The organism is Streptomyces sp. NPDC032126, assembly GCF_055580085.1.
Genome location: NZ_JBVIMA010000007.1, coordinates 188,908 through 244,080, shown reverse-complemented (window position 1 = coordinate 244,080; position 55,173 = coordinate 188,908). Strand labels below are relative to the sequence as shown.

Here is a 55,173-nt window from a genome sequence, read left to right as displayed (position 1 = left end):
CCAGTGAGCCCGCGCGGGCAGCTGCACGCGCAGCGCCAGCAGACACACCCCCGCGATCAGCGCGGCCAGCACACTGCGCACGGCGACCAGCGTCCAGGGCCCGAAGCCCTCCAGGCCCCAGGCGGTGGCGGGGAAGGTGAGGGAGAACGCGACGACCCCGAGCGCGGCCTGGAGGGTGCCACCCCATCGGGGGAGGGGGGTGCTGACCGCTATCGGCGGCGAGGCGATAGCGCTACTCTGTGTCTTCATGCAAGAGCGTAGCAGTGTGGGCGAACTGGCGAATCAGCTGCGGCGGGAGCTGGACCGCTACTCTCCAGGTGGAAAGCTCCCATCGAGCCGGGCCCTCGTCGAGCGCTTCCGGGTCAGCCCGGTGACCGTCTCGCGCGCCCTGGCCCAGCTGGCCGCCGAGGGCCTGGTCGTCACCCGCCCCGGCGCCGGCGCCTTCCGGGCCCGCCCGCGCACCCCGTCCACGCCCGCCGGTGACACCTCCTGGCAGGAGGTCGCGCTGAGCGCCGACGCCACCGAACTCGTACCGCGCTCCGTGGACGCCGACGGGGTCACCGTGTCGCTGGCCGCGCCCCCGCCCGGGGTGATCGAGTTCAACGGTGGCTATCTGCACCCCTCGCTCCAGCCGGAGCGCGCGATGTCCGCCGCCCTGGCGCGCGCCGGGCGGCGGCCCGGCGCGTGGGGGCGGCCGCCCATGGAGGGCCTGCCGGAGCTGCGCGAGTGGTTCGCGCGGACCATCGGCGGATCGGTCGGCGCCGCCGACGTGCTGGTCAGCGCCGGCGGCCAGGCGGCCCTGACGACCGCCCTGCGCGCTCTCGCCCCGCCCGGGGCGCCCGTGCTCGTCGAGTCGCCCACCTACCCCGGCATGCTCGCCATCGCCCGCTCTGCGGGCCTGCGCCCCGTCCCCGTCCCGGTCGACCCCGACGGGGTGCGCCCCGGCCTGCTCGCCGACGCCTTCCGCGCCACCGGCGCCCGCGTCTTCGTCTGCCAGCCGCTGTTCCAGAACCCCACCGGAGCCGTCCTCGCCCCCGGGCGCCGCGGCGAGGTGCTGCGCATCGCGCGCGAGGCCGGTGCCTTCGTCGTGGAGGACGACTTCGTCCGGCGGCTGGCGCACGAGGACGCCGGACCGCTGCCGCGGCCGCTGGCCGCCGACGACCCCGACGGCGTGGTGGTGCACGTCGGCTCGCTCACCAAGGCGACCTCGCCCAGCTTCCGGGTGAGCGCGCTGGCCGCCCGCGGACCGGTGCTGGAGCGGCTGCGCGCCATCCAGGTCGTGGACACGTTCTTCGTGCCCCGGCCGCTTCAGGAGGCCGCGCTCGAACTCGTCGGTTCACCGGCCTGGCCACGCCATCTGCGCACCATCGCCGCCGAGCTGAAGGCCCGCCGCGACACCATGACCACCGCGCTGCGGCTGCACCTGCCCGAGGTCGCCCTGCCGCACGTCCCGTCCGGCGGCTACCACCTGTGGCTGCGGCTGCCCGACGGCACGGACGAGAGCGCCTTCACGGCCGCCGCCCTGCGCGCGGGCGTCGCCCTCACCCCCGGCCGCCCCTACTTCAGCGCCGAACCACCCGCGGCCCACGTGCGGTTGAGCTTCGCCGCCGTCGCGGGGGAGAGCGAGATCGTGGAGGGCGTACGGCGGCTGCGGGCCGCCTGCGGATAACTCAGAGGTAACACCTCTTGACCTGCGTACTTCCACGGACCACCATCCACGCATGCCACTTCGGGTCACGTTCGTCGCCGCCGCGCGCAGCTCCGCGCTGCTCGCCGAGCGCTTCGAGGACGACCGGCCGCTGGACCAGGCGGGCTGGGACGAGGTGCAGCGCGTGGCCGGTGACCTGGTGCCGCTCGCGGCCGCCGAGCTGCGGTACTGCTCACCGACTCCGCGCAGCCGCGCCACCGGGGACGCGCTCGGTTACGCACCGCTGGTGCAGCTCGCCCTGCGGGACTGCGACATGGGCCGCTGGCGCGGCTTCACGCTGGGCGAGGCGATGGCCCGCGAGCCGGAGCTGGTGGACGCGTGGCTCGCGGATCCGCGGTCGACACCGCACGGCGGTGAGTCGCTGCTCGCGTTCATCTCGCGGGTCGGGGGCTGGCTGGACACGCGGCCGGTCGGTGACGGTGGCCGGATCGTGGCGGTGGCGGAGCCGTCGGTCATTCGCGCCGCGCTGGTCTACGCGCTCAAGGCTCCGCCGGCGACGTACTGGAATCTCGATGTGCGCCCGCTGTCGACGACGACGGTCACCGGCCGGGGCGGGCGATGGAATCTGCGGTTCGACGGGGTGGCCGCTTAGACCGACGCGCCGGTCATCCCGGTGAGCCGTCCGGCGCGGGCCGCTGTCCGACCGGCAGCAGCCCGCGCTCGGCGAAGACCTTCTTCGCCACGAACGTCGCGTTGAGGGCCCTGGGGAAGCCGCAGTACCCGGCGGAGTGCAGCAGGGCCTCGACGATCTGCTCGGGCGTCAGGCCCACGTTCAGCGCGGCGTTGACATGCACCTCCAGCTGGGACTCGCAGCCGCCGAGCGCGGTGAGCGCGCCCAGGGTCACCAGCTGGCGGTCGCGGGGTTCGAGCGCGGGGCGGGCGTAGATCTCGCCGAAGCCCCAGGCGACGATCTGGTGCGCCATCTCGGGGCTGACGTCGGCGAGCGAGTCGATCACCCGCTGTCCGGCCTCGCTGTCGACGCTCCGCAGTACCTCCAGGCCACGGGCGAAGCGCTCGTCACGGGTGGTGCGCTCGACCGTGCCGGGCTCCGCGCGGGTCTCGGACCTTCCAGGGATCTCGGGCTCTCCGTGAGTCATGGACAGGACCCTAGGGCCTGGGGCGCGTTCCGGGTCCCCGGCGGTCGCGACGACGCGCGGCTCAGTCGCCGTCGCGCCGGAGCCAGGCCAGCCGGGGGTCCTCCGGCCGGGGCGGGGCCGGCGCGGGAGCCGTGGGCTCCTCGCCGAAGGGCGGCAGGACGGTGAAACGCTCGTCGAGGGTGACCGTGGGGGTGACGTGCCGCAGGGAGGCGCGGACCCGGGTGAGCGGGTGGTCGGGGAAGCGCGCGTCCCACTGTTCGTGATCGCCGACGTGGTGGGGCAGGCCGCCGATCTGCGCGCCGTCGCCGTACGGGTGGGGCTGGAAGTAGGCGGCCGGGCCCACCTCGGCCATGATCATCGCCTCGCGCACGCCCGTCATGGCGCCCTCGGCGGCCTGCACCTTCAGGACCGTGCTGCACCCGGCCTTCGGGATGGTCCAGGAGCCCAGGAAGACCTGTCCCCGCCCGTTCGGCCGGGGCACCTTGATCAGCTGCCGCACCGCCGGGACACCGGCCACGGTCCCGCATTCCGCCTCGATCAGCCCGCCCCCGCCCCCGGCCGCGGCCACGCTCCGCGCCAGCCCCGCCCGCAGCCGCGCCGCCTCGTGGAGCGGGGCGGGCAGGTCCGGGACGACCGGAAAGAAGTGCACCGACAGGACGAGTCCCGCCGCGTCGGACCAGACCCCCGGCTCGCGCTCGGTGAGGCCGGTCGTGTCGAAGCTGGTGATCGGAGTCATGATGATCATCATCCCGCACAGCCGAAGCCGCGCTCGCCCAAGAGGAGCGGGAGCACACCGTAAGAGATTGCATAAACGTGCAGCGATACGTATAGTCATGCCATCAAGGAGGAGGAGTCCATGGCGGTACGTGCGGCAGTGGCCGGAGCGAGCGGGTACGCGGGTGGCGAGGTGCTGCGCCTGCTCCTCGCGCATCCCGAGGTCGAGATCGGCGCCCTGACCGGCAATTCCAACGCCGGCCAGCAGCTCGGCGCGCTCCAGCCGCACCTGCTGCCGCTGGCCGACCGCGTGCTCCAGGAGACCACCGCCGAGGCGCTCGCCGGGCACGACGTCGTCTTCCTCGCCCTCCCGCACGGCCAGTCCGCCGCCGTCGCCGAGCAGCTCGGCCCGGACGTCCTCGTGGTCGACATGGGCGCCGACTTCCGGCTGAAGGACCCGACCGACTGGGAGAGGTTCTACGGCTCCCCGCACGCCGGCACCTGGCCCTACGGCCTCCCCGAACTGCCGGGCGGCCGCGCCGCGCTGGAGGGGTCCAAGCGCATCGCGGTGCCCGGTTGCTACCCGACCGCCGTCTCGCTGGCCCTCTTCCCGGCCTACGCCGCCGGACTCGCCGAGAACGAGGCCGTGATCGTCGCCGCCTCCGGCACCTCCGGCGCCGGCAAGGCCCCCAAGCCGCACCTGCTGGGCAGCGAGGTCATGGGCTCCATGACGCCCTACGGCGTCGGCGGCGGCCACCGCCACACCCCCGAGATGATCCAGAACCTCAGCGCGGCGGCCGGCGAGCCCGTGACCGTGTCCTTCACGCCCACCCTCGCGCCGATGCCCCGCGGCATCCTCGCCACGTGCAGCGCCAAGGCCAAGGACGGCGTCACCGCCGAGACCGTCCGCGCCGCCTACGAGAAGGCCCTCGCCGACGAGCCCTTCGTCCACCTGCTCCCCGAGGGACAGTGGCCCGCCACGGCGTCCGTCTACGGTTCCAACGCCGTTCAGGTGCAGGTCGCGTACGACCCGGCCGCCGGCCGCATCATCGCGATCGCCGCCATCGACAACCTGACCAAGGGCACCGCGGGCGGTGCCGTCCAGAGCATGAACCTCGCCCTCGGTCTCGACGAGACCACCGGGCTTTCCACGATCGGAGTCGCACCGTGAGCGACGCGCGTGCAGCCACCGGGCCGCAGACGACGACGATGGCCGCACCGCTGCGCTGCACGGGCGGAGAAGCGAACAAGGAGACAGAGTGAGCGTCACGGCAGCCAAGGGATTCCGCGCGGCGGGCATCGCCGCCGGAATCAAGGAGAACGGCAACCCGGACCTGGCCCTCGTGGTCAACGACGGTCCGCGCCGCGCCGCCGCGGGCGTCTTCACCTCCAACCGCGTGAAGGCCGCGCCCGTCCTGTGGTCCGAGCAGGTCCTCAAGAGCGGCCAGATCTCGGCCGTCGTCCTCAACTCCGGCGGCGCCAACGCCTGTACGGGCCCCAAGGGCTTCCAGGACACCCACGCCACCGCCGAGAAGGCCGCCGAGGTCCTCGGCCGCGGCGCCATCGAGATCGCCGTCTGCTCCACCGGTCTGATCGGCGTGCTGCTCCCCATGGACAAGCTGCTCCCGGGCGTCGAGTCCGCCGCGGCCCAGCTGTCCGAGCACGGTGGCGAGAAGGCCGCCATCGCCATCAAGACCACCGACACCGTGCACAAGACGGCCGTCGTGACCAAGGACGGCTGGACCGTCGGCGGCATGGCCAAGGGCGCGGGCATGCTCGCCCCCGGCCTGGCCACCATGCTCGTCGTCCTCACCACCGACGCCGTGCTCGACGACGACGCACTGGACAAGGCGCTCCGGGCGGCCACCCGCACCACCTTCGACCGCGTCGACTCCGACGGCTGCATGTCCACCAACGACACCGTCCTGCTGCTCGCCTCCGGCGCCTCCGACGTCACCCCGGCCTACGACGAGTTCGCCGAGGCCGTACGCCAGGTCTGCGACGACCTCGGCCAGCAGCTGATCCGCGACGCCGAGGGCGCCAGCAAGGACATCAAGGTCGAGGTGATCAACGCCGCGACCGAGGACGACGCCGTCGAGGTGGGCCGCTCCATCGCCCGCAACAACCTCCTCAAGTGCGCCATCCACGGCGAGGACCCCAACTGGGGCCGCGTGCTCTCCGCGATCGGCACGACGAAGGCCGCCTTCGAGCCGGACCGGCTCAACGTCGCCATCAACGGCGTCTGGGTGTGCAAGGGCGGCGGCGTCGGCGAGGACCGCGAGAAGGTCGACATGCGCTACCGCGAGGTGCACATCGTCGCCGACCTCGCGGCCGGCTCCGAGACCGCCACCATCTGGACCAACGACCTCACCGCCGACTACGTCCACGAGAACAGCGCCTACTCCTCATGAGCACCACGCGAAAGCACACCGCGCTCCCCAAGGCCCAGATCCTCATCGAGGCCCTGCCCTGGCTGGTCAGGCACAACGGCAGGACCGTCGTCATCAAGTTCGGCGGCAACGCCATGATCGACGAGGACCTGAAGGCCGCCTTCGCACAGGACGTCGTCTTCCTGCACCACGCCGGCCTCAAGCCGGTCGTCGTGCACGGCGGCGGCCCCCAGATCAGCGCCGCCCTCGACAAGCACGGCATCGTCAGCGAGTTCAAGGCCGGCCTGCGCGTCACCACCGAGGACGCCATGGACGTCGTACGGATGGTGCTCGCCGGACAGGTCCAGCGCGAGCTGGTCGGGCTGCTCAACCAGCACGGCCCGCTGGCCGTGGGACTGACCGGCGAGGACGCGCACACCATCACCGCCACCCGACACCAGCCCGAGATCGACGGCGAGCTCGTCGACATCGGCCGGGTCGGCGAGATCACCGAGATCGACACGGGCGCGATCGAGGCCCTGCTCGCCGACGGCCGCATCCCGGTCGTCTCCTCGATCGCCCGGAGCCAGGACGATCACCATGTCTACAACGTCAATGCTGATACGGCGGCTGCGGCACTCGCTGCGGCACTGGGCGCCGAGACCCTCATGGTCCTCACCGACGTCGAGGGCCTCTACGAGGACTGGCCGAACTCCGACGAGGTGATCAGCCGCCTCACCGCCTCCCAACTGGAGAAGCTGCTGCCGGAGTTGTCGGCCGGCATGGTCCCCAAGATGGAGGGCTGTCTGCACGCCGTCCGCAACGGCGTGACCACCGCCCGGGTCATCGACGGCCGGGTCCAGCACTCGATCCTGCTGGAGATCTTCACCGACGAGGGCATCGGCACGATGGTCGTGCCCGACGAGATTCCGGCCGACTCCTCGGCCGTACCGGGGCAGGGGGAGCAGTGATGAGCAACCAGGAGCTGACCGAGCGCTGGCAGGGCGCGCTCATGAACAACTACGGCACCCCGCTGGTGCCCCTCGTACGCGGCGAGGGCGCGCGCGTGTGGGACGCCGACGGGCGCGCCTACCTCGACTTCGTCGGCGGTATCGCGACCAACGCCCTCGGCCACGCCCACCCGGCGATCGTCGAGGCGGTCAGCCGGCAGATCGCCTCCCTCGGCCACATCTCCAACTTCTTCATGGCGGAGCCGACCGTCGCCCTCGCCGAGCGGCTGCTCCAGCTCTTCGGCCGCGAGGGCCGGGTCTTCTTCTGCAACTCCGGCGCCGAGGCCAACGAGGCCGCCTTCAAGATCGGCCGGCTGACCGGGCGGACGCACGTCGTGGCCACCGAGGGCGCCTTCCACGGCCGCACCATGGGCGCCCTCGCGATGACCGGGCAGGCCGGCAAGCGGGAGCCGTTCCTGCCGCTGCCCGGCGACGTCACCCACGTGCCGTTCGGCGACGCCCAGGCGCTGGCCGCCGCGGTGACCGAGGACACCGCCCTGGTGATCATCGAGCCGATCCAGGGCGAGATCGGGGTCGTCGTGCCCCCGCCCGGCTATCTGAAGGCGGCGCGGGCGATCACGGCGGCGACGGGCGCGCTGCTCGTCCTCGACGAGGTGCAGACCGGCATCGGCCGGACCGGGCACTGGTTCGAATACCAGGCCCACGAGGGCGTCCTGCCCGACATCGTCACCCTCGCCAAGCAGCTCGGCGGCGGGCTGCCGCTCGGCGCGACCGTCGCCTTCGGGCGGGCCGCGGAACTGCTCCGGCCCGGACACCACGGCACGACGTTCGGCGGCAACCCCGTCGCCTGCGCGGCCGGACTCGCCGTCCTCGACACCATCGCCGGCGAGGGGCTGCTGGACAACGTCAAGCGGCAGAGCGAGAGGTTGCGGGACGGAATCGAGTCCCTGAACCACGGGTTGATCGACTCCGTCCGGGGCGCGGGCCTCCTCCTGGGTATCGTGCTCACCGAGCCGCTCGCACCCGAGGTGCGGCAGGCGGCTCAGGAGGCCGGGTTCCTGGTGAACGCGCCCGCCCCCGACGTCGTACGGCTGATGCCACCGCTGAACATCGGCGACGACGAGGTGGCGGCGCTTCTGCGGGCGCTGCCCGGCATCCTCGACGCAGCCAACGGGGACGGACGATCCGGGGAATGAGACGACGATGAGCCACGCGATGGACCATGAGCAGGGGGCGAACGGGCCTGCCGTGCCGCAGACCCGCACCGCACGCCACCGCCGGATCGTGGACATCCTCAACCGGCAGCCGGTGCGGTCGCAGAGCCAGCTGGCGAAGCTGCTCGCGGACGACGGGCTGAGCGTGACGCAGGCGACGCTGTCACGGGACCTGGACGAGCTGAACGCGGTGAAGATCCGCAACACCGACGGGGATCTGATCTACGCGGTGCCCAGCGAGGGGGGTTTCCGGACGCCGCGTGCGCCGCTGGGGGAGTCGGCGAAGGAGGAGCGGATGCGGCGGCTCTCCCAGGAGCTGCTGATCTCCGCGGAGGCGTCGGCGAATCTCGTGGTGCTGCGGACTCCTCCGGGGGCGGCGCAGTTCCTCGCGTCGGCCATCGATCAGGCCGAGCTGCATGACATTTTGGGGACGATCGCCGGGGATGACACGTTGTTGTTGATCAGTCGGGATCCGGTGGGGGGACAGGCGCTCGCCGATCACTTGCTGAGGCTGGCTCAGAACGGCCACTGAGGGGGGTGGTTGCGGGGATTTGCCGGCTGCGAGTTCGTTGTGGCCGGTCGCGCCTCGCGGCGGAGCCGCAGGTCGATACGGCCCCGCGCCCCTTTCAGCTCGCCGAGTTTCGCCGCGCGCCCCCCTTCAGCTAGCCGAGTCTCGCCGCCAAGCCACCCGTACACCGCACCTCGTCGCCCGCCGTGATCAGCAGGGCCTCGATGTCCGGCAGGGACTCCAGCCACGCCAGCGCCTCCCGGGACCCCATCGCGAACGCCGCCGTCGCCCAGCAGTCCACCCACGTCAGCCGCGGCCCCACCACCGTCACCGCCAGCAGATCCGTCACCGCCGACTTCCCCGTCCGCGGGTCCACGATGTGTGCGCCGCGTTCCGCCGTACCAGATGTCGCCACCGACAGCTCGGAGACCCCGGCCGCCGACACGACGGCCGCCAGCCCGCCCGGCCGCAGCGGATCCGCGACCCCCACCCGCCAGGGCCGGTCGGGACCCGGCACGCCCAGCAGCTGCACATCGCCCCCGCCGTTCACGCTCACCCCGCTGACCCCGGCCACCCGCGCGAGTTCCCGCGCCGCCCGCTCCGCCGCCCATCCCTTGACGATGCCGGTCGGATCGAGCCGCCCCTCGTAGCGGAGGCTGAACCACCCCTCGCTGACCCGCTCCGCCTCCGCGCCCAGCTCCAGCACCTCGGCCACCTCGGGATCGCAGGCGCCGACGGACAGCTCCCCGCGCATCAGCCGGGAGACCTGACTGTCCTCCCGATAGGTGCTGAACACCTCGTCGACCCGGTGCAGCCCCGCCACCGCCGCCTCGATCGCGGCCGCGACGGCCCCCGGTGCCCCGCCGCGGACGTCGAAGGAGAAGACCGTCCCCATGACCTCCTCCGCGTGACGCACCGCGGCGGGAGCCTCAGCCGACCCGGATTCGGTCACGGTGTCAGACACCGGCCTGGTCCAGCGCCGACTGCAACGACTTCTTGTAGCCCTCGCTGGTGTAGGTGGCCCCGGACACCGAGTCGATGTCCGCGCTGCCCGCGGCGACCGCCTCCTGGTTGAGCGTGGGCACGGCGAGCTCCGTCTTCTGCGTGCTGGTGCCGCCCTTGGGCGCCTGCACCGCCTCCGCCTTGGTGACCTTCCCGCCGGCGACCGTCACCCGCACCTGCACCGGCCCGTACTGCGTCTGCGCGACCGCCCCGGTGACGGTACGCGCCGCCTGAGCGGCCCCCGCACCCGTACCCGAGCCGGACCCGGAGCCCGAGGCGGAGCCGGAGGAGGACCCCGACGCCGCGCCGCCCGCCTTGGCCTTGTCGATCGCCGACTGGAGCGACTTCTTGTAGCCCTCGCTCGTGTACGTCGCCCCGGACACCGTGTCGACGTTCGCGCTCTGCGCGGTCAGCACCTCGGTGTTCAGCCGGGGGACGGCCAGTTCGGTCTTCTGCGTGCTGGTGCCGCCCTTGGGCGCCTGTACCGCCTCGGACTTGGTGATCTTCCCGCCGGCCACGGTGATCCGCACCTGGACGTCGCCGTACTGCGTCTGCGCCACGTCACCGGTGAAGGAGCCGGCGGCGAGCGCGCTGCCGCCGGACTTCTGGCCGCCGCCCGCCCCGGCACTGGCGTTGGCCTTGTCGATCGCGGACTGCAGGGACTTCTTGTAGCCCTCGCTGGTGTACGTCGCCCCGGAGACCGTGTCGATCTGGGCGGACTGCTTGGCCACCACGTCCGCGTTGAGCTTCGGGACGGCCAGTTCGGTCTTCTGGCTGCTGGTGCCGCCCTCGGGGGCCTTGACGGCCTCGGACTTGGTGATCTTGTTGTTGACGACGGTGATACGGACCTGGACGTCGCCGTACTGCGTCGTGACGGCGTCGCCGGTCATCGTGCCCGAGACGACCGCCCCGGCACCGCCCTGGGCGGCCTCCTGCGCCGCCGTGCCCGATCCGGACCCGGCCGCCTGAGCGGACGCGGGGTCGGTCGACGGCTTCAGCGACAGCAACAGCACGATCCCGGACACGGTGGCGGCACCGGTGAGCACGACGCGCCGAAGGGGGTGGCTCTTCCTCATCTCTTCCCAAGCTCCAGATTTCCCGGGACCCGCTCGCGGAACCCCGAAGGCCGTTGGTTGCTGTTCCCGTCGCTCACATCTCGAACGACTCGTGATGGATGCGGCGGGCCGGCACCCCGGCGCCGCGCAGCGCCTCGTACACCGACTGGGCGAAGCCCGTCGGACCGCACATGAAGACGTCGTGGTGGTCGATGTCCGGGATCTTCCGTTGGAGGGACTCCGCGGAGATGTCGGGCCGCTCCCCGTCGGGGCTGTTCACCGCGTACATCAGCCGTGCCCCGCGCTCGTCGGCGATCTTCGCCAGCTCGTCCCACAGCGCCAGGTCCTGGGTGCTGTTGGCCCGGTACAGCAGCGTGATGTCCCCGGCCGCGCCCGGCAGCGTCTCGAACAGCGCCCGCATCGGGGTGATGCCCACCCCGCCGGCCACCAGCAGTACCTTGCCGCGGCTGCGCCGGGACGCCGTCATCGCGCCGTACGGGCCCTCCGCCCACACCGTCGTGCCGGGCTTCAGCCCGTGCAGCGCCGAGCTGTGGTCGCCGATCGCCTTGACCGTGATCCGCAGCAGATCGGGGCGGGGCGCCGCCGACAGCGAGTACGGGTGGGAGCTGAAGCGCATGCCCGGCGCGAGGAACCGCCACCGGAAGAACTGCCCGGCCTCCGCGCCCATCCGGTGCAGCTTGCGCCCGCTGATGAGCACCGACACGATCCCCGGGGCCTCCTCGATGACCGCCTCCACCCGCATCCGGTGCCGCAGGTTCAGCCGGACCGGGGTGAGGATCCGGTACCAGACCACGAGCGCGGTGACCGTGCCGTACAGCGCGTACCAGGCGGTCTTCGCGGTCGGCTCGACGGCGAAGTCGTTGCCGGTGGTGATCTGGTGCCAGAACGTCAGATACACCGCCGCGTACGTCATCAGATGGATGTGGTACCAGGTGTCGTACGGCATCCGGCGCCGCACGCCGGCGACCGACACCAGGCCGATGAGGAACAGCAGGCCCGTGCCGATGGCGGCCTTGCCCATGTCCGGCAGCTGGTTGATGGAGTCGATCGTCTGCTGGACGATGTCGCCGAGCGACTTGCCGGCCTGGAGCGCGTACCCCCACATGGTGAGGAAGACATGCGCCACGACAAGGCAGATCGTGTACCGGCCGCTCATCGCGTGCCAGCGGGCGACCCGGTCCGAGCCCACCCGCCGCTCCAGCGCGGGCACCCGCGCCATCTGGAGGACGACGAGCGCCATCAGGTACCCGGCGAGCAGGCCGGTGATCCGTCCCGCGTTGAGGATCTTGCTGTTGCCGTCGGCGATGGACGGCGTGTTGGCCCACCACAGCCACAACACGCCCGCCGCGCCCGCCCAGACGGCGATCAGGAGCGGCACGGCCGGGGAGCGGCGCGGACGGATGCGGCGCATCGTCTGGCGGCGGGCGGCACGTCCGCCTGCGATCGTCGTGGTCACGGGTTCCTCCGTGGGACTTGACCCTTGGCCCACAGATACGTGCCATGGCGGCCGAGTGTTCAGAGCCCGGCCGAGTCCAGCGCGGACTGGAGTGACTGGCGGTAACCGTCACTCGTGTACGTCGCTCCGGAGACCGTGTCGATGTCCGCGCTCTGCGCCTGAAGCGCCTCGGTCCTCAACCGCGGGACGGCGTAGGCGCTTATCTCCCGATCGCGCGGGTTGTCCTCGGGGTACTGGACGGCCGTGACGTCCGTGATCTCTCCGTTCCGCACGGTGATGCGGACCTGGACCGGGCCCCACCGGGTGTCCACGGACGTGCCGGTGACGGTCTTGACGCCCTGGGGCGCGGCCGGGCCGCCGGAGGCGGCGGACGGCGCCGGCGTGGGTGCCGCGACCACCTCGGGCGCGGTGTGCGGCTTCAGCGACAGCAGCAGCACGAACCCCGACACGGTCGTGGCGCTCGCCAGCACGATCCGGCGCAGGGGACGGTTCTTCTTCAGGGCGTGCACTTCTCGGGCCCCATGTCTCTCACAGCTCGAACGACTCGTGGTGGATGCGCCGGTCCGGCACCCCGGCGGTGTGCAGCGCCTCGTACAGGTCCCGCGCGAAGCCGTGCGGGCCGCACAGATAGACGTCGTGGGTGTGCAGTCCGGGCACGGCCGCGCGCAGCGACTCGGCGCTCAGGTCGGGGCGTTCGCCGTGGGGGCCGTTGAGCGCGTACAGCACCCGCGCCCCGCGCCGGCGCGCGATCGCCTCCAACTCGCCGCCCAGCGCCAGGTCTTCGGCGCCGTGCGCCCGGTACAGCAGGGTCACCTCGCCGGGCAGCGTCTCGAACAGGGCCCGCAGCGGCGTGACGCCGACACCGGCGGCGATCAGCAGCGACCGGGGCGCGCTGCGCCGGTCGGCGGTGAGCGCGCCGTACGGTCCCTCCGCCCACACGGGGGTGCCGGGCCGCAGCAGCGCCACCGCCGCGCTGTGCGCGCCGAGCGCCTTTACGGTGATCCGCAGCCGGTTCCCGCGCGGCGGCGCCGACAGCGAGTACGGCGTGGAAGTGCGGGCCAGCCCCTGCCCGAGGAACCGCCACCGGAAGAACTGCCCCGCCCGCACGTCCAGTTGCTCCAGCCGCCACCCGTGGACGACGACGGAGTACACGCCCGGCGTCTCCCGGTGCACGGACTCCACTCGCAGCCGGTGCCGCGCATTCAGTCGTACGGGCACCAGGACCCGGAACCACAGCACCAGCCCGGCCACGCCCAGGTACAGCGCCTGCCAGGCGGCCGTGGCCACCGGGTGGCCGTTGAGGTCGTTGCCGAGGGCGAGCTGATGGCTGAACGCCAGGAACACGGCGGCATAGGTGAGGAGATGGACGTAGTACCAGAACTCGTAGCTGGTCCGGCGGCGCACGGCCCGCACCGAGGTGACGCCGACCGCGAACAGGAGGACGGTGCCGGCGGTGGTCCTGAGCATCTCCGGGTAGTCCGTGACCACGGTCAGCGTCTCGTGCACGAGTGATCGGTGGTCCTGGGCGGCGTATCCGGTGAGGATCAGCGCGATGTGCGCGACGAGCAGGCAGATCGTGTAGCGGCCGGCCATCGCGTGCCAGCGCGCCACCCGGTCGGAGCCGATCCGCCGCTCCAGGAGCGGCACCCGCGCCATCAGGCCGACGAGCACCGCGCACGCGTACCCGGACAGCAGCCCCGCGAGCCGCCCGGCCCCGGTCAGCCAGCCGGCCGCCCCGATCACCGAAGCGGTGCCGGACCACCACAGGGCGATCACCGCCGCCGCCCCGGCCCACAGCGCGGCCAGCAGCGGGCCCGCCGGGGAGCGCCGAGCGGCCGGGGCCACGGGCGGTGCCGTCCATGGCTCGTACAGGGTGGTCATGGTCGCGTCCCTTCGCCTCACTGGGACGCAACTGTGCGGGGCGAACCTCTGAGCTCCCTCTCAGCGGGCGCCCTCCGAGCGGACTCAGAGGAAACTCAGAGCGTTCCCGGACCCGTCGCGTCCTCGCCAGGGGCGATCCTGGAAGCAGCCATGAACACCACCCGCTCCGGCCGACCCGCCCTCACCCGCCCCGACGGCACCCCGCTGCGCGTGCTCGTCGTCGACGACGATCCGGACCTCGCCGAGGTGCTCTCCGGCGCCCTGCGCTACGAGGGCTGGGAGATCCGCACCGCCGGCGACGGCGCCTCCGCGCTGTCGGCGGCCCGCGAACTGATGCCCGACGCGGTGGTCCTGGACGTGATGCTCCCCGACACCGACGGCTTCGCCGTGCTGCGCAGCCTGCACACGGTGAAGCCGGACGTGTGCGTGCTGTTCCTCACCGCGCGGGACGCCGTCGAGGACCGGATCGCCGGGATCACGGCCGGCGGCGACGACTACGTGACCAAGCCCTTCAGCCTGGAGGAGGTCGTCGCCCGGCTGCGCGGACTGCTGCGCCGCGCCGGCATGGCCCGCCAGCTGGAGGAGGGCCCCCGGCTGATCGTCGGCGACCTGGTCATGGACGAGGAGGCCCGCGAGGTGACCCGGGCGGGCGCGCTGATCGAACTGTCCCCGACGGAGTTCGAGCTGCTGCGCTTCCTGATGCGCAATCCGCGCCGCGTCCTCAGCAAGGCACAGATCCTCGACCGCGTGTGGTCCTACGACTTCGGCGGCCGCGCGCATGTCGTGGAGCTGTACATCTCCTACCTGCGCAAGAAGGTCGACGCGGGCCGGGAACCGCTGATCCACACCGTGCGCGGAGCCGGATACGTGCTGAAACCGGGCACACGATGAGAGTGCCGAGAGCCCTGCGGGCACTACGACTGCGGCGTCGGCGTGTCCCGCTGCCCAGGCCCCGGACGCTGCGGGCCCGGCTCACCACGGGCCTCGTCGTCCTGCTGGCGGTGAGCTGCGCGGCCGTCGGCGTCGCGGCCGTCGTGGAACTGGAACGCTTCCTCACCGGCCAGGTCGACCAGCGGCTGAGCGACGTCGGTGCCCGTTTCCCGGCCAGCCTGGAGCACGGCGGCCGGCCGCCCGGCGACGACGGGGACGGCGACGAGCGCGGCGACACCCGGCGGCAGGCCACCGGCACATTCGGCGCCCGGCTCCTGAACGGCGCGGTGACGAACGCCGCCGTGGTGCGCTCCGGCGATGTGACGGCGGACCTCAACGTCGAACTGTCCGGCCGTGACCAGCGCACGCTGGCAGCCGTCCCCGTCGACGGCCGCGCCCACAGCGTGCATCTGTCCTCCCTGGACGAGTACCGGGTCAGGGCGACGCGCGGCCTGGACGGCGATGTGCTGATCACCGGGCTGCCGCTGGAGTCGGTCGAGGAGGCCGTGCACCGGCTGGAGTTGGTCGCCGGGATCGTCTTCGGTGTCGCGCTCGCCGCCACCGGCGTCGCCGGGGCGCTGTGGGTGCGCTGGTCGCTGCGCCCGCTCAGCCGGGTCGCGGCGACGGCCACCCGCGTCAGCGAACTGCCGCTGGCGAGCGGGGAGGTCGCGCTGCCGCCGAGGGCGCCCGAACCCGATCCGCACGGCGAGGTGGGCCAGGTCGCCGCCGCCTTCAACCGCATGCTGGGGCATGTGGAGGACGCGCTGACGAAACGGCACGCCAGTGAGGAGCGGCTGCGTCGGTTCGCCGCCGACGCCAGCCATGAGCTGCGCACCCCGGTCGCCTCGGTGCGCGGACACGCGGAGCTGGCGCTGCTGCATCCGGGGCCGGTGACGCCGGAGGTCACCCGGGCGCTGGAGCGGATCGCGGCGGAGTCCGCGCGGATGGGCGTGATGGTCGACGAGATGCTGCTCCTCGCCCGTCTGGACGCGGGCCGCCCGCTGGAGCGGGGACCGGTCGACCTCACCCGGCTGGTCCTGGACGCGGTCACCGACGCGCGGGCGGCGGGCCCCGGGCACCGCTGGACGCTGGAGCTGCCGGAGGAACCGGTCACCGTGCCCGGCGACGCCCATCGCCTGCAGCAGGTGGTGGCCAACCTGTTGGCCAACGCGCGTGCGCACACACCTGCGGGCACGGAGGTGACGGTGAGCGTGGAGGTCGAGGGCGCGGAGGCGGTCCTCACGGTCCACGACGACGGCCCCGGCGTCCCGGACGACATCCGGCCCGACGTCTTCGAGCGCTTCACGCGCGCCGACCGCCGCCGCACGGGTGCCTCCGGCGGGGGAGCGGGCCTGGGCCTGTCGATCGTGGCGGCGGTCGTGGAGGCGCACGGTGGAAGTGTGGCGATGGAGAGCCGCCCGGGCTCCACCGCGTTCACCGTGCGCCTCGGGACCGGGTGATCCCGGGGGATCCTCAGAACGTGGACGGAGGCAGCGGCAGCGGCAGCCCGGGCAGGCCGTCCAGGCTGACCGAGACATGCTCCTTCTTGGTGAAGTACTCGTTCATCGACGCGTCGTCCTCGCGCTCGAAACGCTTCTTGTGGATGTCGCGGTCCTCGTCGTACGTCATGTAGGGCACCGCGAACCCGCAGGTGTCCCGGACGAGTTCGGCGTGCACGACGATGATCGCGCGCAGGCCGTGCGGGGTCGGGTCGATGCCGGAGAAGCGGGCGAGGAGGTCCAGGAAGCGCGGGTCGTCGCGGAAGACGGGCTCACCGCGTCCATGTATCCGCACGATGTTGGGCGGCCCCTGGAAGGCGCACCACATCAGGGTGATCCGCCCGTTCTCGCGCAGGTGCGCGATGGTCTCGGCGTTGGAGCCGGCGAAGTCGAGGTAGGCCACGGTGTGTTCGTCGAGCACGGCGAACGAGCCCGTCAGGCCCTTGGGGGAGAGGTTGACCGTGCCGTCACCGGACAGGGGCGCGGTGGCGGTGAAGAAGATGGGCTGCGACTCGATGAAGGTGCGGAGTCTGCCGTCGATGCGTTCGTAGGTCTTTCCCATGTCCAGCGATTATCCGGGAAAGATGCTTTGACTGTCTAAGGGATACGGCAGTGGCCGCCCGGTCGGTGTGCGTCCGGGCGGCCACGTGCGCGGTTCAGATCACTTGTTCAACTGGCAGGCGGCCAGGGCGTTCAGGCCCTGCGGCTTGGTGCCCTTGCGGCCGATGGAGATGGCGATGCGGTCGATCGTGGAGACGCGCTTGTCCTTCAGCGGGCCGAGGATGGCGTTCTGCACGAAGTTCGGTCCGCCCTGCCCGACGGTGTTCTGGAGGCGGGTGTTGGCCTCCTGGATCTGCGTCTGGAGCAGGGCGAGGTTGCGGTCGACCTCGTTCTTCGCGGAGGCGGGGATCGCGGGCAGCTGCGAGGCGACGTCCGGGCAGCTGATCGTGCCCACGGCACTCGCGTTGCCGGCGTTGCCCTTGTTGCCGCCGTTGCCCTTGTTGCCGCCGTTGTTCTGGCCGGCGTTGCCCTTGTTGCCCGCGTTCCCCGCGTTGCCGGCGTTGCCCGCCACGCCGCCGCCGTTGAGCGCGCAGGGGGCCAGGGCGTCCAGCCCCTGCGGCTTGGCCGCCGTACGGCCGATCGCCGTCGCGATGCGGTTGACCGTCGCGACGCGCTTGTCCTTCAGCGGCCCGAGGATGGCGTTCTGCACGAAGTTGGGCCCGCCCTGGCCGACCGTGTCGACGAGGCGCTTGTTGGCCTCCTGGATCTGGGTCTGGAGCAGGGCGAGGTTGCGGTCGACCTCGGCCTTGGCGGAGGCGGGGACCGCGGGCAGCTGCGAGGCCACGTCGGGGCAGGTGATCGTGCCGGGGCTCGCGAGCGTTCTGGCGTTCGTGGCGCTGTTGTTGCTCTTGGAGGTCTCCCCGGCGAGGGCGGAGCCGGCGATCAGCGCGCCGGAGAGCACCACGGCGGCAGCACCGCCGATGACCGCCACGCGACGCTTGTTGTACTTCGGAAGAGCCCTGGACATGCGAGTGCCTCACTAGGGTCAGGAGTGGGTGTACCAACGCGGCGCCTGCGTTCGGTGAGGTGTACGAGCAAGCGGTTTCCGATGTTCAAAGCCCCGCCAAATTGACGAATCATGCAGACCACTGCATACTCATGCAGGTCAGTGGTCGCAGGGTTGATCGCAGCGTGAGGAGAAGGTCGTGAGCAGCAACAGCGGTGACGTACGGCTCTGGGGCGGCCGTTTCGCCGACGGTCCCGCCGAGGCCCTGGCGAAGCTGTCCGCGTCCGTCCACTTCGACTGGCGGCTCGCGCCCTACGACATCGCCGGCTCGCGCGCCCACGCGCGCGTGCTGCACCAGGCGGGCCTGCTCACCGAGGACGAGCTCACCCGGATGATCGCCGGGCTCGACCAGCTCGAAGCGGACGTGGCGGCGGGCGACTTCGTGGGCACCATCGCCGACGAGGACGTCCACACCGCCCTGGAGCGGGGCCTCCTGGAGCGCCTCGGCCCCGACCTCGGCGGCAAGCTGCGCGCCGGCCGCTCCCGCAACGACCAGGTCGCCACCCTCTTCCGCATGTACCTGCGCGACCACGCCCGGATCATCGGCGGCCTCATCGCCGAACTCCAGGACGCCCTGATCGGCCTGGCGGAGGCCCACCCGGACGTGGCGATGCCCGGCCGCACCCACCTCCAGCACGCCCAGCCCGTCCTCTTCGCCCACCATGTCCTCGCGCATGTGCAGTCCCTGTCCCGGGACGCCGAGCGCCTGCGCCAGTGGGACGAGCGCACCGCCGTGTCGCCGTACGGCTCCGGCGCCCTGGCGGGCTCCTCCCTGGGCCTGGACCCGGAGGCGGTGGCGAGGGACCTCGGCTTCGAGCACGGCAGCTCCGCGAACTCCATCGACGGCACGGCCTCCCGTGACTTCGTCGCCGAGTTCGCCTTCATCACCGCGATGATCGGCGTCAACCTCTCCCGGATCGCCGAGGAGGTCATCATCTGGAACACGAAGGAGTTCTCCTTCGTGACCCTGCACGACGCCTTCTCCACGGGCTCGTCGATCATGCCGCAGAAGAAGAACCCGGACATCGCGGAGCTGGCGCGCGGCAAGTCCGGCCGCCTGATCGGCAACCTGACCGGCCTCATGGCGACCCTGAAGGCCCTGCCGCTCGCGTACAACCGCGACCTCCAGGAGGACAAGGAGCCGGTCTTCGACTCCATCGACCAGCTGGAGGTCCTGCTCCCGGCCTTCACCGGCATGATGGCCACCCTCACCGTGCACCGCGAGCGCATGGAGGAACTGGCCCCGGCCGGCTTCTCCCTCGCGACCGACATCGCCGAGTGGCTGGTCAAGCAGGGCGTGCCGTTCCGGGTGGCGCACGAGGTCGCCGGCGAGTGCGTCAAGGCCGCCGAGGCCGAGGGCAAGGAGCTGGACGAGCTGACCGACGAACAGTTCGCGAAGATCTCCGCCCATCTGACCCCGGAGGTGCGGACGGTCCTCAACGTCCCGGGCGCGCTGGCCTCCCGCGACGGCCGGGGCGGCACGGCCCCGAGCGCGGTGGCGATCCAGCTGACCGAGGTGAAGGCGAACGTGGCGGCCCAGCACGAGTGGGCGACGGCGAAGAAGTAAGGGCCGGGTGGCGCCCCTGATGGGCCGCAGGCCCTCCAGGGGCGCGGGGAACGGCGCGAAGAGCCCACCGCACCCGCACCCGTCGAACCACCTCAAGAACCACCCCCTTGAGCGGACCCGAAGGTCATCCCGGGTTACGTTGGTCCGAAGCGGTACGCAAGCCAACCGAAGCGGTCCGCACGCCGCAGGCACCCGTACCGGAGCCGACCGAACGGAGCCCGCGATGCCCTTCGCCCGCCTCGCCGCAGCGACGACCGCCGCCTGCCACATCGGCCTCGGCCTCGCGGCGGTCGGCCGCCCCGGCTACATCAACCTCGGCCGCGACTACGACCTCGGAGCGGACCGCAGCGTCGAGGCCCTGCGCACCCGCACCCACGACCTCCTCGACGCCGCCTACGCCCAGGGCGTCCGCTACTTCGACGCCGCCCGCTCCTACGGCCGCTCCGAGGAGTTCCTCGCCGACTGGCTGAACACCCGCCCCGACGCCGACGACGTCGTCATCGGCAGCAAGTGGGGCTACACCTACACCGCCGGCTGGTCGGCGGACGCCGAGACGCACGAGGTGAAGGACCACTCCCTCGCCGCGTACGAGCGGCAGCGCGCCGAGACCGACGCCCTGCTCGGCGATCGTCTGGACCTCTATCAGATCCACTCCGTGACGCCCGACAGCCCGGCCCTCACGGACCAGAAGCTCCACGCCGAACTGGCCGAGGCCGCCGCCGGTGGCCTCACCATCGGCTTCTCCACCAGCGGCCCCGCCCAGGCGGACGCCATCCGCGCCGCCCTCGCGGTGACGGTCGACGGCGAGCCCCTCTTCCGTACCGTCCAGTCGACGTACAACGCCCTGGAGACCTCGGCCGACTCCGCCCTCGCCGAGGCGCACGACGCCGGTCTCACGGTGATCGTCAAGGAGGGCATGGCCAACGGCCGGCTCGCGGAGCAGTACGCGCCGGACGTCCTCAGGGCCGTGGCCCGGGAGACCGACCTGGGCTGTGACGCGGTCGCCCTCGCGCTGATCCTGCGCCGGCCCTGGGCCGGGGTGGTGCTCTCCGGCGCCGCGACGACCCTCCAGCTCGCCTCCAATCTGCACGCCGCCGTCGTCGATCTGAGCGACGACCAGCTGACCCGGCTCGCCACGCTCGTGGAGGAACCGCGGGCGTACTGGGAGCGCCGCGCCCGGCTGGCCTGGCACTGACACACCGTTCGAGCCCCAATGGGTGAGACTCGCACGCCTTGAATGAGACACTGATGTCTCATATGGGCTATGGTTGTCTCATGGCCGTCGACCGTGACCACGTACTGCGCAGCGCCGCAGCCCTGCTGACCCGCAAGTCCACCGCGACCATGGACGAGGTCGCCAAGGCCGCCGGGATCAGCCGCGCCACCCTGCACCGGCACTTCGCCGGGCGCGACGCGCTCGTACGCGCCCTGGAGGCGCTCGGCATCGCCGAGTGCGAGGCCGCGCTGGACACCGCCCGACCCGACGAGGGGCCCGCCGCCGACGCCGTACGCCGTCTCGTCCAGGCCATCGAGCCGTCCGCCGGCCTGCTCGCCTTCCTCTACACCGAGAACCAGCTGTTCGAGGGCGAGGAGCAGAACGCGGGCTGGGCCAGGATCGACGAACGCTTCGCGGCCCTGTTCCGGCGCGGACAGCAGACCGGCGAGTTCCGTATCGACCTCACCCCGGTCTGGCTCGCCGAGGCCCTGTACGGCCTGCTGGCCTCCGGCGCCTGGGCCGTGGCCGAAGGCCGCGTCGCCCGCAAGGACTTCACCCACATGATCACCGAGCTGCTGCTCGGTGGCGCCCTACGAAACGACGCTTCCCGGAGAGAGGAATCATGACCAGCACCCTGCAGCCGGCGACCACGACCGAGGCGGTGAGGCGCCCGGGCCGCTGGCTCGCGCTGTCCGTCCTCGTGCTCGCCGTGCTGCTGGTGGCCGTCGACGCGACCGTCCTCGGTCTCGCGACCCCCTACATCAGCGAGGACCTGCGGCCCTCCGGCACCCAGCTCCTGTGGATCGGCGACGTCTACTCCTTCGTCATCGCCGGTCTGCTCGTGTCCATGGGCAGCCTCGGCGACCGCGTCGGCCGCAAGCGCGTTCTGCTCGGCGGTGCCACGGCGTTCGGCGCGATATCCGTGCTGAACGCCTACGCGACGACCCCCGAGATGATGATCGCGGCCCGCGCGCTCCTCGGTGTCGCCGGCGCGACCCTGATGCCCGCGACCCTCGCCCTGATCCGCAACCTCTTCCACGACCCGCGCGAACGCAGCCTCGCCGTCGGCATCTGGGGCGCCACGGCCTCGGCCGGCACCGCCGTGGGCCCGATCGTCGGCGGCTTCCTCCTCGAACACTTCTGGTGGGGCTCGGTCTTCCTCATCAACCTGCCCGTGATGGCCGTCCTCGTCGTGGTCGGCGTCAGGACCCTGCCCGAGTCCCGCAACCCCGACCCGGGCCCGTGGGACCTGATCAGCGTCGTGCTGTCCCTCGTCGGCATGATCGGCGTCGTCTACGCGGTCAAGGAGGCCGCGACCCACGGCTTCGACGGGGCCGGGCTCGGCGCGGGTCTGCTGGGCGCGGCCGCCCTGTACTGGTTCGTACGCCGCCAACTCACGCTGCCCGCGCCCCTGCTGGACATCCGCCTGTTCCGCAACCGCGGCTTCAGCGGAGCGGTCCTGGCCGACCTGCTGACCGTCCTCGGCCTGTCCGGCCTGGTCTTCTTCCTGTCGCAGTACCTGCAACTCGTCCAGGACCGGCCCCCGTTCGAGGCGGGCCTGGCCGAACTGCCCGCGGCCGTGGGCGCCGCGGCGGCGGGCCTGGTGGCCGGCCGAGCGGCCCGCCGCTTCTCGGTCCGCGCGGTCGTCTCCGGCGGCCTGGCGGCGATCGGCCTGGCCCTGGCCGCGCTGACGACACTCGACACAACGACCGGCTACCCCGTGCTGGGCGCGGCCCTCCTGGTGGTCGGTGTGGGCGCCGGCTTCTCCTTCACGGTGACCTCCGACGTCATCCTGTCCTCGGTCCCCAAGGACCAGGCCGGCGCGGCATCAGCCGTCTCGGAGACGGCCTACGAGCTGGGCGCGGCCCTGGGCATCGCGGCCCTGGGCTCGATCGTGACGGCCATCTACAGCGGCTTCACGTCTCCACCGGGAACCCCGGACAGCGCACACGAGTCCCTGGGCGGCGCGGTGGAAGCGGCGTCGACGCTGCCGGCGCCCAAGGCGGAACTCCTGCTGTCGTCGGCAAGAGAGTCCTTCGTCGACGGCCTGGCCCTGGCAACGGGAGCCGGAGCGGCGGTGCTCCTGGCCACGGCGCTGGGGGCATGGTTCCTACTGAAGAAGCAGACCCTCGAAAACGCCGGTTAGTGCAGCGCCCCGAAAGGGGCGCGGGGCTCTGTCCGATATGCGGCTCCGCCGCGTGGGCGCGACAAGCCACAACGCACCCGCACCCGGACAACGGCCAACCGCCGAAGGCGTTACGCCGCTTTCGCCTTGGTCGCGTACATATCCACATACTCCTGCCCCGACAACCGCATGACCTCGGCCATCACGGAGTCGGTCACAGCCCGCAGCACATACCGATCCCGGTCCATCCCGTCGTAACGGGAGAACTCCATCGCCTCACCGAACCGCACCGTGACCCGCCCGGGACGGGGCATCCCCGCCCCGCCCGGCTGCAACTTGTCCGTCCCGATCATCGCGAAGGGCACAACGGGCGCCCCCGTCATCAGGGTCAGCCGCGCGATACCCGTCCGGCCCCGGTACAGCCGCCCATCGGGGGACCGCGTGCCCTCCGGGTAGATCCCGAAGATCTTCCCCTCCTCCAGCACCCGGCGCCCGGTCATCAGCGCGGCCACACCGCCCCGGCCGCCGTCCCGATCCACCGGGATCATGCCGACGCCGGTGAAGAACCAGGCCATGAGGCGGCCCTTGAGGCTCTTGCCGGTGACGTACTCGTCCTTGCCGATGAAGAAGACCTGACGGTCGCAGACCAGGGGAAGGATCATCGAGTCGATGAAGGTGAGGTGATTGCCGGCCAGGATGACCGGCCCGTCCGCGGGAATGTGCTCCACGCCCTCGACCCGGGGGCGGAACATCAGGCGCATGACCGGTCCGAGCACTGCCTTGATGAGCGCGAAGCGGGACAACGGGCCCTCCGATGCCAAGGGATAGCGGTACGACTCTGTGCAGGTGAGGACGATACTCGCGGGACGGGGGGTGGCGCACATCGGGCCCAGGGGGGTTCACCGAGGCCTTACGCACTATTGACGTGGGTTTACCTGAGGCACCCTCGCAGAAACGTCACGTCACACGACTGGAACGCGTCACGTCACACGGCCGGAACGACATGCGTCGTCACCCGCCCGTTCGGCCCGACGCCTCCCTTCCGTCATGTCCACGCCCCTACGATCGGCCCGCACCGAACCCGAGCCGCGGCAGGAGGCCCCATGGGAACGCAGGAGTCGAACGAGCAGTCAGCCATGACCGGACGGCGTGCCCTTCTGGGCGCGGCCGTGCTCGGCGCGACCGGAACGGTCCTCGGCGTGTCGGGCACGGCGAGAGCGGCCGGGTCCGCCGGGCACGGCGGCGGTCTGCACAGCCTGCCCGTGCCGACGATCATCGGCCACCGCGGGGCCAGCGGCTACCGCCCCGAGCACACCTTCGGCTCCTACCAGCTCGCCCTGGACCTGGGCGCGGACATCGTCGAGGCCGGCGACCTGGTGCCGACCAAGGACGGCCATCTGGTCTGCCGCCACGAGCCGGAGATCGGCGGCACGACCGACGTCGCGAGCCACCCCGAGTTCGCCGACCGCAGGACCACCAAGGTGCTGGACGGCGTGTCCGTCACCGGCTGGTTCACCGAGGACTTCACGCTCGCCGAGCTGAAGACCCTGCGCGCGGTCGAGCGCGTCCCGGCCAACCGTCCGCACAACACGCTCTACGACGGCCGCTGGGAGATCCCCACCTTCGAGGAAGTCCTGAAGTGGCAGGACGAGCAGACCCGCAGGCGCGGCAAGCAGGTCTGGATCTACCCCGAGACCAAGCACCCCACCTACTTCCGCAAGCTGGGCCTCGGCCTTGAGGAGCGGGTCGCCAAGCTGCTGCGCCGGCACGGCAAGGACCGGCGGAACTCGCCGGTCATCCTCCAGTCGTTCGAACCGAGCAGCATCCAGCGCCTGAACAAGCTGGTCGACAACCCGCTGGTCGTCCTGCTCTCCTCGGCGAGCAGCCGCCCCTGGGACTTCGTCGAGGCGGGCGACCCGCGCACGGTCGCCGATCTGATCACCAAGAAGGGCCTGCGCGAGATCGCCTCGTACGCGCAGGGCATCGGCCCCACGCTCGACCTGATCATCCCGAAGGACGCGAACGGCAACCTCACCACGCCGACCGGCCTGGTCCAGGACGCCCACGCCGTCGGCCTGATCCTGCACCCGTACACCCTGCGCAACGAGAACCCGTTCCTGCCCGCGAACTTCCGCAAGGGCACCGGCGCGGACGCGTACGGCGATGTCTTCGGCGCCTACCGCACCTACTTCGCGACCGGCATCGACGGTGTCTTCACCGACAACGCCGACACGGGCGTGCTGGCCCGCGAGGACTTCGTCAACGGCTGACCGCGCCGGCCGACCGCGTCAACGGCCGACGGCGTCCCCGGGGCCGGAACGCCCCGTTGGAGTGACAGCGCCCGGGTCGGGCAACCCCGCGGGGCGGCCCGGGCGTCGTGCCGCACATGAGGCACGACACCCCCACACCATCCGGTCGCCCCGCCCCGGCCCTCCCGGTCGCGCACGGCGTCCTCGCCGCGCTCGGCCCCCTCCTCGCGGCGGAGGCCTCCGCCGAGGCGCATGCCACCGGAGCCGACGCCGGTGATCTGGAGCAGGCGGTCTGGCTGCGGCTGCTGGAGCGGCTCGCCGCCGACGGCCCGCCGCTCGACCCGCCCGGCTGGCTCCGCCGCGCGGTCCGCGCCGAGTCGCGGCGCAGCCGCCGTACCAGCCGACGGGAACGGCCGTACGACCGCGATCCCGTCGACGACGGCGCCCGCGACCCGGAACATCTCGTCCTCACGGCCGCGCACCGCCGCGCCCTGCGCGACGCGGTGCGGCGGCTGCCCGGCCGCTGCCCCCGGCTGCTGGAGGCGCTGCTCTCCCCGAAGGACCTGACCTACCGCGAGATCGCGGGGGAGTTGGGTATCTCACAGGGCTCACTGGGGCCGGAACGTTCCAGATGTCTGGGATGTCTACGGCGTTTGCTCGCGCCGGAGGTTGCGGCCGGCTGAGTGCGGGGATAGGAGTGAGGAACAACAGCTGATCAGGTGAGCGGGAGGCATGCGCACATGGGCATGAGCGTGACCATCTCAGCGGCGACCGAAGAGGATGCCGAGCAGGTTTTCAGGCTGCAGTACCTCTGCTTCCAGAGCGAGGCCGCGCTGTACGGCAACTACCGCATCGCCCCGCTCGTCCAGAGCCTGGACTCGGTCCGCCAGGAGCTCGCCACCGACTGCGTCTTCGTCGCCCGCCTCGGCGAGGAGGTGGTCGGCTCGGTCCGTGGCAGCCTCACCGAGGACGGCGCCGCGGCCATCGGCAAGCTCTGTGTGCACCCCCGACTCCAGGGCCACGGCATCGGCGCCCGGCTGCTGCGCGCCGCCGAGTCGGCCCTCGCGCGGGAGCGCGGCGCCACGAGGTTCCGCCTCCACACCGGCCACCGCAGCGAGGGGAACCTCCGCCTGTACCGCCGGGTCGGCTACGAGACGGTCGGCACGGCGGAGGGCACCGACGGCGTACCGATGATCGTCCTGGAGAAGCCGGCCGGGACGTACGCCGCCACCGCGTAGGCGCCCAGGCCCTAACCGGCGGCCTCTCGCGCGGCGTTCCGGCGGAGCCAGTAGAGCGCCGACACCGGCAGCAGCACCGGGATGAAGACGTAGCCCATGCCGTACTTCGACCACACGGTCGCGTCCGGGAAGGCCGACGGCTCGACCAGGGTCCACGTGCCGACGATCAGCACGCCCGCGAGTTCGGCGGCGCAGCACACCTGCGCCGCCCTGCGGGCCGTCTCGCCGCCGCGCACCAGCGAGTACGTGATGAAGCCGTACACCACGCCCGCCACCGCCGACAGCGAGTAGGCGAGCGGCGCCCGGTCGAACTCGGTGGCGATCTGAAACACCGAGCGCGACACCGCGCCGACGACCATCACGCCGTAGAGCCACACCAGCAGCAGTCCCGGCCCGCCGATCAGCCGCGCCGGCTTCTCCCGCACCGCGGTCACCTCAGCCTCCCCAGATGTCGTAGAGCCGCACTTCGAGGACCGCGAGCACGACACCGGCGGCGGCGACCGTCACCGAGCCCCAACGCGTGCGCTCGCCCAGCGACATGAGACCGGCGGCCGGTACACAGGCGAACGAGCCCAGCAGATAGGCCACGAAGATCGTCCCGCCCTGGTCCGGGTCCTCGCCGCGCGCCAGCAGCACGATCCCGACGACCAGCTGGACCAGCGCCAGCACCGTGACCACGGCCATCCCGATGAAGTGCCAGTCCTTCGTCGGCTGGTCGCGGTAGGCCGCCCAGCCGCACCACGCGGCGAGCAGCAGTGCGGCGACCCCGGTCACCAGCATCAGGGCATCGAACATGCAGCGACCTTATTACGGCCCGCGAGGCCCCCGGCGCCCGGCCCCGGCCCACCCCGAAGGGTCGTGGCGTTGGCCACAGGCCGCCGGGCGCAGGAGCTCGACGCCGACCCGATGGTGCCGGCCCTGTCGGCCCCGTCGGCACTGGTCACGGACGCCCGGATCGAGATCTCCGCCCGCCTCTGATACCTGTCCACGAGTGTCCACCATGCGGACAGGCGTCCTTGGTCAGGACCGTACGTCTGCTTTACTGATCGCATGACCACGACGAGCTGCCGCATCTGTGCGACCGAGGCGACCATGACGCCCGGTGCTCGTTGTCTGTGTCCCCAGTGCCGAATGTGCGCTTTCTAGAGGGCCCCCGCACCACCCCCTGAGCTCGCGCCCCGAAGCGAGACACCCCGGCACGTCCGTGCGCGTTTCCGTACGTGACGCATCGCCGCCCGCGCACATGTTCTCCCCGGCTCCCGTGCCCGAGCGAGAACCCCGTCGCGCCCCAGACCGCATGCACCCGTGCGCCCGGGCACACCCACGCCCGCGCACTCGACAGTGACGGAAAACCCCAGTGATCACCACAACGGGCCTGACCAAGGTCTACCGCTCACGCGGCCGCGAGGTCACCGCCCTCGACGGCGTCGATCTGCACGTCCGCGAAGGCGAGGTGTACGGCGTCATCGGCCAGTCCGGCGCCGGCAAGTCCTCGCTGATCCGCTGCGTCAACCTGCTCGAACGCCCCACCGCCGGCACGGTCACCGTCGCCGGGCAGGACCTCACCGCCCTCGCCGGGCGCGGTCCCCGCGCCGGCAAGGAGCTGCGGCGGGCGCGCAGCCGGATCGGCATGGTCTTCCAGCACTTCAATCTGCTGTCGTCGCGCACCGTTCAGGACAACGTCGAGCTGCCCCTGGAAATCCTCGGCAGCTCAGGGAAGGAACGTTCCCGCAAGGCGCTGGAACTGCTCGACCTCGTCGGCCTCGCCGACAAGGCGAAGTCCTACCCGGCCCAGCTCTCGGGCGGCCAGAAGCAGCGCGTCGGCATCGCCCGCGCCCTCGCCGGCGACCCCAAGGTGCTGCTCTCCGACGAGGCCACCAGCGCCCTCGACCCGGAGACCACCCGCTCGATCCTGACCCTGCTGCGCGACCTCAACCGCCGGCTGGGACTCACCGTCCTGCTCATCACCCACGAGATGGACGTGGTGAAGTCGATCTGCGACTCCGCCGCGCTCATGGAGCGGGGCCGCATCGTGGAGTCCGGCACGGTCAGCGAACTGCTCGCCACCCCCGGCTCCCAGCTGGCCTCCGCGCTCTTCCCGGTCGGCGGCGAGGCCACCGACGACGAGCGCACCGTCGTCGACGTCACCTTCCACGGTGAGGCCGCCACCCAGCCGGTCATCTCCCAGCTCTCGCGCACCTACAACATCGACATATCGATCCTCGGCGCCGCCATCGACACCGTCGGCGGCCTCCAGGTCGGCCGCATGCGCATCGAACTGCCCGGCCGCTACGAGGACAACGTCGTGCCCATCGGCTTCCTGCGCGAACAGGGGCTGCAGATCGACGTGCTGGGCCAGGAGCCCGTACTGCTGACGGAAGGTGTGGGGAAGTGACCTGGTCCGAGATGCAGCCGCTGCTGTCCCAGGCGTGTTGGGACACCCTCTACATGGTCGGCTGGTCCACCCTCGTCGCCGTCGTCGGCGGCCTGCCGCTCGGCATCCTGCTCGTCCTCACCGACCGGGGCGGACTGCTGCAGAACGTCGTCGCCAACAAGGTGATCGGGCAGGTCGTGAACATCGGCCGGTCGATGCCGTTCATCATCCTCATGGTCGCGCTGATGAACTTCACCCGGACCGTCACCGGCACCACGATCGGCCGCGAGGCCGCCATCGTGCCGCTCGCCATCGGCGCGATCCCCTTCTTCGCCCGCCTGGTCGAGACGGCTGTCCGCGAAGTGGACGGCGGGCTCGTCGAGGCCGTGCAGTCGATGGGCGGCAACACCTGGACCGTGGTCCGCAAGGTCCTCGTCCCCGAATCCCTGCCCTCGCTGATCGCCGGCACCACGACGACGATCGTCGCCCTCATCGGCTACTCCGCGATGGCCGGCACCGTCGGCGCCGGCGGCCTCGGCGACATCGCCATCCGCTACGGCTACCAGCGCTTCGAGACCGAACTGATGTGGATCACCGTCGCGATCCTCGCCGTCGTCATCTCGCTCATCCAGTTCGCCGGCGACTACGCGGCCCGCTCCCTGCACCGCCGCGGCGGCCGCTCCGGACCCGCGCCGAGGCTGCGGCTGCTGAAGGCCACCACCGCCACCGCCACCGGCACCGGCACCGGCAAGACCGTCTGACACCCCCAGATCTCCCCGCACCACCCATCGCGGGGTCGCAACACCCTTAAGGAAAGGCACTTTTCGTGCGTAACACCGCCAAGATCACCACCGCTGTCCTCGCCGCCGGAGCCCTTACCTTCGGGCTCACCGCCTGCGGCTCGGACAAGGAGAACGCGTCCTCCGCCACGGACTACAGCGGCCCGCTCGTCGTCGCCGCGAGCCCCGTCCCGCACGCCGAGATCCTCACCTACGTCAAGGACAACCTCGCGAAGAAGGCGGGCCTCGACCTGGAGGTCAAGGAGTTCCAGGACTACATCGTCCCGAACACCGCGACCGAGGACGGCTCGGTGGACGCCAACTACTTCCAGAACCAGCCGTACCTCGACGACTTCAACAAGAAGCGCGGCACCCACATCGTGCCCGTCGTCACGGTCCACCTGGAGCCCCTCGGCCTCTACTCCCACAAGGTGAAGAAGGCCGACGAACTCAAGAGCGGTGCCACGATCGCCCTTCCCAACGACGCCGTCAACGAGGCACGCGCCCTCAAGCTGCTCGCCGCCAACGGCCTCATCACCCTCAAGGACGGCGCCGGCAGCGAGGCGACCCCGCAGGACATCGCGGACAACCCCAAGAAGCTCACGTTCAAGGAGGTCGAGGCGGCCCAGACCGCGCGCTCCCTGGACGACGTCGACGCCGCCGTCATCAACGGAAACTACGCCATCGAGGCCGACCTCAAGCCCGCCACCGACGCCCTCGTCCTGGAGTCCGCCAAGGACAACCCCTACGGCAACTTCCTCGCCGTGAAGAAGGGCAACGAGAACGACCCGCGCGTGAAGAAGCTCGCCAAGCTCCTCACCTCGCCCGAGGTGAAGAAGTTCATCGAGGACAAGTACGCCGGCTCGGTCATCGCCTCCTTCTGAGGCCCGGCGGCGCGTACGCCGCGCACAGCGCCAGGACGGGGTCCACTCCTTGTGAAGGGAGTGGACCCCGTCGTGCGGTTCAGTGCTTTCATGCTGCATGCTGGGCAGTTCAGCCAGCCCTGACGGTTTTTCAAGATTACGGAGCGGCGCATGAGCGGCACCTTCCCCAACATCTCCATCAGCACGGAGCGGTTGGTCCTGCGCCCCTTCGAGGAGCCGGACATCGAGGCGTTCGCCGACATGATGAACGACGAGCTCGTCACCGCCTGGACCTCCGTCCCCCAGCCCTACACCGAGGCCGACGCCCGCGCCTGGATCACCGAACTCGCCCCCGCCGAACGCACCGAGGGCCGCGGCATCGTCCTCGCCGTCACCGAGTTCCTCACCCAGCGCCTCGTCGGCATCGTCCACCTCCAGAACACCGACTGGCGCGTCCGCTCCAGCGAGATCGCCTACGTCATCGCCCCCTGGGCCCGCGGCGAGGGCTACGCCTGCGAGGCCGCCCTGGCCACCGCCCAGTGGCTGTTCCACGACCAGAAGTTCGAGCGCCTGGAACTGCGCACCGCCGCCGACAACACCGCCTCCCAGCAGGTCGCCCAGAAGATCGGCTGTATCAGCGAGGGCGTCCTGCGCGGCGCCTGGATAGCGCGCGTCAAGGGCGAGCACGGCGAGTGGACCGACGTCCGTACCGATCTCATCGTCTGGAGCCTGCTCCCCGAGGACCTGGAGGGCGTCGACGAGCAGCTCGCGGAGAGCGGCGGCTACACCGCGTTCACCGACTGGAACTGACTCCCCGGTCAGCGCCGCCGCCGACACCCGGCCGCCGTGACGGGGTACCCTCACGGAGCCCGCCCCCGGGCCGCCGCCGACGACGACCTGCGCAGACACCCTGGAGACTGACGACGATGGCCGACCGCGTCACGGTGATCGGCTGGGACGGTTCGCCGCTGACCACCGCGGCTCGATCCGCCCTGAGCGCCGCCTCGCTGGTGGCCGGCGCCGCCCACCACCTGGCGCTGCCCGAGGTACCCGCCGGCGCCGAACGCATCCGCCTCGGCAGCGTCGCCCTCGCCGCCCGCCGCATCGCCGCCCACCGGGGCAGCGCCGTGGTCCTCGCCGACGGCGACCCCGGCTTCTTCGGCGTCGTACGGACCCTGCGCGCACCCGAGTTCGGCCTGGAGGTCGAGGTCGTGCCCGCGGTCTCCTCCGTCGCCGCCGCCTTCGCCCGCGCCGGGATGCCCTGGGACGACGCCCAGGTGGTCGTCGCCCACCGACGCACCCTGCGCCGCGCCGTCAACGTGTGCCGCGCCCACGCCAAGGTCGCCGTCCTCACCTCGCCCGGCGCCGGCCCCGCCGAACTCGGCCTGCTCCTGGAGGGCGTCCACCGCACCTTCGTCGTCTGCGAGGAGCTCGGCACCGAACGCGAACGCGTCAGCGTCCTGTCCTCCGACAACGCCGCCGACCAGACCTGGCGCGACCCCAACGTCGTCATCGTCATCGGCGGCCCGGTCACCGCGGGGGAGGGCGGCGACTGGATCGCCGGCCGCGATCCGGCCGCCGGGCCGCGCGGCTGGACCCTTCCCGACGAGGAGTACGCGGCCTACGGCGACGGCCTCGGCGAGGGCGAGACCGAACTGCTGCGGGCCGCCCAACTCACCCGCCTCGGGCCCCGCGTCGGCGACCTCGTCTGGGACATCGGCTGCGGCAGCGGCGCCTTCGCCACCGAGGCCGCGCGCGCCGGTGCCGCCGTCCTCGCCGTCGACCGCGACCCCGGGCAGTGCGCCCGCACCGAGACGGCGGCACGACGCCATGGCGTCCTGCTCCAGATCGTCCGCGGCACGGCCCCCCAGGTCCTCGAAAACCTGCCCGAACCGGATGTCGTCCGGGTCGGCGGCGGGGGAGCGCCCGTCGTCTCCGCGGTCGCCGACCGCCGCCCGCAGCGCATCGTCACCCACGCCCTGACGCGCGACACCGCCGAACGCGTGGGCCGGGACCTGACGGAGCACGGCTACCGCGTGGAGTGCGCTCTCCTGCAGTCCGTGGAGCTCGACACGCGCGCGTGGACGGAGACGGAACGGAGCGTCGCGTTCCTGCTCAGCGGGGTTCTGCCGGATCGCGCCCCGTGATCCTGTTGTCGTACCGCGCGCGGTAGGCTGGCCGATCGTCGTACCGCTTTCGGGCACCCGGCAACGCGTCGGTCAATGTCCGGAAAACACATCCCTTTTGAGGGCCGTGTGGTACGGCGGAACCGGAGGACGCGCAACGTGGCGCAGTCCACAGCGGAGCGTCGCGGATCAAGCTGTCGCGATGGCAGAACGGCCGCGACAATGCCACTGAATGGCTTTGTCGTCTTTTCCGGCGGGTCGTTCGTGCCGCTGGGCACGGACGCTCGTTCTTCACTACGGGGCGGTCGGTGCGCCGTTCCGGGTGAGCTGGTCGTAGAAGCACTAACCGATGGGCGAGGGGTACGCATGACCGACACCGGCCAGATCCCGGGCGAGGGGCTGCCGGAGAACGCAGGCATGGTGGAGCAGCCGGGCGTCCCCGCGTCCGCCGCGTACACCTACCTCTCCGAGACCACCGCCGAGGACGAAGACCTGCTGCTGCCGGGCTCCGGCGGTGCCTGGGGCAACGAGGTCGCGCCGCCCGCGCCCGAGCCGGTCGTCGAGGCGGTCCACGAGCCCGGCGCGCACGAGATGTCCGGCCGCGACAGCGGCGCGGTCGACCTCGGCGCCGTCCGCTTCCCCGGCCCCGCGACCCCGGTCGTGCAGACCGCCCCCACGGTGCCCATCCCGCCCACCACGCCCCGCCGCCCGCTGCACCTCGGTCCGCCGATCCCCGACGCCTCCGCGAGCCCGGTCCGCTCCCTCGCCGACCGCGGCCCCGCGGGCGCGCCCGTACGTCACGCCGGACCGCCGACGACCGGCCCCGAGTACCTCGACGTCCCGCCGCCGCAGGGCGCGGGCCCGTGGGGCTCTCAGGGCCCGGCTGCCGAAACGGTTGTCCCGGCCGCCGGCACAGCGGCCCCGCAGCAGGCCGAGCCGGTGGGCCCGGCCCAGGCCGTGGTCGCCCGCGTCGCGACGGAGGCGATCGCGGCGACGGCTCCGCAGGGCACGGAGGACGCGTTCGCGGGGGAGACCGGGGCGGGTCTGGCTCCGGTGACCGAGGCCGCGGGCGCGTCCGATGCCGCTTCCGCTTCCGTTTCCGTTTCCGCGACGGTGGCCCAGGAGGAGCCGGGCGTGTCGACGCCGGGTGTGCAGGCACCGGTGCAGGCCCCGCAGACACTGGAGGGCACCGCGTCCGACGGCGTCGAGGCTGAGGCGGCGGAGGTCGGTCAGGCGTCCGTGGGTGTCGCGGCCGACGCCGGCCAGGCGCTCGTGGGTGCTACGGCTCAGGCCGGCTCGGTGCCTGCGGGGGAGGGTGCGCAGCCGACGGACGGCGTCGCGCCGGAGGCGGTTGAGGCTGCCTCCGTGTCGGCGGTCGACGGTTCGCAGCCGAGCGAGGGTGTCGTGCCGGAGGCCGCCCAGGCGGCCGAGACGGCTGCGACCGACGCGGTCCAGCCCGCTCAGGTGCCGGTGACCGATGGTGCGCAGCTCACCGAGGGATCCGTGGCCGTGGTGGACGGCGCGTCGGCTGCCCACGGTGCGTCCGCCGACGGCGTGCAGGCCCCTGCCCCGGCGGCTCCGGCGGTCGATGCCACCCCGGCTCACGCCCCGGAGGCGCCCACAGCGGCTCCCGACCCGGCCCAGGCACCCGTTGCCGAGGCGGCCACGCCCGACGCCGGCGGTGCTGCCACGCCGCCCACCGGTGCGGCGGACGCGGCCGACGCCGTCGTAGAGCAGGCGCCCGCTCAGGCCGGCGCGACTCCGGAAGCTCCGGCCGCCGACGCCCCGCAGACTCCCGGGATCTCGCAGGCTCCCGAGGCCCCCGCCCCCGATGCACCCCAGGCTCCCGAGGCCACCGCCTCGGAGGTTCCGTCGGCCCCCGAGGCCACCGTTGCCGAGGCCGTGCCGACGTCCGAGGCCACTGCTCCCGAGGTCCCGCCGACGCCCGAAGTCACTGCCCCCGAAGCCCCGCAGGCACCCCAGGCGGTCGGGCCCGACGGCTTGCCGCAGGCCCCTGAAGCCGCCGCCCCCGAGGGCCTGGCGCAGGCGGCCGAAGGTGCCGTGGTCGCTCCGGCCGGGTCCGACGCGCCCCCGGTGACCAGCCAGCCGATTCCCGAGGCGGCCCAGCCGGGCGAAGGCACCGCGACGCCCGCTCAGGCCCCGGCCGCAGCGACGGCCGAGGTGCCCGTCCCGGGCGACGGCCCCGCGGCGGCGGTACCGGCTTCCGCCGAGGTGCCCGTACAAGGCGATGTCCCCGCGACGGCCGTACCGACTCCCGCCGAGGCACCCACCCCCGGCGACGTCCCTGCCGCCCCGGCTCTCACCCCCGCAGTCGCGGACGCACCGGCGCCGACCGACTCGTCCCAGCCCGCCGACGGCACCGCCCCCCTCGCCCCGGCCGCTGACGGCACTGCCCCCGTCGTCCCGGCCGCCGAAGCCGCCGTGCCCCCCGTTTCCCTGGCCGACGGCGTGGCAGCGCCCACCCCCGCCACGGAGGTGGCCCAGCCCGCCGCCGGGGCCGGTCAGGCGTCCGCCTCTGGCGACGCCATGCTCACCCCGCAGCAGGACCCCAGTGCCGCCCACCTCGCGGCCCCCGCGTCTCACATCCCGGACGCTCATGGCACCCCGGCGGCACAGCCCCCGGTCGGTGCGTCCGCCTCGGACCAGGAGGCCCCCACGTCGAACCAACCGGAGCCGACCCCCAGCCCCGCACCGGCCGTCGAGCCGCTGCCCGCGGGGCCCGTGCACCTTCCGCCCGGCGCCACTCCGCAGGCCCAACAGGACCAGGCCGTCGGCCAGTTCGTCCCCGTCGAGGGCACGGTGCCCACCACCCCGCACCTCGCCCCGACTCCGCCGCACCCCCTCGTCCTCCCCGCCGACCCGACGGCCGAGCCGGCCGCGCCCGTCGTCGTGGTCCCCGCACCCCGCGGGGCCGACCCGGCCTCCGCCCCGGTCACCCCGGAGCAGGAGCCCGACCCCGACATCGCACAGAGCCCGGAGGACCTGGAGACCAGGGCCGCGGACCAGGAGGAAGAGAGCAAGGCCGCCGTGGAAGAAGTCCGGGAGTCCACCGGCCCCGCCGCCCCCGCGTACGACGACGTCGAGCGCGAGGCCGTCCTGAAGGTCATGCGCGAGCGCCGCGACATCCGCAACGGCTTCCGCAGCGACCCGATCCCGCACGAGGTGCTGCTGCGCGTCCTGGAGGCCGCCCACACGGCCCCCTCCGTCGGCCACTCGCAGCCGTGGGACTTCGTGGTCATCCGGTCCGCCGACACCCGCCGCGCGATGCACGAACTGGCCATGCGCCAGCGCGACGCGTACGCCAAGTCCCTCCCCAAGGGCCGGGCCAAGCAGTTCAAGGAACTGAAGATCGAGGCCATCCTCGACACCCCGGTCAACATCGTCGTCACCGCCGACCCGACCCGCGGCGGCCGCCACACCCTCGGCCGTCACACCCAGCCCCAGATGGCGCCCTACTCGGCGGCCCTCGCGGTCGAGAACCTGTGGCTCGCCGCCCGCGCCGAGGGCCTCGGCGTCGGCTGGGTCAGCTTCTTCGACGAGCGCGAGATGGTCCGCTCCCTGGGCCTGCCCGAGCACCTGGAGGTCATCGCCTACCTGTGCGTCGGGTACGTCGACGAGTTCCCGGACGAGCCCGAGCTGATGCAGGCCGGCTGGTCCAAGCGGCGCCCCCTGTCGTGGGTCGTGCACGAGGAGACGTACGGCCGCCGCGCCCTGCCCGGCGAGGAGCCGCACGACCTGCTCGCCGAGACCGTCGCCCAGATCCGCCCGCTGGACGCCAAGGCGCTCGGCGAGGCGTGGGAGCGGCAGAAGCGGATGACCAAGCCGGCCGGCGCGCTCGGCATGCTGGAGATCATCTCCGCGCAGCTGTCCGGTCTCTCGCGCCAGTGCCCGCCGCCGATCCCCGAGCCCGCCGCCGTCGCGATCTTCGCCGGCGACCACGGTGTGCACGCCCAGGGCGTCACCCCCTGGCCGCAGGAGGTCACGGCCCAGATGGTGGCCAACTTCCTCGGCGGGGGAGCGGTCTGCAACGCCTTCGCCGGGCAGGTGGGCGCCGAGGTCTGCGTCATCGACGTCGGCGTCGCCGCCGACCTCCCGGCGACCCCCGGCCTGCTGCCCCGCAAGATCCGCGCCGGCACGTCCGACATGACGACCGGCCCCGCGATGACCCGCGAGGAGGCCAAGCAGGCCATCGAGGTGGGCATCGAGACGGCCCGCGACCTGGTCGCGGCCGGCAACAAGGCCCTGCTCACCGGCGAGATGGGCATCGCCAACACCACCGCGTCGGCCGCTCTCATCTCCGTGTTCACCGACACCGACCCCGCCGAGGTGACGGGCCGCGGCACGGGCATCAACGACGAGACCCTCGCCCGCAAGACCGAGGTCGTCCGCCGCGCCCTGGAACTCCACCAGCCGGACCCCGCCGACCCCATCGGCGTCCTCGCGGCGATCGGCGGCTTCGAGCACGCGGCGATGGTCGGCCTGCTGCTGGGCGGCGCGTCGCTGCGTACGCCGGTGATCCTGGACGGCGTCAGCGCCGGCGCCGCCGCCCTGGTGGCCCGCGCGATCGCCCCCGAGGTCCTGGCGGCCTGCATCGCGGGCCACCGCAGCGCGGAACCGGGCCACGTGGCCGCGCTGAACAAGCTGGGCCTGCGCCCCCTGGTCGACCTCGACCTCCGCCTCGGCGAGGGTACCGGCGCCCTGCTCGCCCTGCCCCTGGTCCAGAGCACGGCCCGGGCGATGCACGAGGTCGCGACGTTCGACTCGGCGGGCGTCACCGAGAAGTGAGTCCCCGTCCGGGCGGTCCGGTGTTCAGCTGCCGGACCGCCCTGCCGCATGACCTGCTCGCCCTCTAAAATCCGCACGTCAGGGCCGCTCCGCAGTCGTAGCGCCCACCGCACCGCCAGCGCGAGGAGCCGCACCTCATGGCCGAACACCCCGCCTACCCCGTAGGCCTCCGCCTCACCGGCCGCCGGGTCGTCGTCCTCGGCGGCGGCCAGGTGGCGCAGCGCCGCCTGCCGGCCCTGATCGCGGCGGGCGCGGACATCCTCCTGGTGTCCCCGGAGGCCACCCCCTCGGTGGAGGCCATGGCGGACGCGGGCGAGATCACCTGGGCGCGGCGGCCCTACACGGACGGCGACCTCGCGGACGCCTGGTACGCCCTCATCGCCACTGGCGACACGGAGGCGAACACCCGCGCCTCCGCCGAGGCGGAGCGCCACCGCGTCTGGTGCGTCCGCTCCGACGACGCAGACCAGGCCACGGCGTGGACCCCGGCGACCGGAACCTCCGAGGGGGTGACGGTGGCCGTGCTGACCTCCGACGCGCGGGGCCGCGACCCCCGCCGCACCGCCGCCATCCGCGACGCGGTCGTCGAGGGCCTGCGCGACGGCACGCTCGTCGCCCCGCACCATCGCACCCGCACCCCGGGCGTCGCCCTCGTCGGCGGCGGTCCCGGCGACCCGGACCTGATCACGGTGCGCGGCCGCCGTCTGCTCGCCGAGGCGGACGTCGTCATCGCGGACCGCCTGGGCCCCCGCGACCTGCTCGCCGAACTGCCGCCGCACGTCGAGGTGATCGACGCCGCGAAGATTCCGTACGGCCGTTTCATGGCCCAGGAGGCCATCAACAACGCGCTGATCGAGCACGCCAAGCAGGGCAAGTCCGTCGTCCGGCTGAAGGGCGGCGACCCCTATGTCTTCGGCCGCGGCATGGAGGAGCTGCACGCCCTCGCCGAGGCTGGCATCCCGTGCACGGTCGTGCCCGGCATCTCCAGTTCGATCTCGGTGCCGGGCGCGGCCGGCATCCCGGTCACCCACCGCGGGGTCGCCCATGAGTTCACCGTGGTCAGCGGTCATGTCGCCCCCGACGACGAGCGTTCGCTGGTCGACTGGCCGTCCCTGGCCAGGCTCACCGGGACGCTCGTGATCCTCATGGGCGTCGACAAGATCGGGAAGATCGCCGAGACGCTCGTCGCGCACGGCAAGTCCCCCGACACCCCGGTCGCGCTGGTCCAGGAGGGCACGACGGCCGCCCAGCGCCGCGTCGACGCGACCCTCGCGACGGTCGCCGAGACCGTCCGCGCCGAGGATGTGAGGCCCCCGGCGGTCATCGTCATCGGCGAGGTCGTCACGGTGGGACCGCGGACCTCCGCGTAACCGCCGGTAACAGAACCCGTGCCGAGCCGTTGGCACCGTAGTCAGGACAAGGCAGTATCACCCTGTGGCCGATCTCATCACCGTTGAGGACCCCGACGACCCGCGCCTGCGCGACTACACCGGCCTGACCGACGTCGAGCTGCGCCGCAAGCGCGAGCCGGCCGAGGGCCTGTTCATCGCCGAGGGCGAGAAGGTCATCAGACGCGCCAAGGACGCCGGGTACGAGATGCGCTCGATGCTGCTCTCCGCCAAGTGGGTCGACGTCATGCGCGACGTCATCGACGAACTCCCGGCGCCCGTCTACGCGGTCAGCCCCGACCTCGCCGAGCGGGTCACCGGCTACCACGTCCACCGCGGCGCGCTCGCCTCCATGCAGCGCAAGCCGTTGCCGACCGCCGAGGAACTCCTCCGGACGGCCCGCCGGGTCGTCGTCATGGAGTCGGTCAACGACCACACCAACATCGGCGCGATCTTCCGCTCGGCGGCGGCCCTGGGCATGGACGCGGTCCTGCTCTCCCCGGACTGCGCGGACCCCCTGTACCGCCGCAGCGTCAAGGTCTCGATGGGCGCGGTCTTCTCCGTGCCCTACGCCCGCCTCGACACCTGGCCCAAGGGCCTGGAGTCGGTCCGCGAGGCCGGTTTCACCCTCCTCGCCCTCACCCCGGACGAGAAGGCCAGATCCCTCGACGAGGCCGCCCCCCACACCATGGACCGGGTCGCCCTCATGCTCGGCGCCGAGGGCGACGGCCTCTCCACCCAGGCCCTGGTCGCCGCGGACGAGTGGGTCCGCATCCCCATGTCCCACGGCGTCGACTCACTGAACGTGGGCGCGGCGGCCGCGGTCGCCTTCTACGCGGTGGCGACGGGCCGCCCACAGTCGTGACCCCGGCGCCACGCGCGCGTGTACTCACGTGAGGACTCGGATACGCGCGCGTGCCTGAGCCGGCGCGCAGGTCGCCGACGGCGTCGCGGCTCGCCTGCCCGCCTCCTCGGCTACGGCGCGTGCGCCGGCTGGGCGTGGGCCAGTTGCGGTCGTACGACGTCGTGGTCGCCGCCGAGTCCCCGGGCGGGTCCCTCACAGCCCTGGACGACCGCGATACCGAGCGCGACGAGCAGTGTCACGACGACGAAGACGAACAGCCGCTGCCGCAGCAGCCGCGGATTGGCGGGGCGCCGCCCGGTCCCCGTCGGCCGGGCAGCCGGACGGCCGGTGCCACTGCGGGGCGCGGGCCGACTGCCGGTGCCGGGACGGGTGCCCCGCCCGGCCGGGGTGGAGCGGCCGCCCTGAGTCGGCCGGGACCCGTTGGAGCGCGACGACGGAACACCGCCGCGCGAGGGAACCCCGCCGCGCGAGGGAACGCCGCCGCCGGTTCCGCTTCCGTTCCTCGGGGAGGCGGGACCGCGCGAGGACGAGACCTGGCCGCGGGGCGGCGGGGTGACCTGACCCCCGCCCGGCTGGCGCACCGTCCGCTCCGGATAGCTGGTGTCGGACAGCCGTCCGGTGGGCCGGTCGGCCTCACTGGCCCGCGGCACCGGCGGCCGGGCGTCGGGCATGCCCTGGGCCTCGCGCGCGGCGATCTCCTTCAACCGCAGCGAGAGATCCAGCGTGCTCGGCCGCTCCTCGGGGTCCTTCGCGAGACAGGCCCGCACGAGGGGCGCGAGAGCGTCCGGCACACCGTGCAGCTGAGGCTCCTCGTGCACCACCCGGTACAGCATCACCTCGGAACTGCCGTGCCCGAAGGGCGAGTCGGCCATCGAGGCGTACGCCAGCGTGGCGCCGAGCGAGAACACGTCCGTGGCCGGCGTGACCACGGCCCCCCGCACCTGCTCGGGCGCGAGGAAACCGGGCGAGCCCACGGCCGTACCGACGTGGGTGAGCGTCGAGGCCCCGGTCGCCCAGGCGATGCCGAAGTCGATGATCCGCGGCCCCTTCGGGGACAGCAGGATGTTGGACGGCTTGAGGTCACGGTGCACCACACCGGCCTCGTGCACGGCGACGAGCCCCTCCGACAGCGCGGCCCCGATCGCGGCGACCTCGGCGGCGAACAGGGGGCCCTCGTCGGCGACCTTGTCGTGCAGCGAGGGACCGGGCACGTACTGCGTGGCGAACCACGGCCGGTCGGCCTCCAGATCCGCCGCCACGAGCCGGGCCGTGCACCCGCCCCGGATACGCCGGGCCGCCGAGACCTCCCGGGCGAACCGCGAGCGGAACTCCTGGTCCTCGGCCAGGTCGGGCCGGATCACCTTCAGGGCGACGCGCTGCCCCTTCTTGTCGGAGCCCAGATAGACAACGCCCATCCCGCCCGCGCCGAGCCGTCGGTGAAGCCTGAACGAGCCGACGACGCGCGGGTCCTCGCGCCTCAGGCGCATCATCGCCATGTTCATCCCCGCTGCCCGGTCCGTGTGACGTGGCACAGCTTACGTTTCCGCGGCCCGTCCCGCGCAGAGGCCGCGCCCTCTCGTCCCGATGGATTGTCAGTGCCGGGTGGGAGACTTGAAGGGTGGTCAGGGAGCCCGTACCGAGGCGGCCCTTGGCCGCGCTGTGACCTCAACCACCTGTCACAGAAGGGGGATTGAACCTGTGAAGGGTGACCGTGTGGAGATCGTCGTGGACGCCGGGGACACGACGAGGACGTACGAGGTGGTGGCCAGCAGAGCGGGCCGCCGGGTGGAGACGGCGGTGCGCAGAGGGGTGGTGGAAGTGAGCGAAGTCACCCGAAGCGGAACGGTCGTCCGTACGGCCCGCTTCATGGCGAACAGGGTGCTCGCCCTGGTCGAGCAGCCGGTGCCGCGCGAGGACGGCTCGGAAATAACGGGGAGGACCGGACACCCCCTCCGGGAAGACCCCGAGACCTAGGACCTCGTCTCCACCCTGGGGAGTAGTCCGCAGGTCATGGCTCATCCTCCGGGAGGCCCGCGATTCGGTACGAGGGCATGACGTCCGCTGCCCCCGCCGCGCCTAGATTTGAGATCAAGCGGCGGGTGCAGCACTCGTCCCCCGAGGTCAGACACCCGCCGCTGCCAACGACAACTGAGACGGTCAGGAGAGGGACCATGGCCCAGACGGCACCGCGGACGCTGTTCCGCGGAGAGGGACGCAAGGCGCACACCGCGTATCGCCCCAGCCGCCAGGGCCGGCGCCACCCACTGGTGGCGACGCTGATGGCCCTCCCCCTGGCGGCCCTGCTCCTCCTCGTCTTCGACGGCTGGGAGACGGTGGCCACACAGGCGTCGTCCGTGGGCGTGATGCTGGGGCGCTGAGCGGCGACCCCAGGCCCGGAAGAGCGGTCCGGGCGGGGACATCCACCCATAAAACCCCGTGGGGACGGGGGTGCGGCGGACGGCAAAAATGCCGGCGCAGCTGGGGAGCTGCGCCGGCATTGCTTTTTCCTCCGGGGGTGCGGTGGATCCCTCCGGGGGTTCGGCGGTTCCCTGCGCGGGCGCGGGAGTTTCGTCCGGGCCGGTGGGGGGCGATCGCGCAGTTGCCCGCGCCCCTTTCACGTCGGCGCAGTCACGCAGCCCAGGCGTTCACCCACGTACCCAGGCGGCGACACCTTGCCGGCGCCGAGCGAAACCCATCAGCGACCCCGACGTACCCTCGTTCCCGACCCCACCCACCCCCAGGGAGCCCCCATGCCGCCCACCCCCTTGCTCCCGGCCCTCACCGCCAGCGCCCGCACCGTCGCCCACCCCCTCCACGACGCCTGCGCCTGCGGCACCCTCACCCTCGCCGACCGCCCCGACGCCCTCGTCGTCCGCCACGCCGACACCGTCGCCAAGGCCCACGCTCCCGGCACCGACGCGCACACCCTCGCCGCCCGCCTCGCCACGGCCGCCCATCTCCCCGGCATCCTCCTGCCGCCGCTCACCCCCACCCCGGCCCACCTCCACGGCCGCCCGGTGACCTTCTGGCCGTACGGCACCCCCGTCGATCCGGACGACCCCGAGACGGCCCCCTGGGAGGCCGCCGGCACCCTCCTCGCCCGGCTGCACCTCACCCCCGTCCCTGTGCCCGCCCTTCCCGCGATGCGCGGCCCCGCCAAGGCCGCCCAGGCGGTGGCGCGGCTCCGCGCCACCGCCCCCGACCACCCGGCCACCGCCGCGATACTCGCCGCCTGGGCCACCCTCCCCGCGTGGGCCCGCGCCGAGGCCCCCATACCCGGCACCGCCACCCTCTGCCACGGCGACCTCCACCTCGGCCAGCTCGTCCGGCACCCCGCCCCGGACGGCCCCTGGCATCTGATCGACGTCGACGACCTCGGCACCGGCGATCCGGCCTGGGACCTCGCCCGGCCCGCCGCCTGGTTCGCCTCCGGTCTCCTTCCGGCCGACGCGTGGACCCGCTTCCTCACCGCGTACCGCACCGCCGGCGGCCCGGCCGTACCACCGCCGGACGACGACCCCTGGCCTGCCCTCGACGTCCCGGCCCGCGCCCTCACCGTCCAGACCGCCGCCCGCAGCCTCACCAAGGCGGTCACCGTTCACCGCCCCCTGGACGAGGTCGAGCAGGCCATGATCGACGCCTGTGCCCGAATCGGTTCGGTTCCCCCGCAGTTGGGTGCGCGTTCCACGACGTAGGGTGCAACCAGCCACAGCCGGACAGAGTCTGTCCTGGCGATACACGAAGCAGGACCGACCGGCGAGGAGTTGAGCCGACATGCAGTGTCCGAAGTGCCACGCACCGATGCACACCTACAACCGCAGTGGCGTTCAGATCGAGCAGTGCAGCAATTGCCGGGGGATCTTCCTCGACTACGGCGAGCTGGAGGCGCTGACCCAGCTGGAGTCCCAGTGGGGCGGGCACGCCCAGCAGGCGTACCCGGCGGCCCCTCCCGTCCCGCCGCCCGCCGGCCCGGCCTGGGGCGTCCAGCACGGCGGCCACCACGGGGGCGGCCACTACGGCGGTCACGGCGGCCACCACCACAAGCGCGGCTTCGGCCACATGCTCTTTTCCAGCTGAGCGCACCCACGAAGAAGCCCCCGGTCGCGGGACCGGGGGCTTCGTGGCGTGTGGACGATACTGGGATTGAACCAGTGACCTCTTCCGTGTCAGGGAAGCGCTCTCCCGCTGAGCTAATCGTCCTCGCTGTGACCCATGAGTCACAGAGCGTGCGCGATACTGGGATTGAACCAGTGACCTCTTCCGTGTCAGGGAAGCGCTCTCCCGCTGAGCTAATCGCGCGGGTTCGGATCTTCGAGAAGATCCAGTGGACGATACTGGGATTGAACCAGTGACCTCTTCCGTGTCAGGGAAGCGCTCTCCCGCTGAGCTAATCGTCCTTGGAGGTGGAGACGGGATTTGAACCCGTGTAGACGGCTTTGCAGGCCGTTGCCTCGCCTCTCGGCCACTCCACCAGGAGTGTAGGGGATCGGGATGACCCCTTCTTCCTGCGAGCGGACGACGAGGCTCGAACTCGCGACCTCAACCTTGGCAAGGTTGCGCTCTACCAACTGAGCTACGTCCGCTTGTCGTTTCGGTCCGCTTCCGCGTCCCGGCGACGTGTTGAACTCTAGCGGATTCCTGGGCCAGCACAAAAACGCGTTTGCGCAGCGTGCTGCGCCGCGCCCCCTCGCGTACCTGCTCAGGGCCCCCGTGGGACACGCCCGGGCCACCCCCGCGACACCCGACCTAGACTCGACACCGTGCTCCACCTCCCTCCTCTCGCCCGCTTCGGCGACCGCGTCGCCACCGGCCTCCTCGACGTCACCAGCGATCCGGCGGCCCTCGACTCCACCGGCTTCTGGGCCGTCGCCGCGGACTACGAGGGACGGCTGACCTGCGCCCGCTTCGCGGACGTGCGTCGCGAGCCGGTGCCGGCCCCCGTGCCGGGGGCGTGGCGGGGGCCCGCGGCGGGTGCCTGGACGACGTCGCTCGACCGTGCCGGGTACACCGAGGGCGTGCGCCGCATCCGCGAACACATCGCGACCGGCGCGGTCTATCAGGCCAACCTCTGCCGGGTGCTCTCCGCGCCCGTCGACCCCGGCGCCGACGTGGACGCGCTCACCGCGCTGCTGGCCCGCGGCAACCCGGCGCCGTATGCAGGAACGATCCGGCTGCCGTCGTACGGCGTCGAGATCGCCACCGCCTCGCCCGAGCTCTTCCTGCGCCGCGACGGACGCGTCGTCGAGTCCGGCCCCATCAAGGGCACCGGCCGCACCGAGGCCGACCTGCTGGAGAAGGACTACGCCGAGAACGTGATGATCGTGGACCTCGTCCGCAACGACATCGGGCGGGTCTGCGCCACCGGCAGCGTGACCGTCCCCGATCTGTGCGCCGTCGAGAAGCACCCCGGGCTCGTCCACCTCGTGTCCACGGTCCGCGGCGAACTGCGCGACGACGCCGGATGGCCGGAGCTGCTGGACGCCGCCTTCCCGCCCGGCTCGGTCACCGGCGCGCCCAAGTCCAGCGCCCTGCGGATCATCGACGCCCTGGAGACGGCGCCCCGCGGCCCGTACTGCGGCGGCATCGGCTGGGTCGACGCCGATCGCGGCACCGGCGAGCTGGCCGTCGGCATCCGCACCTTCTGGATCGACCGCGCCGAGGGCGTGCTGCGCTTCGGTACCGGTGCCGGCATCACCTGGGGGTCGGACCCCGAGGGGGAGTGGCTGGAGACCGAGCTGAAGGCGTCACGACTGCTCGCGGTAGCGTCGGGGACGTACGACGTGACCGGAGAGGGACTGTAGACGTGAAGATCTGGCTCGACGGCGGGTTGCAGGACATCGAGTCCGCCCGTGTCTCCGTCCTCGACCACGGGCTGACCGTGGGCGACGGCATCTTCGAGACGGTCAAGGCGGTGGCCGGCCGGCCGTTCGCGCTCACCCGCCATCTCGACCGGCTCACCCGCTCCGCGCGCGGCCTCGGCCTGCCCGAGCCGGACCACGACGAGGTCCGCCGCGCCTGCGCCGCGGTCCTGGAGGCCAACCCGATGCCGCTCGGCCGGCTGCGCATCACCTACACCGGCGGCCACGGCCCCCTCGGCTCCGACCGCGGCGAGCACGGCCCGACCCTCGTCGTCGCCCTCGGCGAGACCGCCCGCCGCCCCGACTCCACGGCCGTGATCACGGTCCCCTGGACCCGCAACGAGCGCGGCGCGCTCACCGGCCTGAAGACCACCTCGTACGCCGAGAACGTCGTCGCCCTCGCCCGGGCGCACGAACACGGCGCCTCCGAGGCGCTGTTCGCCAACACGGTCGGACAGCTCTGCGAGGGCACCGGCTCGAACGTCTTCGTCGTCCTCGACGGCGAGATCCACACCCCGCCGCTCGCCTCCGGCTGCCTCGCCGGCATCACCCGCGAGCTGACGGTCGAGTGGACCGGCGCCAAGGAGACCGACCTCCCCCTGGACGTCCTCCAGCGGGCCGAGGAGATCTTCCTGACCTCGACCCTGCGCGACGTCCAGGCCGTGCACCGCGTCGACGGACGCGACCTGCCGACCACGCCGGGCCCGGTGACGGCGAAGGCGATGCGGATCTTCGAGGAGCGCTCGGCGGACGACCTGGATCCGTGACGGCCGGGCGAGGGCGCCCCGCTACGGGGTAGAACTCCCCTGATGACCACGACCCTGCGGCCGACCGAGCCGCTTCAGCGTGCCGCCGACGGGACGGTGTCGCGCCACTACCGCGTGTGCGTGAACAGCCGCCCCGTCGGATCGGTGCACCTGTCGACCCGTTCCGACGCCGGTCCGGGCGTCGCCCGCATCGACGACCTGCGCATCGAGGAACCGGACCGCCGACGTGGCAGGGGCACGGTCGCCGCGCTCGCCGCCGAGGAAGTGGCGCGCGGCTGGGGCTGCCGCACGATCGAGATCCGCGTCCCCGCCGACGCACGGGCCGCACTGCGCCTGGCCACGGTCATGGGCTACGTCCATCGCAACCGCGGCATGGACAAGGCACTCGGCACCGTCCCGCCCGCCCTGCCCGAGGGCAGCCGCGCCCGGCCCCTCACGGAGGAGGAGTACGGCCCCTGGCGCGCGCACGGGATACGGGAGTACGCGGCGAGCTGGACCAGCCGGGGCGTACCCGAGGCGGAGGCGCTCGACAAGGCCCACAAGGACACCGAACGGCTGCTGCCGCACGGCCCCGCCACACCGAACATGCTGCTCAGCGTCCTCGAACACGAGGGCACCCGGGTCGGCACCCTCTGGCTGGGCGTCGACGGCGAACGAGCCTACGTCTACGACGTCGAGGCCGACCCCGCCTTCCGGGGCCGCGGCCACGGAAGGTCCCTGATGCTGCTGGCCGAGGCCCAGGCCATCGCCGCCGGCGCCCGCGCCCTCGGCCTCAACGTCTTCGCCGGCAACACCCCGGCGGAGCGGCTCTACGAGTCCCTGGGGTATGAGCCGGTGGCGTACTCGATGTACAAGAACCTGCTCTGACCGGGGACTTCAGCCGAGCCGACGCTCAGCCCCGCTCGGCCAGCAGACGGTCCGCGATCTCCTCGACGCGCTCGCGCAGCCCCTCCTGGCTCTTGCCGCCGTCGAGGCGCTCGCCGCCGATGACGTACGTCGGCGTGCCCGTCACACCGATCGCCTTGCCCTCGGCCTGGTCGGCGTCCACGATCAGGATGTGCCGCCCGTCGATCAGCGCGGTGTCGAACTCCTCGGCGTCCAGGCCCAGTTCGCGGGCCACTTCGACCAGGAAGGGTTCTCCCTCACGGTCCAGTTCCTCGACCCGGCCCAGCACGGCCTCCACGTACGCCCAGCCCTGCCCCTGCTCGGCGGCTTCCTCGGCGGCCTGCGCTGCGGCGAAGGCGTGCCGGTGCTTTTCCAGGGGGAAGTGCCGCAGCCGCAGCTCCAACCGGTCGCCGTAGCGCTCGCGCAGGGCGCGCAGATCGGTGAGGGCGATGCGGCAGTCCGGGCACTGCAGCTCGCACCAGACGTCGAGGACGACGGCCGGCCGGTCGGCGGCGGAGGGCGCGGAGGATGCCGCGGGGGAGGAGTCGCTCATGGGGCCAGTCTCCCAGCCCGGGGGCCGGAGCCCCAATCCGGACCGTCGGCCGACCGGCACCTCCGGAGGAGGCGACCCGGAGATGTCCCTGATGTCCGGCCGCGGCATGGCCCGAGAGGGCGGGGGAGGTGCACGATGGAGGGGACCGGATGTGCCCCTGTTCGACCGTGCCCTGTCCGTGCGGGGCAGCTTGTCTGGAGGACCGGATGATTGCCGAGACCGTCTGTTCCGCCGTCGCCGCGGCAGGCCTGGGCATCGCGGCGGTCACCGCGTACCGCAAGCGCTTCCTCGCGGCCACCCGTATCGCGGCCTACGCGCTGGTGCCGCTCGGCCTGGTGATGACCGGAGTCGTCGAGTGGGTCGCCGACACCGCCTTCAGCCCGACGGCCTGGGCCGGATTCGTCCTGCTCGGTGTGGCCTGGGGACTGTTCTCGATCACCCGCGCGGTGGAGCGCCGCAGGGAAGGCGGCACCCGCGGGGAGCGCAGAGCCGCCCGATCCGGCCGGTCCGACGCGGTGGCTCCGGCCGCCTCGGCGCCCTCGCTCGGGCCCGCGTCCCGCTCGGCGACGCGCACCGCGGGCACGTCACGTGGGGGCGGCTCCGAGGACTTCAGCGACATCGAGGCCATTCTCAAGAAGCACGGCATCTGACGCTACGCGCCGGTGCCGCCGTCGACTGAAACGACACAGACGGGCCGCAGGCGCGCGGAAGTGATCACTCCGTGAAAAGGACTCGCGGAAAACAGCGAACTCCCGCTCACGCCGGGCGTGGTGATCGCGTGACGACCCCGGCCTGCGTCATCATCGCCGCGAGATGCTGGACACGACACAGAGCGACGCCGCGCCGCCGCAGGACGAGCCGCGCGGTTGCCTTTTCGCCCTTTCCCAGCCACCGCTGATGATCTTCCTTGCGGTGATCGGGTGTCTGCTGCTCATGGCTGCGCTGCACGACCTGCTGCTGCTGTGACCCGTACCCGCGGTCCCCGGCGCCACCCGCCGGGGCCGCGTCAGCCCGTCGCCTCCTTGCGCCGGGCGCGATAGGCGGCCACGTGCAGGCGGTTGCCACAGGTCCTGCTGTCGCAGTAGCGGCGGGACCGGTTGCGGGAGAGGTCGACGAAGGCGCGGCGGCAGTCCGGCGCCTCGCAGCGGCGCAGCCGCTCCTGCTCACCGGCGACGACGAAGAACGCCAGCGCCATGCCGCAGTCGGCCGCGAGATGGTCGGCGACGGAGGCGCCCGGCGCGAAGTAGTGCACATGCCAGTCGTAGCCGTCGTGGTCCGTGAGTCTCGGCGTGGTGCCGGCCGCGGCGACCAGCTCGTTGATCAGTCCGGCCGCGCTCCGGGCGTCCTTCGCCGCGAAGATCCCGGCGAACCGCCCGCGGATCCGCCGCACCGCCGAGAGGTCGAACTCGGACAGCACGCCGACGTCACTGATGTCGTGCTTGCGCACGAACTCCGCGAGCGCGCCGATGTCCGCCAGCCCGTCCGAGGCCGTGTCGTCCTCCGGCGCGGTGTTCACGAGATCCACCACGGCATCGAGCGCACACCTGGTGTCGTGGGTGATCAGCACGTTTCGCTCCCTGGCCTGGGGACGGGCGAATACCCGCCGATGCTGGCCGATGGTAGCCGCACCGGCGGCCGGATCCACCAGGAGTCGCGCACCGGGAACAGGCCGACGCCGCGCCAGGGAGCCCGGTGGAGCTCCGTGGCGCGGCGTCGGCGTCTGCCGTATGCGGTTGTCCTGGCCCGAGCCGTCTCCCCGAGTGGACGGCGCCGGGTGGCTCGTGGGGAGTCCCGACCTAGCTCTCCGCCAGGATGTGCGAGAGCTCCTGATCGAGATCGAAGTGCCGGTGCTCCGTGCCCGGGGGCACGGCCGCGTCCGTTCGCTTCAGGAAGGATTCCAGCGCCCGCGCCGGGGCTTCCAGCAGGGCCTCGCCCTCCGGGGAGCTCAGGGCGATGCAGACGACGCCCTGACCGTGGCTGCGCGACGGCCAGACGCGGACGTCGCCCGTGCCGGTGGGGCGGTGCAGCCCCTCCGCGAGGAGGTCGCGGGCGAACACCCACTCGACGGTCTCCTCGGCTCCGGTGTGGAAGGTGGCGTGCACGGCGTAGGGGTCGGCCGTGTCGTACCGCAGGCCTGCGGGGACAGGCAGGGAGGACTCGCTCGACACAACGAGGCGCAGGTGCAGCTCGCAGCTGACCGTGGTGTTCATAAGCGCCAGGGCCTTTCGCTCAGTGTGCGCTCGGGGATTCGCACGTCGGCGAAATCGACATGCCACCTACGGTGCCGTTGTAAACCCCTCTGAGTGTTTTGCGTGTCTTTACGTAACTCTTCCGGCGGAGGGGCGTTCTCCCGGGTACCACCATTCCAGTGACCGGTTTCTCTCGGGTAGGGTTTGGCCGTATGAATACGGGGAGTAACGAGCCTGGCGAGGTTGCCGTGGCGGCGGACGACATGAAGGCGGACAAGGCGGCGGGGGAGCGGGAACAGGGGCTCGGATCGCGGGCACCCGAGTTCATCAAGGCGCGCCGTGTGCTCCACCTCAGCTGGCAGGTGGGCGTCTTCGTGGTCGGCCTGGCGGTCGTGGGCGCCGGCATCATCATGCTGCCGCTGCCCGGACCCGGGTGGGTCGTGATCTTCGGCGGTATGGCCATCTGGGCCACCGAGTTCGTCTGGGCCCAGCTGGTGCTGCGCTGGACGAAACGGAAAGTGACCGAGGCCGCCCAGCGCGCCCTCGACCCCAAGGTGCGCCGCCGCAACATCATCCTGACCTCGATCGGCCTCGTGATCGTGGGTGTGCTCGTCGGCGTCTACCTGTGGAAGTTCGGCGTCGTCATGCCCTGGAAGATCAAGGATCAGTGAGCGGGGCGGGCGCGGCGACGGTGCCCTCCCTGGTCACAGGCACCCCCTGACATGGGGTAATGTTCTTCCTGCGCCCGGGCGATTAGCTCAGTGGGAGAGCGCTTCGTTCACACCGAAGAGGTCACTGGTTCGAACCCAGTATCGCCCACCACCCGGACCACCGGCCCGTCTGCGACCAACGCGGACGGGCCGGTGGCGTTTGCGGGTGCGGGTGCGGGTGGTGATCGGCGGGGCTGGGTGGGTGGCCGGGTGGTGTGGGGTGCCTGGTGCGGAGGTCGGGGGCTGGGGGCGGGTGCTGGGCTGGGTGACCTGGTGGTTCGGTGCTTGTGGGGGCCTGGCGGGGTGTGGGCGGCGGGGCGAGCCTGCGATGCCCAGGGTTGGGTTGATCTCCGGTGTTGTGCGGTGTGGTGCTTGCGGGTGCTTGCTGGGCGCTGGGTTCCGTGGCAGCTAGGGGCCGTGGTCGGCCTGGCGGTGCAGTGCTGGCAGGCCCTCGATGGGCCGCTCGACCGGCGGGCTTCCATGCGAACGATGCCGGGCTCGGCGGCTTGGAGCGCGTTTTCCAGGGCGGCGGCTCCTGACCTGCCCGTAACGTCTGACCTGCCCGCACGCCCGATCTGCCCGCCGTCGCCGCCCCGCCGGGGCACGGCGAAGAAGCCCGCCCCGCACAGCCGGCGCCCTCGATCCGCACGCCGGGCCGGATAGGCAGAGCTTGCCCGAGCTGCACGTGCGCCGGGGCTCGGTGGAGCCTGCCCGAGCTGCACGTGTGCTGGCCCGGCAGAGCCTCCCTGTGCCGCCTGTGTGTCCGACCAGCAGAGGCTGCCCAAACTGCCCGCCGTGCCTGATCTGCGCCGGCCTCTTGGTCCGGCCCTCTCTCGCGCCCCCTGCCCATCCCACCCTGCCCGCGAGCCCTGACCTCTTGCCGCGCCCGACCTCGCCCCCCGACCCCGCTCGCGCCCGCCCCCGTCTCCACTTCCAGGGCCTCTCCACGCCCCCCACCCCACCCCCCAACACCCGCTCATCCCCCGACGCCCCGCTCACCCCGGCCCCCATGACCCCACCCCCCACTCCAACACCCACCCACCCCGCCCACGACCACCGAATCTCGCCCCCACCTCCGCGCCCGCCCCGCCCTTCACCTGCCCCTTCCCCCCAACTCCCGCCCCCTCCACCTCCCATAGCCGCCCCCCACCCCCAAGAAATTCCTGTCCGAATCATTGACGCCCCTCCCACCCCCTCGTACCTTGTGCCAGCAAGCGCTTTCTTGAAACGATTCATGCAGCAGCGACGACGCTGCGGGGAGGGCCCGACTGTGGCAAGCAGGAATGTTGAGAGGCGTACGATCCTCAAGGTGGCCGGGGCCTCCGCGGCGACGCTCGGGCTGACCGCCGTGACCGGCTGCGGTGGCGACGGGGGGACCTCCTCCGATGGAACGGTGACGATCCGTTACTCGTGGTGGGGTGCCGAGGAGCGGCAGAAGAGGATCACGCAATCCATCGCGCTCTTCGAGAAGAAGTACCCGAAGATCAAGGTGAAGACGGACTTCCAGGACTACGTCGCATTCTGGGAGAAGTTCCAGACCCAGGCCGCCGGCGGAAATCCCCCGGACGTATTTCAGAACGCCGTCGGATTTCTTCGGAAGTACGACAAGCGTGGCATCCTTCTCGACCTCAAGTCCCAGATAGACGCGGGCAATTTGCGCGTCGACAACTTCCGAGAGGGCGTCATCTCGGTCGGCCAGGTGGGCGAGAAGCAGCTCGGCATTCCCGTCGGCTCCAACACCATGGCATTGGTCATCGACAAGAAGGTCTTCCAGAAGGCGGGCGTCACCCCCGCGGCCGGCTGGACGTGGGACGACTACTTCAAGGCCCTCAAGACCGTCTACGACAAGACCAAGGTCCCCGGCGACACCGGCTACTTCAGCATCATGTACCTCTACGACCTGTACCTCCGTCAGAACGGCAAGGCGTTCTTCGGCGAGGACGGACTCGGCTTCGACAAGGCCGACCTGACGGAGTGGTGGCAGGACGGCTACAACCGCGTGAAGGCCGGCATCATCACCGACCCCAAGACCGTCGCCCAGGACCGGCCCAAGTCCTCGGTCACGGCGGGCCACGGCGCCTCCGAGTTCACCTGGGACAACTTCACCGTCCGCTACACGGCGGAGGGAAGCAGCGAGTACGGCCTCGCGCCCATCCCCACCACGGACGGCAAGCACACCGGCCAGTACCTCGCCTCCCTCATGCTGAGCGCCTCCGCCCGCACCAAGCACCCCAAGGAAGTCGCCCAGTTCATCGACTTCATGGTCCACGACCCCGAGGTCGGCAAGATCATGGGCTACGACCGCGGCATCCTCGCCAGCACCGAGCAGTACGCGGCGTTCAAGCCGACCGATCCGGTCGCCCAGGAGATCGCGAAGTACGAGGACGACACGGCCAAGGCGGGCGTCCTTGGCAAGATCACCCCGCACCCGTCCGGCGCCGACACCGTCGAGGCCGCCTTCCTGCGCCTCGCCGGCGACATGAGCCTCGGCAAGTACAAGGTCGCCGACGCGGTGAAGCAGTTCTTCGACGAGTCCGAGGCCGCTTTCCAAGCCTGATGGGAACCACTGTGACCCTCGTCAAGGAGTCTTTGCCCGACACCCGCAAGGCCCGCTCCGTCCGCCCCGCCGCCGGCAAGCGGCGGGGCCGCCGGGAGAACCTCACCGGCTACCTCTTCATGTCCCCGTGGATCGCGGGCTTCCTGATCCTGACCGCGGGCCCGATGGTGGCCTCCCTGTACTTCGCGTTCACCGACTACAACCTCTTCAACTCCCCGAAGTGGATCGGCTTCGACAACTTCACCCGGATGTTCGACGACCCGCGGTGGCGGAAGTCGGTCGAGGTCACCGCGAAGTACGTCATCATCGGCACGCCGCTGAAGCTGCTGCTCGCCCTCGGCGTCGCCCTGCTGCTGGCGCAGAGCCGGCGCGGCCAGGCCTTCTACCGGGCCGCGTTCTACGCTCCCTCACTCATCGGCGCGAGCGTGTCCATCGCGTTCGTGTGGCGCTCGATCTTCTCCGACGACGCGATCGTCGACCGCACGATGGGCCTGCTCGGCGTGCACAGCGGCGGCTGGGTCGGCGACCCCGACTGGATCCTGTACTGCCTGGTCGCGCTGACCGTCTGGCAGTTCGGCGCGCCCATGGTCATCTTCCTGGCCGGCCTCAAGCAGGTGCCCAGGGAGCTGTACGAGGCGGCCGCGATGGACGGTGCCGGACCGCTGCGCCGCTTCTGGAGCATCACGCTGCCGATGATCTCCCCGGTGCTGTTCTTCAACGTCCTGCTGGAGACCATCCACTCGTTCCAGATCTTCGGCTCCGCCTACGTCGTCTCCAACACGAACTGCGGCCCGGCCGACGCCACGCTCGTCTACACCTGTTACCTGTACCAGCAGGGCTTCAAGAACGCGCAGATGGGCTTCGCCTCCGCGATGGCGTGGATGCTGCTGCTCGCCGTCGCCCTGGTCACGGCCGTCCTCTTCTGGTCGCAGAAAAGGTGGGTGCACTACGAGGAGGACGCCCGGTGAGCGCCACGACGACATCCCGCAAGCCGCTGGGCGGCCTCGGCCGCAAGCGGGCCGGTTCGCTGGCCTGGCACCTGGGCTCCCTGCTCGTCCTCGCGGTCGTGCTGTATCCCGTGGTGTGGGTGATCGGTGCCTCCTTCAAGCCCAGCAAGGACATCATCAACAGCCTGGACCTGTTGCCGTCCGACCCGGTCCTCGCCAACTTCAAGGGCCTGGCCGACGGCATCGCCGACATCTCGATCTGGACGTTCTTCCAGAACTCCCTGATCTACGCGCTGGGTTCGGTCGCCGGCATCCTGATCTCCTGCTCGCTGACGGCGTACGCCTTCGTGAAGATCAAGTTCGCGGGCCGGAACCTGCTGTTCTCGCTGATGATCGGCACCCTGCTGCTGCCGTACCACGTGCTGCTCATCCCGCAGTACGTGATGTTCCAGAAGATGGAGCTGATCAACACCTATGTCCCGCTGCTGATCGGCAAGTACCTGGCCACGGAGGCGTTCTTCGTCTTCCTCATGGTGCAGTTCATGCGGAACCTGCCGCGGGAGCTCGACGAGGCCGCGCGGATCGACGGCTGCGGGCATTTCCGGATCTACTGGTCGATCGTGCTGCCGCTGTGCCGGCCCGCGCTCATCACCAGCGCGATCTTCACCTTCATCAACGCCTGGAACGACTTCATGGGCCCGCTGATCTACCTCAACGAGCCCGGCAAGTACACCGTCTCCCTCGGCATGATGATGTTCCGCGACTCCGACGGCGTCGCCGCCAACTACGGCGGTCTGATCGCCATGTCGCTGGTCGCGCTGCTGCCGGTGCTGCTGTTCTTCCTCGCCTTCCAGCGGTACCTCATCGACGGTATGGCGACCTCCGGACTGAAGGGCTGAGGCGGGCGGGACGATGGCCGGTGCACGGGTGAAAGCGCGCAAGGAGTCGGTGTTCGCCGAGCGGTTCGGCGTGTTCGCCGAGTGTCTGCTCACAGGTGTCTGGATCGCGGTGGCCTCGCTGGGCGTGGTCACCTACCCGGCCGCCTTCGCCGCCGGCGCGCGGCATCTGCGGCGCCGTACCGCCCATGAGGGCGGCGGCTGGCGGGAGTTCGTCGCCGAC

Annotated in this window: 55 protein-coding genes and 6 tRNA genes (2 of these 61 cut by a window edge); 39 read left to right on the top strand and 22 right to left on the bottom strand. The window is 72.0% G+C overall.

Translation table 11 applies throughout. The features are described 5' to 3' along the window. Positions 1–249 carry the 5' portion of a DMT family transporter gene (locus ACZ5NW_RS26325; RefSeq protein ID WP_468746385.1) on the bottom strand. The gene continues 666 nt to the left of window position 1, outside the view, so only the first 249 of its 915 coding nucleotides appear in the window; it begins with the start codon at positions 247–249; its stop codon lies off the left edge, out of view. Between ACZ5NW_RS26325 and ACZ5NW_RS26320 the strand changes: the two genes are divergently transcribed. Both ACZ5NW_RS26320 and ACZ5NW_RS26315 read left to right on the top strand, forming a co-directional pair. Further along, a complete protein-coding gene (locus ACZ5NW_RS26320; protein WP_468746384.1) occupies positions 248–1,669 on the top strand; it encodes an aminotransferase-like domain-containing protein in 1,422 nt (473 codons plus the stop codon). The two genes, ACZ5NW_RS26325 and ACZ5NW_RS26320, sit on opposite strands and share 2 nt — an antisense overlap. A 52-nt stretch (positions 1,670–1,721) precedes the next feature. Beyond that, the gene (locus tag ACZ5NW_RS26315) at positions 1,722–2,300 is read left to right on the top strand and encodes a histidine phosphatase family protein (RefSeq protein WP_468746383.1); all 579 of its coding nucleotides are present in this window, start codon (positions 1,722–1,724) and stop codon (positions 2,298–2,300) included. 13 nt (positions 2,301–2,313) lie between these two features. Here ACZ5NW_RS26315 and ACZ5NW_RS26310 read toward each other — a convergent pair whose 3' ends face one another. After that, the gene (locus ACZ5NW_RS26310) at positions 2,314–2,805 is read right to left on the bottom strand and encodes a carboxymuconolactone decarboxylase family protein (RefSeq protein WP_468746382.1); all 492 of its coding nucleotides are present in this window, start codon (positions 2,803–2,805) and stop codon (positions 2,314–2,316) included. Between the two features lie 61 nt (positions 2,806–2,866). Next, positions 2,867–3,541, bottom strand: a complete 675-nt coding sequence (locus ACZ5NW_RS26305) for a hypothetical protein (RefSeq protein ID WP_468746381.1) — start codon at positions 3,539–3,541, stop codon at positions 2,867–2,869. A 120-nt stretch (positions 3,542–3,661) separates the two neighbouring features. Here ACZ5NW_RS26305 and argC point away from each other — a divergent pair, with 120 nt between their 5' ends. From argC to ACZ5NW_RS26280, 5 genes are all read left to right on the top strand, one after another. Beyond that, the gene (gene argC / locus ACZ5NW_RS26300) at positions 3,662–4,690 is read left to right on the top strand and encodes an N-acetyl-gamma-glutamyl-phosphate reductase (RefSeq protein ID WP_468746380.1); all 1,029 of its coding nucleotides are present in this window, start codon (positions 3,662–3,664) and stop codon (positions 4,688–4,690) included. A gap of 88 nt (positions 4,691–4,778) precedes the next feature. After that, positions 4,779–5,930 (top strand): bifunctional glutamate N-acetyltransferase/amino-acid acetyltransferase ArgJ, encoded by a 1,152-nt coding sequence (argJ, locus tag ACZ5NW_RS26295; RefSeq protein ID WP_468746379.1) that lies wholly within the window; start codon positions 4,779–4,781, stop codon positions 5,928–5,930. Then, on the top strand, positions 5,927–6,859 hold the full coding sequence (gene argB / locus ACZ5NW_RS26290; RefSeq protein ID WP_468746378.1) for an acetylglutamate kinase: 933 nt from the start codon (positions 5,927–5,929) through the stop codon (positions 6,857–6,859). Before argJ ends, argB begins: the two co-directional genes overlap by 4 nt. After that, positions 6,859–8,055 carry an acetylornithine transaminase gene (locus tag ACZ5NW_RS26285; protein WP_468746377.1) on the top strand — a complete coding sequence of 399 codons (1,197 nt, stop codon included), beginning with the start codon at positions 6,859–6,861 and terminating at the stop codon, positions 8,053–8,055. Before argB ends, ACZ5NW_RS26285 begins: the two co-directional genes overlap by 1 nt. 7 nt (positions 8,056–8,062) lie before the next feature. Next, positions 8,063–8,605 (top strand): arginine repressor, encoded by a 543-nt coding sequence (locus ACZ5NW_RS26280; protein ID WP_468746376.1) that lies wholly within the window; start codon positions 8,063–8,065, stop codon positions 8,603–8,605. Positions 8,606–8,735: 130 nt separating this feature from the next. Here the strand turns inward: ACZ5NW_RS26280 and ACZ5NW_RS26275 are convergent, their stop codons facing one another. From ACZ5NW_RS26275 to ACZ5NW_RS26255, 5 genes are all read right to left on the bottom strand, one after another. Next, positions 8,736–9,476 carry an FAD:protein FMN transferase gene (locus ACZ5NW_RS26275; protein WP_468746375.1) on the bottom strand — a complete coding sequence of 247 codons (741 nt, stop codon included), beginning with the start codon at positions 9,474–9,476 and terminating at the stop codon, positions 8,736–8,738. Positions 9,477–9,537: 61 nt separating this feature from the next. Next, positions 9,538–10,659 carry an FMN-binding protein gene (locus ACZ5NW_RS26270; protein ID WP_468746374.1) on the bottom strand — a complete coding sequence of 374 codons (1,122 nt, stop codon included), beginning with the start codon at positions 10,657–10,659 and terminating at the stop codon, positions 9,538–9,540. Positions 10,660–10,732: 73 nt separating this feature from the next. Then, positions 10,733–12,115: a ferredoxin reductase family protein gene (locus ACZ5NW_RS26265; RefSeq protein ID WP_468746373.1), complete on the bottom strand. Its 1,383-nt coding sequence runs from the start codon at positions 12,113–12,115 to the stop codon at positions 10,733–10,735. A gap of 59 nt (positions 12,116–12,174) precedes the next feature. Beyond that, positions 12,175–12,624, bottom strand: coding sequence for an FMN-binding protein (locus ACZ5NW_RS26260; protein ID WP_468746372.1), 450 nt, complete (start codon positions 12,622–12,624; stop codon positions 12,175–12,177). 19 nt (positions 12,625–12,643) lie between these two features. Then, positions 12,644–13,996 (bottom strand): ferredoxin reductase family protein, encoded by a 1,353-nt coding sequence (locus ACZ5NW_RS26255; RefSeq protein WP_468746371.1) that lies wholly within the window; start codon positions 13,994–13,996, stop codon positions 12,644–12,646. 150 nt (positions 13,997–14,146) lie between these two features. Here ACZ5NW_RS26255 and ACZ5NW_RS26250 point away from each other — a divergent pair, with 150 nt between their 5' ends. Both ACZ5NW_RS26250 and ACZ5NW_RS26245 read left to right on the top strand, forming a co-directional pair. Further along, positions 14,147–14,887: a response regulator transcription factor gene (locus tag ACZ5NW_RS26250; RefSeq protein ID WP_468746370.1), complete on the top strand. Its 741-nt coding sequence runs from the start codon at positions 14,147–14,149 to the stop codon at positions 14,885–14,887. Beyond that, a complete protein-coding gene (locus tag ACZ5NW_RS26245; protein WP_468746369.1) occupies positions 14,884–16,386 on the top strand; it encodes a sensor histidine kinase in 1,503 nt (500 codons plus the stop codon). Before ACZ5NW_RS26250 ends, ACZ5NW_RS26245 begins: the two co-directional genes overlap by 4 nt. Before the next feature lie 13 nt (positions 16,387–16,399). Here the strand turns inward: ACZ5NW_RS26245 and ACZ5NW_RS26240 are convergent, their stop codons facing one another. Next, on the bottom strand, positions 16,400–16,987 hold the full coding sequence (locus tag ACZ5NW_RS26240; RefSeq protein WP_468746368.1) for a pyridoxamine 5'-phosphate oxidase family protein: 588 nt from the start codon (positions 16,985–16,987) through the stop codon (positions 16,400–16,402). A 99-nt stretch (positions 16,988–17,086) separates the two neighbouring features. Further along, positions 17,087–17,953: a hypothetical protein gene (locus ACZ5NW_RS26235; RefSeq protein WP_468746367.1), complete on the bottom strand. Its 867-nt coding sequence runs from the start codon at positions 17,951–17,953 to the stop codon at positions 17,087–17,089. A 178-nt stretch (positions 17,954–18,131) separates the two neighbouring features. Here ACZ5NW_RS26235 and argH point away from each other — a divergent pair, with 178 nt between their 5' ends. From argH to ACZ5NW_RS26215, 4 genes are all read left to right on the top strand, one after another. Continuing rightward, on the top strand, positions 18,132–19,559 hold the full coding sequence (gene argH / locus ACZ5NW_RS26230; RefSeq protein WP_468746366.1) for an argininosuccinate lyase: 1,428 nt from the start codon (positions 18,132–18,134) through the stop codon (positions 19,557–19,559). A gap of 223 nt (positions 19,560–19,782) precedes the next feature. Continuing rightward, the gene (locus ACZ5NW_RS26225) at positions 19,783–20,754 is read left to right on the top strand and encodes an aldo/keto reductase (RefSeq protein WP_468746365.1); all 972 of its coding nucleotides are present in this window, start codon (positions 19,783–19,785) and stop codon (positions 20,752–20,754) included. Between the two features lie 80 nt (positions 20,755–20,834). Then, positions 20,835–21,401 carry a TetR/AcrR family transcriptional regulator gene (locus ACZ5NW_RS26220; protein ID WP_468746364.1) on the top strand — a complete coding sequence of 189 codons (567 nt, stop codon included), beginning with the start codon at positions 20,835–20,837 and terminating at the stop codon, positions 21,399–21,401. Then, on the top strand, positions 21,398–22,921 hold the full coding sequence (locus ACZ5NW_RS26215; RefSeq protein WP_468746363.1) for an MFS transporter: 1,524 nt from the start codon (positions 21,398–21,400) through the stop codon (positions 22,919–22,921). The genes ACZ5NW_RS26220 and ACZ5NW_RS26215 overlap by 4 nt, the downstream gene beginning before the upstream one ends. 110 nt (positions 22,922–23,031) lie before the next feature. Here the strand turns inward: ACZ5NW_RS26215 and ACZ5NW_RS26210 are convergent, their stop codons facing one another. Then, positions 23,032–23,703, bottom strand: a complete 672-nt coding sequence (locus ACZ5NW_RS26210) for a lysophospholipid acyltransferase family protein (RefSeq protein ID WP_468746601.1) — start codon at positions 23,701–23,703, stop codon at positions 23,032–23,034. Positions 23,704–24,003: 300 nt separating this feature from the next. Here ACZ5NW_RS26210 and ACZ5NW_RS26205 point away from each other — a divergent pair, with 300 nt between their 5' ends. From ACZ5NW_RS26205 to ACZ5NW_RS26195, 3 genes are all read left to right on the top strand, one after another. Then, positions 24,004–25,170, top strand: coding sequence for a glycerophosphodiester phosphodiesterase (locus tag ACZ5NW_RS26205; protein WP_468746362.1), 1,167 nt, complete (start codon positions 24,004–24,006; stop codon positions 25,168–25,170). A 116-nt stretch (positions 25,171–25,286) separates the two neighbouring features. Continuing rightward, the gene (locus ACZ5NW_RS26200) at positions 25,287–25,832 is read left to right on the top strand and encodes an RNA polymerase sigma factor (RefSeq protein ID WP_468746361.1); all 546 of its coding nucleotides are present in this window, start codon (positions 25,287–25,289) and stop codon (positions 25,830–25,832) included. Positions 25,833–25,889: 57 nt separating this feature from the next. Then, complete coding sequence (locus ACZ5NW_RS26195) at positions 25,890–26,387, top strand: GNAT family N-acetyltransferase (RefSeq protein WP_468746360.1); 498 nt, start codon at positions 25,890–25,892, stop codon at positions 26,385–26,387. 11 nt (positions 26,388–26,398) lie between these two features. Here ACZ5NW_RS26195 and ACZ5NW_RS26190 read toward each other — a convergent pair whose 3' ends face one another. Both ACZ5NW_RS26190 and ACZ5NW_RS26185 read right to left on the bottom strand, forming a co-directional pair. Beyond that, the gene (locus ACZ5NW_RS26190; RefSeq protein ID WP_468746359.1) at positions 26,399–26,821 is read right to left on the bottom strand and encodes a hypothetical protein; all 423 of its coding nucleotides are present in this window, start codon (positions 26,819–26,821) and stop codon (positions 26,399–26,401) included. A gap of 1 nt (position 26,822) precedes the next feature. Continuing rightward, on the bottom strand, positions 26,823–27,182 hold the full coding sequence (locus ACZ5NW_RS26185; RefSeq protein ID WP_468746358.1) for a hypothetical protein: 360 nt from the start codon (positions 27,180–27,182) through the stop codon (positions 26,823–26,825). A gap of 562 nt (positions 27,183–27,744) precedes the next feature. Between ACZ5NW_RS26185 and ACZ5NW_RS26180 the strand changes: the two genes are divergently transcribed. From ACZ5NW_RS26180 to ACZ5NW_RS26145, 8 genes are all read left to right on the top strand, one after another. Further along, positions 27,745–28,782 carry a methionine ABC transporter ATP-binding protein gene (locus ACZ5NW_RS26180; RefSeq protein WP_468746357.1) on the top strand — a complete coding sequence of 346 codons (1,038 nt, stop codon included), beginning with the start codon at positions 27,745–27,747 and terminating at the stop codon, positions 28,780–28,782. Then, on the top strand, positions 28,779–29,522 hold the full coding sequence (locus ACZ5NW_RS26175; RefSeq protein ID WP_468746356.1) for a methionine ABC transporter permease: 744 nt from the start codon (positions 28,779–28,781) through the stop codon (positions 29,520–29,522). The genes ACZ5NW_RS26180 and ACZ5NW_RS26175 overlap by 4 nt, the downstream gene beginning before the upstream one ends. A 65-nt stretch (positions 29,523–29,587) precedes the next feature. Further along, entirely contained in the window at positions 29,588–30,424 is an 837-nt protein-coding gene (locus tag ACZ5NW_RS26170; RefSeq protein ID WP_468746355.1) for a MetQ/NlpA family ABC transporter substrate-binding protein, read from the top strand. Between the two features lie 150 nt (positions 30,425–30,574). Then, complete coding sequence (locus tag ACZ5NW_RS26165) at positions 30,575–31,213, top strand: GNAT family N-acetyltransferase (RefSeq protein ID WP_468746354.1); 639 nt, start codon at positions 30,575–30,577, stop codon at positions 31,211–31,213. Between the two features lie 116 nt (positions 31,214–31,329). After that, a complete protein-coding gene (gene cbiE, locus ACZ5NW_RS26160) occupies positions 31,330–32,550 on the top strand; it encodes a precorrin-6y C5,15-methyltransferase (decarboxylating) subunit CbiE (RefSeq protein ID WP_468746353.1) in 1,221 nt (406 codons plus the stop codon). 345 nt (positions 32,551–32,895) lie between these two features. Then, entirely contained in the window at positions 32,896–37,335 is a 4,440-nt protein-coding gene (gene cobT, locus ACZ5NW_RS26155; RefSeq protein WP_468746352.1) for a nicotinate-nucleotide--dimethylbenzimidazole phosphoribosyltransferase, read from the top strand. A gap of 137 nt (positions 37,336–37,472) precedes the next feature. Then, positions 37,473–38,705 (top strand): uroporphyrinogen-III C-methyltransferase, encoded by a 1,233-nt coding sequence (cobA, locus tag ACZ5NW_RS26150; protein ID WP_468746351.1) that lies wholly within the window; start codon positions 37,473–37,475, stop codon positions 38,703–38,705. Between the two features lie 64 nt (positions 38,706–38,769). Continuing rightward, the gene (locus tag ACZ5NW_RS26145; RefSeq protein WP_468746350.1) at positions 38,770–39,588 is read left to right on the top strand and encodes a TrmH family RNA methyltransferase; all 819 of its coding nucleotides are present in this window, start codon (positions 38,770–38,772) and stop codon (positions 39,586–39,588) included. Positions 39,589–39,698: 110 nt separating this feature from the next. Here ACZ5NW_RS26145 and ACZ5NW_RS26140 read toward each other — a convergent pair whose 3' ends face one another. After that, positions 39,699–41,090, bottom strand: coding sequence for a serine/threonine-protein kinase (locus ACZ5NW_RS26140; protein WP_468746349.1), 1,392 nt, complete (start codon positions 41,088–41,090; stop codon positions 39,699–39,701). 196 nt (positions 41,091–41,286) lie between these two features. On the opposite strand from ACZ5NW_RS26140, the gene ACZ5NW_RS26135 reads away from it, so the two are divergent. The 4 genes from ACZ5NW_RS26135 to ACZ5NW_RS26120 all read left to right on the top strand — a co-directional run bounded on the left by ACZ5NW_RS26135 (position 41,287) and on the right by ACZ5NW_RS26120 (position 43,665). Next, complete coding sequence (locus ACZ5NW_RS26135) at positions 41,287–41,562, top strand: hypothetical protein (RefSeq protein WP_468746348.1); 276 nt, start codon at positions 41,287–41,289, stop codon at positions 41,560–41,562. A gap of 197 nt (positions 41,563–41,759) precedes the next feature. Continuing rightward, on the top strand, positions 41,760–41,966 hold the full coding sequence (locus ACZ5NW_RS26130; protein WP_468746347.1) for a hypothetical protein: 207 nt from the start codon (positions 41,760–41,762) through the stop codon (positions 41,964–41,966). Between the two features lie 372 nt (positions 41,967–42,338). After that, positions 42,339–43,283, top strand: a complete 945-nt coding sequence (locus ACZ5NW_RS26125) for a phosphotransferase family protein (RefSeq protein ID WP_468746346.1) — start codon at positions 42,339–42,341, stop codon at positions 43,281–43,283. Between the two features lie 79 nt (positions 43,284–43,362). Beyond that, positions 43,363–43,665 carry a TFIIB-type zinc ribbon-containing protein gene (locus tag ACZ5NW_RS26120; protein ID WP_468746345.1) on the top strand — a complete coding sequence of 101 codons (303 nt, stop codon included), beginning with the start codon at positions 43,363–43,365 and terminating at the stop codon, positions 43,663–43,665. Between the two features lie 51 nt (positions 43,666–43,716). On the opposite strand, the gene ACZ5NW_RS26115 is transcribed toward ACZ5NW_RS26120, so the two are convergent. From ACZ5NW_RS26115 to ACZ5NW_RS26095, 5 genes are all read right to left on the bottom strand, one after another. Beyond that, a tRNA-Val gene (locus ACZ5NW_RS26115) sits at positions 43,717–43,788 on the bottom strand. A 27-nt stretch (positions 43,789–43,815) separates the two neighbouring features. Further along, positions 43,816–43,887 (bottom strand) — tRNA-Val (locus ACZ5NW_RS26110). 26 nt (positions 43,888–43,913) lie between these two features. Beyond that, a tRNA-Val gene (locus tag ACZ5NW_RS26105) sits at positions 43,914–43,985 on the bottom strand. A 1-nt stretch (position 43,986) separates the two neighbouring features. Next, positions 43,987–44,060, bottom strand: a tRNA-Cys gene (locus ACZ5NW_RS26100). 38 nt (positions 44,061–44,098) lie between these two features. Next, positions 44,099–44,171: transfer RNA gene (locus ACZ5NW_RS26095), tRNA-Gly, on the bottom strand. 177 nt (positions 44,172–44,348) lie between these two features. Between ACZ5NW_RS26095 and ACZ5NW_RS26090 the strand changes: the two genes are divergently transcribed. From ACZ5NW_RS26090 to ACZ5NW_RS26080, 3 genes are read left to right on the top strand one after another with little or no spacing between them, the layout of a single operon-like run. Continuing rightward, the gene (locus ACZ5NW_RS26090; protein ID WP_468746344.1) at positions 44,349–45,389 is read left to right on the top strand and encodes a chorismate-binding protein; all 1,041 of its coding nucleotides are present in this window, start codon (positions 44,349–44,351) and stop codon (positions 45,387–45,389) included. Between the two features lie 2 nt (positions 45,390–45,391). Beyond that, the gene (locus ACZ5NW_RS26085) at positions 45,392–46,213 is read left to right on the top strand and encodes an aminotransferase class IV (RefSeq protein WP_468746343.1); all 822 of its coding nucleotides are present in this window, start codon (positions 45,392–45,394) and stop codon (positions 46,211–46,213) included. A 42-nt stretch (positions 46,214–46,255) separates the two neighbouring features. Next, positions 46,256–47,080: a GNAT family N-acetyltransferase gene (locus tag ACZ5NW_RS26080; protein WP_468746342.1), complete on the top strand. Its 825-nt coding sequence runs from the start codon at positions 46,256–46,258 to the stop codon at positions 47,078–47,080. Positions 47,081–47,105: 25 nt separating this feature from the next. On the opposite strand, the gene ACZ5NW_RS26075 is transcribed toward ACZ5NW_RS26080, so the two are convergent. Then, complete coding sequence (locus ACZ5NW_RS26075; protein ID WP_468746341.1) at positions 47,106–47,651, bottom strand: DsbA family protein; 546 nt, start codon at positions 47,649–47,651, stop codon at positions 47,106–47,108. Positions 47,652–47,857: 206 nt separating this feature from the next. On the opposite strand from ACZ5NW_RS26075, the gene ACZ5NW_RS26070 reads away from it, so the two are divergent. Together ACZ5NW_RS26070 and ACZ5NW_RS26065 are read left to right on the top strand one after the other, a co-directional pair. Next, positions 47,858–48,301: a hypothetical protein gene (locus tag ACZ5NW_RS26070; protein WP_468746340.1), complete on the top strand. Its 444-nt coding sequence runs from the start codon at positions 47,858–47,860 to the stop codon at positions 48,299–48,301. A gap of 163 nt (positions 48,302–48,464) precedes the next feature. Then, positions 48,465–48,617, top strand: a complete 153-nt coding sequence (locus ACZ5NW_RS26065; RefSeq protein WP_020138043.1) for a hypothetical protein — start codon at positions 48,465–48,467, stop codon at positions 48,615–48,617. A 40-nt stretch (positions 48,618–48,657) separates the two neighbouring features. On the opposite strand, the gene ACZ5NW_RS26060 is transcribed toward ACZ5NW_RS26065, so the two are convergent. Together ACZ5NW_RS26060 and ACZ5NW_RS26055 are read right to left on the bottom strand one after the other, a co-directional pair. Next, the gene (locus ACZ5NW_RS26060) at positions 48,658–49,218 is read right to left on the bottom strand and encodes a CGNR zinc finger domain-containing protein (RefSeq protein ID WP_468746339.1); all 561 of its coding nucleotides are present in this window, start codon (positions 49,216–49,218) and stop codon (positions 48,658–48,660) included. A gap of 229 nt (positions 49,219–49,447) precedes the next feature. Then, positions 49,448–49,861, bottom strand: a complete 414-nt coding sequence (locus tag ACZ5NW_RS26055) for an SsgA family sporulation/cell division regulator (RefSeq protein ID WP_004002642.1) — start codon at positions 49,859–49,861, stop codon at positions 49,448–49,450. Between the two features lie 191 nt (positions 49,862–50,052). On the opposite strand from ACZ5NW_RS26055, the gene ACZ5NW_RS26050 reads away from it, so the two are divergent. The 6 genes from ACZ5NW_RS26050 to ACZ5NW_RS26025 form a co-directional block, all read left to right on the top strand. Beyond that, positions 50,053–50,511, top strand: a complete 459-nt coding sequence (locus ACZ5NW_RS26050; RefSeq protein WP_468746338.1) for a TIGR02611 family protein — start codon at positions 50,053–50,055, stop codon at positions 50,509–50,511. Positions 50,512–50,587: 76 nt separating this feature from the next. Continuing rightward, a tRNA-Val gene (locus tag ACZ5NW_RS26045) sits at positions 50,588–50,662 on the top strand. A 1,122-nt stretch (positions 50,663–51,784) separates the two neighbouring features. Further along, entirely contained in the window at positions 51,785–53,107 is a 1,323-nt protein-coding gene (locus ACZ5NW_RS26040) for an ABC transporter substrate-binding protein (RefSeq protein ID WP_468746337.1), read from the top strand. Continuing rightward, the gene (locus tag ACZ5NW_RS26035) at positions 53,107–54,075 is read left to right on the top strand and encodes a carbohydrate ABC transporter permease (RefSeq protein ID WP_468746336.1); all 969 of its coding nucleotides are present in this window, start codon (positions 53,107–53,109) and stop codon (positions 54,073–54,075) included. Before ACZ5NW_RS26040 ends, ACZ5NW_RS26035 begins: the two co-directional genes overlap by 1 nt. Then, positions 54,072–54,953 (top strand): carbohydrate ABC transporter permease, encoded by an 882-nt coding sequence (locus ACZ5NW_RS26030; RefSeq protein ID WP_468746335.1) that lies wholly within the window; start codon positions 54,072–54,074, stop codon positions 54,951–54,953. The genes ACZ5NW_RS26035 and ACZ5NW_RS26030 overlap by 4 nt, the downstream gene beginning before the upstream one ends. A gap of 13 nt (positions 54,954–54,966) precedes the next feature. Next, positions 54,967–55,173, top strand: partial view of a hypothetical protein gene (locus tag ACZ5NW_RS26025; RefSeq protein WP_468746334.1) — the beginning only. 384 nt of this gene lie beyond the right edge of the window; only the first 207 of its 591 coding nucleotides appear in the window; the start codon lies at positions 54,967–54,969; the stop codon falls past the right edge of the window.

Coding starts and splice junctions, on each gene's coding strand:
- ACZ5NW_RS26055 (WP_004002642.1), bottom strand. CDS start 49,861: ATGAACACCACGGTCAGCTGCGAGCTGCACCTGCGCCTCGTTGTGTCG.
- ACZ5NW_RS26065 (WP_020138043.1), top strand. CDS start 48,465: ATGCTGGACACGACACAGAGCGACGCCGCGCCGCCGCAGGACGAGCCG.
- ACZ5NW_RS26225 (WP_468746365.1), top strand. CDS start 19,783: ATGCCCTTCGCCCGCCTCGCCGCAGCGACGACCGCCGCCTGCCACATC.
- ACZ5NW_RS26125 (WP_468746346.1), top strand. CDS start 42,339: ATGCCGCCCACCCCCTTGCTCCCGGCCCTCACCGCCAGCGCCCGCACC.
- cobT (WP_468746352.1), top strand. CDS start 32,896: ATGACCGACACCGGCCAGATCCCGGGCGAGGGGCTGCCGGAGAACGCA.
- ACZ5NW_RS26320 (WP_468746384.1), top strand. CDS start 248: ATGCAAGAGCGTAGCAGTGTGGGCGAACTGGCGAATCAGCTGCGGCGG.
- ACZ5NW_RS26255 (WP_468746371.1), bottom strand. CDS start 13,996: ATGACCACCCTGTACGAGCCATGGACGGCACCGCCCGTGGCCCCGGCC.
- ACZ5NW_RS26130 (WP_468746347.1), top strand. CDS start 41,760: ATGGCCCAGACGGCACCGCGGACGCTGTTCCGCGGAGAGGGACGCAAG.
- ACZ5NW_RS26215 (WP_468746363.1), top strand. CDS start 21,398: ATGACCAGCACCCTGCAGCCGGCGACCACGACCGAGGCGGTGAGGCGC.
- argB (WP_468746378.1), top strand. CDS start 5,927: ATGAGCACCACGCGAAAGCACACCGCGCTCCCCAAGGCCCAGATCCTC.
- ACZ5NW_RS26080 (WP_468746342.1), top strand. CDS start 46,256: ATGACCACGACCCTGCGGCCGACCGAGCCGCTTCAGCGTGCCGCCGAC.
- ACZ5NW_RS26195 (WP_468746360.1), top strand. CDS start 25,890: ATGGGCATGAGCGTGACCATCTCAGCGGCGACCGAAGAGGATGCCGAG.
- cobA (WP_468746351.1), top strand. CDS start 37,473: ATGGCCGAACACCCCGCCTACCCCGTAGGCCTCCGCCTCACCGGCCGC.
- ACZ5NW_RS26185 (WP_468746358.1), bottom strand. CDS start 27,182: ATGTTCGATGCCCTGATGCTGGTGACCGGGGTCGCCGCACTGCTGCTC.
- ACZ5NW_RS26310 (WP_468746382.1), bottom strand. CDS start 2,805: ATGACTCACGGAGAGCCCGAGATCCCTGGAAGGTCCGAGACCCGCGCG.
- ACZ5NW_RS26165 (WP_468746354.1), top strand. CDS start 30,575: ATGAGCGGCACCTTCCCCAACATCTCCATCAGCACGGAGCGGTTGGTC.
- ACZ5NW_RS26035 (WP_468746336.1), top strand. CDS start 53,107: ATGGGAACCACTGTGACCCTCGTCAAGGAGTCTTTGCCCGACACCCGC.
- ACZ5NW_RS26305 (WP_468746381.1), bottom strand. CDS start 3,541: ATGACTCCGATCACCAGCTTCGACACGACCGGCCTCACCGAGCGCGAG.
- ACZ5NW_RS26220 (WP_468746364.1), top strand. CDS start 20,835: ATGGCCGTCGACCGTGACCACGTACTGCGCAGCGCCGCAGCCCTGCTG.
- ACZ5NW_RS26275 (WP_468746375.1), bottom strand. CDS start 9,476: ATGGGGACGGTCTTCTCCTTCGACGTCCGCGGCGGGGCACCGGGGGCC.
- ACZ5NW_RS26050 (WP_468746338.1), top strand. CDS start 50,053: ATGAATACGGGGAGTAACGAGCCTGGCGAGGTTGCCGTGGCGGCGGAC.
- ACZ5NW_RS26270 (WP_468746374.1), bottom strand. CDS start 10,659: ATGAGGAAGAGCCACCCCCTTCGGCGCGTCGTGCTCACCGGTGCCGCC.
- ACZ5NW_RS26205 (WP_468746362.1), top strand. CDS start 24,004: ATGGGAACGCAGGAGTCGAACGAGCAGTCAGCCATGACCGGACGGCGT.
- ACZ5NW_RS26140 (WP_468746349.1), bottom strand. CDS start 41,090: ATGAACATGGCGATGATGCGCCTGAGGCGCGAGGACCCGCGCGTCGTC.
- ACZ5NW_RS26250 (WP_468746370.1), top strand. CDS start 14,147: ATGAACACCACCCGCTCCGGCCGACCCGCCCTCACCCGCCCCGACGGC.
- cbiE (WP_468746353.1), top strand. CDS start 31,330: ATGGCCGACCGCGTCACGGTGATCGGCTGGGACGGTTCGCCGCTGACC.
- ACZ5NW_RS26240 (WP_468746368.1), bottom strand. CDS start 16,987: ATGGGAAAGACCTACGAACGCATCGACGGCAGACTCCGCACCTTCATC.
- ACZ5NW_RS26075 (WP_468746341.1), bottom strand. CDS start 47,651: ATGAGCGACTCCTCCCCCGCGGCATCCTCCGCGCCCTCCGCCGCCGAC.
- ACZ5NW_RS26280 (WP_468746376.1), top strand. CDS start 8,063: ATGAGCCACGCGATGGACCATGAGCAGGGGGCGAACGGGCCTGCCGTG.
- ACZ5NW_RS26285 (WP_468746377.1), top strand. CDS start 6,859: ATGAGCAACCAGGAGCTGACCGAGCGCTGGCAGGGCGCGCTCATGAAC.
- ACZ5NW_RS26070 (WP_468746340.1), top strand. CDS start 47,858: ATGATTGCCGAGACCGTCTGTTCCGCCGTCGCCGCGGCAGGCCTGGGC.
- ACZ5NW_RS26200 (WP_468746361.1), top strand. CDS start 25,287: ATGAGGCACGACACCCCCACACCATCCGGTCGCCCCGCCCCGGCCCTC.
- argC (WP_468746380.1), top strand. CDS start 3,662: ATGGCGGTACGTGCGGCAGTGGCCGGAGCGAGCGGGTACGCGGGTGGC.
- ACZ5NW_RS26120 (WP_468746345.1), top strand. CDS start 43,363: ATGCAGTGTCCGAAGTGCCACGCACCGATGCACACCTACAACCGCAGT.
- ACZ5NW_RS26235 (WP_468746367.1), bottom strand. CDS start 17,953: ATGTCCAGGGCTCTTCCGAAGTACAACAAGCGTCGCGTGGCGGTCATC.
- ACZ5NW_RS26040 (WP_468746337.1), top strand. CDS start 51,785: ATGCAGCAGCGACGACGCTGCGGGGAGGGCCCGACTGTGGCAAGCAGG.
- ACZ5NW_RS26245 (WP_468746369.1), top strand. CDS start 14,884: ATGAGAGTGCCGAGAGCCCTGCGGGCACTACGACTGCGGCGTCGGCGT.
- ACZ5NW_RS26315 (WP_468746383.1), top strand. CDS start 1,722: ATGCCACTTCGGGTCACGTTCGTCGCCGCCGCGCGCAGCTCCGCGCTG.